Origin of the sequence: Paenibacillus albidus (assembly GCF_014644435.1) — a bacterium.
Classification (GTDB): domain Bacteria; phylum Bacillota; class Bacilli; order Paenibacillales; family Paenibacillaceae; genus Paenibacillus_AQ; species Paenibacillus_AQ albidus.
Genome location: NZ_BMKR01000023.1, coordinates 1 through 57,671, shown reverse-complemented (window position 1 = coordinate 57,671; position 57,671 = coordinate 1). Strand labels below are relative to the sequence as shown.

Here is a 57,671-nt window from a genome sequence, read left to right as displayed (position 1 = left end):
GGATGCAGGAACCCGCCAAGAATGTCGACGAGCGTTGATTTACCAGCCCCGCTCTCCCCGATAATGCCGATCTTGCGGGCACCCTGAAACGCAAGACTGACCCCAGACAGTGAGGAAATTCCCTCTTCTTCATACTTCACACCAATTTCATTGAGCAGAAGCTCACTGTCTGCGCGCCAGGTGAAGATAGACTCCCGGGTGACTGCCTCCGGTCCGGTTGTTCCCGCAGCAGCGGCACCGGCTCCAGTTCCCGTAGTTTCTATAATTTCCGCTGTCGCCGTCTCCCGGTCAATAATACTCTTCATGGCTTCGCCCGCTTCCTTGCCATCCAGTGTGGCGTGAAAGTCCGCGCCCACCAGCCGCACCGGCAGGAAATATTCAGGTGCCAGAATCAGAATCGTCAGTCCCGTGACCAGAGTCATCTGCTCATTGACCAGACGCAGCCCTAGACTGACTGCTACTGAGGCCACCGATAGCATGGTGAAGAAGTCCAGCGCGAACGAAGACAGGAACGCCACCCGCAGCGTACGCATAGTCGCCGAGCGATAACGATCACTCACCGTAGCGATGCTCTCGCTGTGGCTGCGGCTGCGCCCGAGGAACTTTAGCGTCTCCAGTCCGCGCAGCGAGTCCACGAAGTGATTGGATAAGGTACGGTAGGACTTCAACTGGCGGTCCATCTGTTTGCGCGCTGTCACTCCGATCAGAATCATAAACACAATGATGATCGGCATCGTCAAGGTCAGGATGACCCCGCTTGAGGTATCCAGGGTGTAGATGTAAATCAGCAGCAGGACCGGCGTCACCGACATCCCGACCATCCGTGGAATAATCAGCTCCAGGTACGTGCGGAATTTCGTGACGCCTTCCAGTACCAGCGTAACCAGATTGCCGGTTCCCCGGTCCCCCACCATTCTTGGCCCCAGCTGGAACAGCTTATCCATCATCTGTCTGCGCATGCTGCTTCCGGTGGCCTCCGCAAAGCGGTAGGAGACCTTGCTCATCAGCAAAGCGCACGCATGGCGCACTAGAAACGCAAGAAGGAACAACAGGGAAGTGCCCCATTGTTCCTTCAGCGGTTCTCCCGCGAACAGCGCAGAGACGACTTCCGCCAGCCCTTTGGCCAGCAGAAGAATGGACAGGCTTTGCACCAGGGTCAAGAAGCCAACGATCAGGAAGACCGGCTTAACTCCTTTGTACCCAAGCAAATTTTTATCCATTAGTATTCAAGATGCTCCTTCTCGTGAATCCGTTTGTGAAAGATAAAATAACTCCAAATTTGATAACCCAGTACGAACGGCAGCATTGTAAGTGCCACAATCGTCATGACCTTAAGGGAATATTGCCCCGAAGCCGCATTGGTAATAGTCAGGTTGAACGCTTGATCCAGCGAGCTGATCATCACCCGCGGGAACAATCCCACGAAGATCGAAGCAACGGCCAAAGCCATAACCGCACCGGTCATGCCGAAAGCCCAATTGTCCTTCTTGTGCAGCATGAAGTAGCCTGCGAGGACAAAAGCAACTATCCCTAATATTACTATAATCATCAGCAGTGTACCACGTTGTTCAAAAATATCGGTCATAAAATATGTCATGACCACAAATCCAAGCAGCAGCGCACCCAAGGGCAGCAGCAATTTCTGTGCCAGCTGACGTGCACGGAGCTGCAGATCTCCCATCGTACGCAGTGTTGTGAACATCAGTCCGTGTACCAGACACAGGAGTACGACAGTAAACCCGGCAACGACTGTATAGACATTGACGATATCCGTGAATCCGGCATACATCTGCATATCCGCATCTATCGGCAAACCTTTGATGAAGCTGGCGAATACGACGGCGAGCAGGAACGGCGGCAGGAAGCTGCCGATGAAGATGCAGGCATCCCAGGTACGGACCCAGGCTACAGAATCGCGTTTGCCGCGGAATTCAAAAGCGACACCCCTCGCAATCAGCGCCAGCAAAGCGAACACAAACGGAATATAGAATCCGCTGAACAAGGTGGCATACCAATCCGGGAAAGCCGCGAACATAGCACCCGCACCTGTGATCAGCCACACCTCATTAGCGTCCCAGAACGGACCGATCGAGTTGATTAGCACCCGGCGCTCCGTATCATTTTTGGCAAGAAGCTGAGTCTCCATCCCTACGCCGAAGTCGAAGCCTTCCAGGAAGAAAAACCCGATAAAAAGCACCGCAATCAGCACAAACCACAATTCATTAAGAGAAAGCATGGGAACCCTCCTTGTTATACGGATCATGCGACTCGCCGTGATCGTTATCCATGGCATACGGGCCTTTGCGGATGACTTTGATGAACAATCCGACCAGCACCGCACCCAGAATGGCATAAATAACTGTAAACGAAATGACCGAGAACAGAACCTGGCCGCTTGTTACGTTAGGCGATACACTGTCTTTGGTCTGCATCAGTCCGAAGACGGTCCAAGGCTGACGGCCAATCTCCGTCATGATCCAGCCCGCCGTATTGGCGATTGGAGGCAGCAGAAGTCCCCAGAGCATGAAGCGCATGAACCAGGTGTTCGGACGGTCCATCTTTTTGCGCCACATCAAATACATCGCATACATCCCCAGGAAAATCATCGCTGTACCTGCCGCAACCATGATCCGGAAGCTCCAGAAGGTTGTGCGTACAGGCGGGATATAATCCCCTGGTCCATATTGCTGTTCATATTCAGCCTGCAGTTCATTCATCCCTTTAACTTCACCGGAGAATTTACTGTAAGAGAGGAAACTCAGCAGGTAAGGAATCTTGAATTCACCGGAATTATCTTTATTCTCCGGGTCAATATTGGCCCATACTGTCCAAGGTGCCGGATCACCGCTTTTACCCCATAGTCCTTCGGAAGCCGCCATCTTCATCGGCTGGGTCTCCACCAGATATTGAGCCTGCGCATGGCCGGCCACCGCTACCCCAATCGAAGAGATAATGCCGACGATGGCCGCGATCTCAAACGATTTTTTGAAAAAGGAGACTTCCTGCTTCTTAAGCAGTTTATAAGCACTGATCCCCGTGACAAGAAATGCGCCTGTGGCATAAGCCGCCAGCACCGTATGCGGGAATTCCACCAGTAATTGTCCATTCGTAATCAGCGCGAAGAAATCATTCATCTCCGCCCGACCATTGTTGATCGCAAACCCAACCGGATGCTGCATAAAGGAGTTGGCGGCCAGAATCCAGAACGCGGACAGCATGGTACCGAAGGCTACCAGCCAGATGGACAGCAGATGCACCTTCTTGGAGACTTTATCCCAGCCGAAGATCCAGAGTCCAATAAACGTAGACTCCAGGAAAAAGGCAAGCAGCGCTTCAATCGCCAGTGGAGCTCCAAACACGTCACCGACAAAGCGGGAATAATCCGACCAGTTCATCCCGAACTGGAATTCCTGCAGAATCCCGGTAACCACCCCGACGGCAAAGTTAATGAGGAACAGCTTCCCCCAGAATTGCGCCATTCTTTTATACTCTTCATTGCCTTTTCTAACGTACATCGTCTCCATGATCGCAATCAATAGCGCTAGTCCAATAGATACTGGCACAAAGAAATAATGAAAGATCGTCGTCGACGCAAATTGTATACGTGACAGCATAACTGTATCCATATTTCTCCCCTTCCTTCTCCCCTTTTCGATATGTCTATTTTGTCAAAATCTCAGCGGCTAAAGTGTGATTTTTATCACATTAATCCCCCGTTTCAGGCCTCAAATTCAATAAATTTGTGACAAATGTCACAATGTGCTTCAAAAAGGCAAAAAAAATAAGACGGGTTCACCGTCTCGGAGTTGTTCGTCAATCTATAGAAAAGCTCGACCCATAAAGGCGTTGGTTAGGTAATGGAAATACCCTTCTTTAGCGATTTCAGATCGCCATTCGAATTAAGCAGCTGTGGGAGCATCTTCATGCCCCGTACCATAGGGGAGTGACAGAGACGACAAGAAGGCGCACTTTCAAATGCGAAATTGTCCCTCATCCATCCGTTGCATCCATCATTGGTACATGCCCAAATTGCGGTATTTTCTTCCGGTATTTCCTCCAAAGGCTTCTTCCGGTAGTTCATTGCCGTTCCTCCCTTCCTTTATGTCAAAAGTTGAAGAACCAAAAAAGAAAAACGCCTTTCGACGTGTCTCCAAGCAGTTGAACCGCATTTAGCGGATATAATTCTTATTATACCAGATTTGGCCTTAGAATGGCTGTGCAAGTCTGATATTATAAGAAAAACTCCTAACGGAGTCTCAAGAATATTACCAGTTGTTGAAAAAAAGACCGTCCCAACTTTCGCAAGCGGGGACGGTATCTTCTATATTACAGTTTTACAACGTTTTCGGCTTGTGGTCCACGGTTGCCTTGAACAACGTTGAATTCAACGCGTTGGCCTTCGTCCAAAGTTTTGAAGCCGTCGCCAGTAATTGCGCTGAAGTGAACGAATACGTCGCTTCCGCCTTCAACTTCGATAAATCCGAAACCTTTTTCTGCGTTGAACCATTTAACTGTACCTGTTTGCATGTGTGTTACCTCCACAAATTTAAATTAATATGTTCTTTTTATCTTCAAACAAAGAAAAAATTCACACATTGAGAAAGGTTGTAACTACCAATATGACAGCCCTTTTCAATGTAAGAATTAGGTATCAATTGTATGAATAAATTCATATTAACACACCTGATACGCAAAGGCAAGCTTGCCCATCCGAATTTCTCCGTATTTTCCCTATAAAGGCTAACTTCCCAATGTAAGGGCTGCCAGTCGGTCTGGATATATAAGAAAGTATATACATTCGATATACTATCCGATTATATCCCCCCGAAAAAATGGATAATGTCCATTAAATGGACGTTGCTTGCCTTATTTCCTTGTCGTGACTGCACTGATATTATATGCCGCTGCGAACAGATTTATTCCTCTGGTTTTTCGAGAAGTTTAACCGTTACCTGCTTCATTACCCCATCCCGGTAATATGTAATCTCCAGATTGTCGCCAATCTTCGTCTGGTTATATAAATATTTGCGCAGAGTGAGGGTCGAAGTAATGGATTCCGTGCCAAATTTGACAATCACATCATTGAGCTTTAGTCCCGCTTCCTTCGCCGGACCCACCGCATCTAGTACAACAACGCCGTTTTGGACACTGTCTGGAAGCTTCAGCTCTTTGCGCTGCTCCTCGTCAAGCGGTACATATGGATTATTCAGATCGATGGAATATACGCCGAGGTAGGAACGGGAGATCTTCCCTTTCTCTGCCAGCTCATCCGCCGTCTCCATGACATGGTTAGCGGGAATAGCGAAACCCAGGCCTTCGACTCCGGTATCCGAGATCTTCATCGTATTAATGCCGATCACCTTGCCATTCAAATCCACCAGTGCACCGCCGCTGTTGCCTTCATTAATGGCTGCATCGGTCTGAATTACTTCCTGCTCCCAGTCATACACCCCATCTTGATTAAGCGACACCGGGATCATCCGTTCCGTGTAACTGACGATCCCTGAGGTCAAGGTATCGCCTAGCCCCAGTGGATTGCCGATAGCAATGACGGTTTCCCCCAAACGCAGCTTGGAGGAATCTCCAATCTGGGCAATAGTATGGATGCCCTTGGCATCTATCGACAGTACAGCAATATCAGTGACTTTGTCCGTGCCGACCAGGGTTGCCTTATGGGTCTCTCCATCTACCGTAACGACTTCCAGCTTGCCGGCCCCATCGATGACATGGTTATTGGTAATAATAAGGGCCATATTGTCTGACTTCTTATAGATAACTCCGGAGCCGAGTGCCGATTCATCCAGAATACTAAGCTCCTCATTGTCTTCTTTATGATTGATAATACTCACTACCGCTGGCCGGACCGTAGCCGCCGCCTGAATAATCCGGTCGTACGGATCGCCGCTGCTTGGCGTTACCTTCTCGATCACAGTGGGTGCGAGCGCCTTCTCACCGGATAATTGGCCTGTAACCAGGCTGAACAGCAGCACCGCCACTACCGCGCTGACCAAAGAGCTTATTGCCGAAACCTGCCAGGTAGCCAATCCCTGCCGTGACTTGCGTACAGACCATCCGCGTCTTGCCCCTTTGGCAGCTTCACGTTCCTCACGCCGCGATACTTTGGTTGAATAGAAATCATCATCAAACAATCCCACCAGAAATCCTCTCCCCTCTATAGCAAGCCCATCCCTGGCCTTAACGCCATATCCAAACACCCGTGCCCTCTAGACCTATATTTGTTAGACTCCTTTTCGCTTTAAAAGGTTTCACTATATTTCACCCCAAAAGAACGGCTTGTAAGCGTAATGAGGCTTATATTCTTTTGAAAGGGAATATTTTGCGGCTTAGAAGACTACAATAGTAGAGAAGCTGCGCTTGATCCCGCTCTATACGATTGTATCACAGGCTGGCGCCGTGTCGTGGCTTTTCTAATCGATAAGTCCTGCATATTTTTTACAGATTATTTTCCCAATTCTGCTTGGAAGGAGGCATAACCATGGATTCTTTTTCGTCCAGTATGGATCTGGTGCAATTTATCGGCAAGCTCGGCGATCTGAAGGATGAACACTATTATATGACGCTTGCCCATGCGGCTATGGTAGAGCTGCTGATTGAGAAGGGATTGTTGTCCCGCCAGGAATTGGAGCGCAAGATAGCAGAGATGGATCACCTTATGACTGACTCACCTTATCCCATGGCGTAGGTTGATCGTAATACGTATCGCACAATCTAAACTCGCTGTCCTTGTAGAAGCAGCCCCGGTCTTCCATTGCCCCGCGTACGGACATTTTGGCCAGATCCATCATGTTATGATCCCGGCTCAAATGCGCCAGATAAGCGCGCTTCATCCGCCCGGTCAGGATCTCGCTCAGTGCCGCTCCTGCGGCTTCATTGGAGAGGTGGCCCATGTCGCCCAGAATACGCCGTTTGGTGTTCCACGGATAACGCCCCATTCTAAGCATCTCTATATCATGATTGGCCTCCAGCACAAGCACATCGGCATCAGCGATGGCCGCCCTCACCTTATCGCTGACATACCCCAGATCTGTGGCTACACAGAGCTTTTCTTTGCCATCATAAAAGTTATACCCCACCGGCTCGGCCGCATCATGTGAAATGGCAAACGACTCTACACGCATGCTTCCAAAATCTCTATGTTGGCCGGACTCCAGAATGATCCGGTTATGTTCAGCAATATTGCCAATCCCCTTCTCAATCGCACCCCAGGTATTGGTGTTGGCATAGATCGGCAGATCATATTTACGCGCCATTGCGCCAAGCCCCTTGATATGATCGGAATGCTCATGCGTAACCAAAATGCCGTCTATATCCTTTCCCGTCAGCTCGCGCATGGCGAGCAGCTCATCGATCCGTTTCGCACTCAGACCTGCATCGATCATAAGTGTAGTTTCTCCATTGCGTACCACCGTTACGTTCCCGGTAGAACCGCTGGATAATACTGTGAATGATATACCCATATTTCCTGCTCCTTCTACTCTGTTGTCTTGGGACTGATGATATCCGCACTGATGGCATCTACATAATAAGCCTTGCCGTTCTCCAGCATGAACCGCCACATGGGTGACGCCACCTGACTCTCGGAATTGAACAATTCTCCGTAATATCCCAGTTCAATCTCTTTGACCACCGAATCCGGCGGAAAATATTTCTCGATCAGGCTGCTCAGCGCCTGAGAAGCGGGAAGCACCTTCTGCACATCCTCATTGTTGCTTGCAGCGATCTCGATCTTTGGCCACCTGTAAGCCACAATTTTCTGATCGCTGTTAATCAGCTCCAGCCTGACCCGGAACAGCGACCACTGGTTCTCGACCAGCGGATGAAGCACGAATTTGCCCACCTCGCTCTCTTGAGCATCAAAACGGTAATTGGCGATATCCGGAATTTGGCTCTCCAGCTGCTTGCTCAGCTCCGAGAATGAGGAATAAATCAGCTTGCTGTCTACAGGCTGCTTAAGCTGGACCGGTGAATCATTCTGTTCCTCCCCGGAATAGCGATAGGTGATGTCAGGCAGCTCCGGGGTTCCCGCCGGAATCGCAGACAGCAGCCGTATTCCCTTTTGCTCCATCACCCTCTGGGTTTCTTCGGACAGGGAAGTGAAGTCCACACTGGCGCTGACCTGATCGCGCAGATCAACCCAGAGCTGATAGCACAGCAGCAGATTCAGCAGCAAAAAAGCGTAGATCAGCACATTTTTGGCCCTTCCCCAATCCATACCCCATTCCTCCCAAAGTTATATCAGTACGCATTGATCAGCTAGTCATCCGGACCCATAAGCCTAATTCAATGTAAGCTCATTGCCGTCGCTGAGAGTAACTCTCCAGACGGGGCGCAGCCGCAGCTTCTCCCCTTGTACCACCGGCACGTAAGCCGGTGTCAAATCCTTCACCGGCGATGCCTTGCCAATCTCGGCCAGCTGGGCTTTCAGCTCTTCACCGCCTGGCAATTCCACAACCTTTTTGACGGCCTGTCCCTCATCAACATACATCAAAGAGCGTTCATACGAAGAAACTGTCCCCTGCTGCAGCTCCAGGTGAATCACCCCGTACTGCAGCTGCCCGTCACTTATAATCGGGTAGGAGCCATACGGATAGGAACCGTAATATTGCTGAAAGGAAACCTTCCGCTCCTGCCGGCCTTCCTCCGTCGCCGCCAGCCGGTACGCCCCGTTCCAGCCGCCATGCTGGTTCACGAACTCCACCGCTTCCAGCGCATCCTTGGCCGGTGTGCTCTCTCCTGCCGGCAGAGCTGCAGGATCACTGTAGCTCATCCAGTTCTGTTCTTGATCTACCTGAAGGCTCCGCTTGCTGTCCGTATAAATCTCCGAGCCATTCTTCTCCTGTATATACCGGGTGCTGCCCGCATCGAAGAAAAGATTGCTCTGCATTTGTTCCGTAGTGTACATGTCAGAAGGGATTTCCGCCTCAATCAGTGAAACCCTGGTCTCCGGTACATAATAATCACCATTATCGGTGGTGTACACCGTCCAATTTTTGCCGAAATCCACATGCTGCTGAATATCCTGAACCGTAAGGTCAGCTTTGGCAGCTTCGTAGACAATATCCCCACGGGTGCTGAAGAAGACTGCATGCGCCTTGGAGTCATTTTTGATGCTGTAGATCCAGATCCGGTCGATGCTCTCCCCGGCGAACAGAGAATCCGGCGAGAGCTGCATTACCCGCTGCAGCAGCGTAACAGGAATACCCGCCCCGAAGGAGAGCTCAATTCCGGGGTTCTCCTGGCGGATCTTAGCCCAGTCGAAATCCTGCACGGAGCGCCGCTGAAAGCTCTCAAAGCCGCGGCCCTTGAGCCGGTTCAGGATCAGATTGTAAAAGGTTGAGCTGGGATAAAAGAGAGTATGCTTGTCCGCTCCCATATGAATAACCATCTTATCGGGATAGAGCAGGTTCTCGACCTTCTCCTCCGGTCCCATATTGTCGGTCTTCACATATAAATTCTCCGACAGCACCGCCGAGTCCGCTCCCGGCAAGCGGTAGATCAGGTAATAGCTCTCTATCAGGCTGCTGAGCACAAGCAATGCAAGAATCCATGACTTCACTCTCTCCTTCACGCTTCCATCCCCCTTTGTCTCTCCAGAGGCAGCGTGAAGGTCACCTGTGACCCTGCATCCAGCTCGGATTGCAGCGAAATAGAGCCTCCATGCGCTTTCACAATTTCCCGGGCAATGGACAAACCGAGTCCGGTCCCTCCCATGCTCCGTGACCGGGCTTTATCGACCCGGTAGAAGCGCTCGAAGATCCGCTCAATATCCTTTTTAGGGATGCCGATACCCGAATCACGGACCGAAATAGACAACATGCCGTCTTCATTCTTCAAGGCTTCGAGCTCGATCCTGCCACCTTCCGGTGTGTATTTCAGCGCATTGGAGAGCAGATTGCCCAGTACCTGATCGATCTGGTCACGGTCCAGCCAGGCCGTGGTGATATCTTTACGCACCCTTGTCGTAATATCAATCCGCTTCTGGCGCAACTGGAAGGAGAAACGGTCAGCCACATCCTCCAGCATCTCGGTTATATCCGTCGGCTGAATACGCAGCCGCGCCTCCTTGGAATCCAGCCGGGACAGGTGCAGGAGATCCGTAACCAGCCGGATCATACGCTCGGTCTCATTGCGGATCACGCCAACGAAACGAACGGCCAGCTGCGGGTCTTCCAGGGCCCCGTCGTCAAGTGCTTCCGCATAGCTCTTGATGGTCGTAAGCGGTGTGCGCAGCTCATGCGAGACATTGGCCACGAACTCCCGCCGTGATTCCTCCAGATTCTCCTGCTCGGTCACATCCTGGAGCACCGCAATCGTACCGGCAATGCCGCCTTCCCGGCGGTGAATCGGTGTAAAGGTGACCCTAACGATATTAGGATCCACCCCGCCCATATGCGTAAAATGCAGCATTGCCGACTGGGCATTGCCTTCGGCCAGTGATCCTGTCTGCTCTTCGTCAAGACCCAGCAATCCATCCAGTGTCGCACCTTCCGGCAGCGGGCCTTCGGCGCCCAGCATCAATGCCGCACGGCGGTTCATCAGAATCACAATCCCGCTCTCGTCGGCAGCCACCACACCATCACTCATATTGGTCAGAATGGAAGCGAGCTTCTCCTTCTCTTCTTCGTTCTGCGAGAGCGCCTCATGCAGTCTTCCCGTCATATAATTAAATGCCTGGCTGAGCTGGCCGATCTCATCGTTGCCGAATACAGGCATCTTGCGGTTAAAACGGCCTTCGGCCACGGCAGTCGCATGTTTCGTCATTTCCTTGATCGGCTGGGTGAAGGTGTGGGCTATAATGACACCCAGTACAGCAGTTAGTGCCAAGGCAAGCAGCAAGCCTGAAATAAATACGCTGTTAATCCGGCTCATTGTTGCATAGAGGTCCTTCATATCGGCGGCAATATAGATCGCGCCCACTACCTTTTCGCCGGAAAGCACGGGCTTCGCTACGACCTTTTTGCGCACATTATCATCCGCAATGATATATTCTTCATTGTCGCTGATTCCCTGCAAGGCCCGGCTGACTACAGTCTGCGTATTGCGCTGGCCCACATAATCACTCTGCGAGGGGACCGAGGTGGTGATGATCTTGCCGCTCGCATCCAGCACCTGAATTTCGGCGCCGCTGATGTACAGATTATTGACCATGCCGCGCAGGCTTTCCACCGCTGCCTCTTCGTCGGTAGTCCCGGCTTCGCTGCCGAATTTGTCCGCGGTCAGAATCGAAAGCATTTCCGCACGGGCCTTCAGGTCCTTGGTGAAATTATTAGTCAGCGAGTTCTTCATCGAGCTGACAAAGTACACCCCAATCAGCTGCATGGCAATTAGAATAAGCAGCACATAAATGATAATAAACTTGGCCTGAATCGTCCGGAAAAAGGACAGTCCCTTCATCACAACCTTCCGTTTTTGGGGCTATGCATCAAATAACCAAGCCCGCGCCGGGTAAAAATATATTCCGGCTTGCTGGGATTCTCCTCAATCTTCTCTCTTAGACGCCGGATCGTTACATCTACGGTCCGCACATCGCCGAAATACTCAAAGCCCCAGACGGCCTGCAGCAGATGCTCCCGGGTCATAACCTTGCCGGCATGCCGGATCATATAATACAGCAGTTCATACTCCCGATGCGTCAGATCCAGTGGCTCGCCGCCCTTGTACACCATATACATATCGGTATCTATAAACAGGTCAAAGTGGTGAATGCCCTGCTTGTTTCCGGAGGGCTCACTTTGTGTCTCCGAGTGAGCAGGCTTATGCTGCCGCCGCATTTGGGCCTTGACTCTGGCCAGAAGCTCACGTGTGCTGAACGGCTTGGTCACGTAATCATCGGCCCCCAGCTCCAGTCCCAGCACCTTATCAATCTCTCCGTCTTTGGCGGTAAGCATAATAATCGGAATATCCAGATGCGCAGAGCGAACCTCGCGGCAGACATCCATTCCGTCCTTGCCCGGCAGCATGAGATCCAGCAGCATGAGATCCGGACGTTTAGACAAGGCCAGCTCCACTGCGCTAATACCGTCAAAGGCGCAGATCACCTCATAGCCCTCTTTTTCCAAATTAAACTTCAGGATGTCAGCAATAGGCTGTTCATCGTCTACTACCAGAATCGTTCCCATCTGCATGTCCTCAGCTTCACCTCTCTATCCATTGTTAACATTGATTCTTTTATTTTAACATACCTGTCAGGGCGTCACATCCTATGAATAAAGGGCAGCCCCCCTGAACGGCAGAAACCGCCCGAGCAATTCGGGCGGCCTCTGGTCGATTATGAATTATTGCAGAAACTTCATGGGATTAAGGGCAGTTCCATTCTTGCGGATTTCAAAATGAAGATGAGTGCCGGTGGAACGGCCGGTATTACCCATTACACCAATCTTGCCGCCTTGCTCCAGACGTTGGCCTACAGAAACAGAAATGCTGTTCAAATGCCCGTAATAGGTCTCATAGCCATTGCGGTGATCCATAATGACCACATTGCCATAACCGCTCATGACACCTGCAAAGGTAATTGTTCCGGCATCCGAAGCCATAATCGTACGGTTGCCGGATACCAGGTCCACACCTTTGTGGCTGCGGCCCCACCGTTCGCCGAAGCTGCTGGTGGTCGTAGCCCCGGTAACCGGCCAAGCAAACCTGCCGGTTCCTTCGCCGACCACCTTGGTGCCACGGTAGACCACCTCAGGCAGGGACGCCTGAATCACAGTCTGGCCTAGCCACTCCTCTTTTACCACCACACCGTTCTCTTTGGTGAGCTGATACTGCATCTGCTTGAGTCCGGTTTGTCCGGGACGCACGACTTTGCTCTTGCCGGCTTCCAGCAGATTGCTGGTACGCACCTCAACCTCAGGCTCCGTAACCACTTCTTCCGATACCTGCTCCACCGTCACCACCGTGAGATCCGGCTGCGGAACCGTAAGCTGCAGCTCGTCCCCGATCTGCAGAGTCAGCTCCTTAACTCCAGGGTTGTGTGCAAAAATCTCCGCCTGTGTAATTTCAAACCGTTTGGCAATACCGGAGATCGTGTCGCCTTCCTGCACTGCATATACCAGCGGTGCCTCCTTGCCTTCCGTCAATACCTTAACCGCTTCTTCAAGGTTCAGCACCTTGTTCGGATCAGCCTGTACAGGAACTACCGTAACTTCTTCCCTGATCTTGGCCGATGCAACAGGTTCTGCAGCGGTCTGGCTAACCGCGGCGGTTCTGGAAGCGGCCGTTTGCTTCAGTATTGCACCTTTGGATGCAGCTGTCTCGGGCAGATAGTGCTCCTTGACTCCCTGAAGCACCGCACTCGCTGTTTCCTGGTCCTTCACAATGCCGACCGCTTTGCCGTCCACCATCAGCTTCACGCCTACGGCATACGCTTTCAGCATCCCGTCGAGCTTCTCTAGGGTCGCTTCGCTGTCAATCTCCGGCTTATAGGCTTTGGCAGCCTCGGTCGTAATGCCTTCCGTCTGAAGAACCATCACCTTGTCGGGGTATTTGGTCTGATACTCCCGGCGCTTATCCTCGAACACCTGCTCCAGCAGCGACGCCTGGCTGAGTGTTCCAATCTCCTGGCCCTTCACCAGCACCCGGTAGTAGGTTATCGTATTGGCAGCAACGTATTGCTTCTGGGCTCCGACCCATACGGTCGCGAGCAGCACCAATCCGGCCGAAGCCAAAATCCAGGAACGGCGAATCTTCCTTGAACCCTGGGCCACTTGCTTGAAACTATTGGGGGGGATGACGGTTTGGTTATCCAGTTGATCATTTGCACCCGAATCTGCGGAAGCACCCTCGCGGTTCCGCAGTTTCCCCATCCGGCCTATGAACTTAAATCCCTTCATGAAACTCTCCCTTTCAGTCCACCCATTCACACATGTAAAGATGGTAAGCTTATAGTATTTCCCCTCGTATATACATTGCCGCTTATATATTTCTGTCTGAATTAGTACGAATGATCTTGAGGTTCTTGAAGTCCAAAAAGGTTACAAAACTTTAACCGAATATGGTCCTTGTTTACTGTACCATAGGCGGAATAACAATTTCAACTTTACAGACAGGATAAAACCCGCGTAAATCGCGGGTTTTTTGTATAAATATGACTATTAAACAGCAGCTTGGTGTCCAAAAAGTGACGGTTTCTAATTTTAAGGCGTTGCCGCTTCCGTCGGTGTAAGCATTTTCAACAGGGTGTCGTATTCATCCGGATCTACGTACTTGGCAATAACCTGTTTCAGCTCCTGGACCTCGGTTTCGGTCAACCCGTCTTCCATCGCAGCAGAGATTTTCTGCATCTCCTCCTGCGGCAGCTTGGCCATCAGTATATTGAAAATATTGACCTTCTCTGCGGAGGGCAAACTGTCCTTAAGTTCTGTCATCTCCTCAGAGGTCATGACCAATTGCTGATCGAGTGCACTATCGCTTTGGCCATCTCCACTTGCTGCTGAATCCGTAGAGGCTTGTCCCATAACTGGCAAGGAATCCTCCGGCACTGTCTCCCCGGCAGGCGTCTCCCCGTTATGGGCAGGCGGCTTCTCGTTGACGTCATCTGCTTTCTCTTCCTGCACACTGGAGGTCGCCTGATCGGAATCACCGGCATCCTTTTTGGGCTCTGGCTTGCTGTCCATCCCTATAATCGTCCGCATCAAACCGCCTATTCCTGGAGCAGGTGTGTCCACTTTAATATCCAAGCCGGCCAGCAGGGATTGAACATAAGCATTCACCACCACGCCCGTCGTCAGGATAGAAAGTGTGCTTGCCAGCACCACAATCAGGCACACACCCAGTGCGCGTTTAACCAACCTCATCTTCACTTCTCCTCTCGCGTCTCTCCTGTTTCATCTCTGGAGAATCCAGTCCATGTTCCATCTATTCTTCCAGTATTGACCAGAACAGGCCTTGGGAAACCTTTGGCGGTTTGAGCATACGAAAAAGAGGCCTCTCTCGAGGCCTCCGCAAGTTGTACTGCTTAGATAGATTAGATATAAATGGGCATAACTTGATTGGTCTGTTCCCGGTTGCGTCCTACAGAGAAGATGGCAATAGGAATACCTGTCAGTTCCGATACCCGTTCTACGTATCTGCGTGTATTCGCCGGCAGATCTTCGAGCGTCTTCGCAGAGGTAACGTCCTCACTCCAGCCCGGAAGCTCTTCATACACTGCTTCGCATTCTGCCAGCATTTTGAGGCTGGCCGGGTAATGTGTGATGACCTCGCCACGGAATTTATAGCCGGTGCAGATCTTTACCGTCTCCAGTCCGCTGAGCACATCAAGTGAATTCAGGGACAGACCGGTAATGCCGCTGACACGGCGGGCATGACGTACCACTACACTGTCGAACCAGCCGACACGGCGCGCACGGCCGGTAACCGTACCGTATTCATGACCCGTCTCCCGGATATAATCACCGGTTGCATCATTCAGCTCTGTCGGGAATGGACCATCGCCAACACGTGTTGTATAGGACTTGGCCACACCGATAACCTGTTTGATCTTGGAAGGTCCTACCCCGGAACCGATGCAGACACCGCCAGCGGATGGATTGGATGAAGTTACATAAGGGTAAGTCCCTTGGTCAATATCCAGCATGACCCCTTGCGCGCCTTCGAACAAGACTCTCGAATCGGCATCAATCGCCTCATTCAGCACAACTGAGGTATCTGTAACATATTTGCGCAGCACTTCCGCATACTCCAGGTACTGAGTCAGGATCTCTTCCACATCCAGCGGTTCAGCGCCATATACCTGCGTAATGACCTGGTTCTTCTCTTCCATCAAGTGGCGGAGTCTTAATTCAAATTCCTCTGCATCCATCAGATCGGCAATGCGGATACCGTTGCGTGCAGCCTTGTCCATGTAGCATGGGCCAATTCCTTTACGCGTGGTACCGATCTTGTTCGGGCCCTTGCGGTCTTCCTCCAGGGCATCCAGGAGCATATGATAAGGCATAATGACATGAGCCCGATCGCTGACGACCAGGTTGTCTGTATCGAATCCATTCTCATGAATATAATTAATTTCTTCAATCAGCGCAGCCGGGTTAATCACCATGCCGTTCCCGATGACACAAGTTTTCTCTTTATAAAATACACCCGATGGAATCAAGCTGAGCTTATACTTCTTTCCGTCAATCAGAATCGTGTGACCGGCATTGTTGCCTCCTTGATACCGAGCGACCACATCTGCGCTCTCTGCCAGAAAGTCAGTGATCTTCCCTTTGCCTTCGTCTCCCCATTGTGTTCCCACGACGACTACCGTTGACATGTTCATTCCTCCGTAGGTGCTCGCGAGCACCATTATTTATAATAATATGGGCTCTGCACGTCTAGCTTATGTACGTAGCCCTCCGGACGCCCAAGCGGTTTACCCCGCCAAAGCACAATACCAAGTTTAACAGCCGGAATTTTCAAAGTCAAATAAAAACGAACGATCACACCCCGTAGAGTGCAATCGTTCGGATATGATCATAATTATACTTAACCTGCAAAAGGTTCAGCGTGTGCACGCTCGTAGTTGACGAACTTGTTGAAATTTTTTAGAAATACTAGCTCCACGGTTCCCACAGGACCGTTACGTTGTTTGGCAATAATGATTTCGATAATATTTTTCTTTTCCGTATCCTGATTGTAATAATCATCGCGGTATAAAAAGGCTACAATGTCGGCATCCTGCTCGATTGAACCGGATTCCCGCAGGTCACTCATCATCGGGCGTTTATCCTGACGCTGCTCCACACCCCGGCTAAGCTGGGAGAGGGCAATTACAGGCACATCCAGCTCACGGGCAATCTGCTTGAGCGTACGGGAAATCTCCGATACCTCCTGCTGGCGGTTTTCTCCGCCTTTGCCTCGGCCCTGAATGAGCTGCAAGTAGTCAATGACGATCATGCCCAAGCCTTTCTCCTTCTTCAGTCTCCGGCACTTTGCACGGATATCTGTAACCGTAACCCCTGGCGTATCATCGATATAGATCTGCGCTTCCGACAAGGATTGAATTCCCATGGTCAGCTTGGACCAGTCATCATCACTTTTGAATTCTCCGGTACGCATTGTATTGGCATCGAGGTTGGCCTCGGCGCAAATCATCCGCTGAACCAGCTGCGGAGCCGACATTTCCAGACTGAATATGGCTACCGTCTCTTTGGCCCGTACAGCCACATTCTGGGCAATATTCAGGGCAAACGCCGTCTTCCCTACGGAAGGCCGGGCCGCCACAATGATCAGGTCATTGCGCTGGAAGCCATTGGTCATATGATCCAGGTCAGCAAAGCCGGACGGGATACCGGAGGTATTCCCTTTGTTCATATGAAGCAGCTCCACCCGGTCAAATACCTGCATCAGCACATCCTGGATCGCGATGAACCCGCTGCCGCTTCGCCGGTTGGAGATTTCCAGAATCCGCCGCTCCGCATCGCTCAGCATGTCGGCTACATCTTCGCCGCCCGTATATCCTTCGCTGACAATTTGCGTTGCTGTACGGATCAGCCTCCGCAGCATAGCCTTCTCTTCAATAATCTGCGCATAGTAATCCACATTGGCAGCCGTCGGTACTGCGTGAGCCAGCTTGGCCAGGTAGCTTACACCGCCGATGTCTTCGAGCTGTCCTTTGTCCTGCAGTCTGGACGTCAGCGTAATCAGATCTATCGGCTGGCTCTCTTCTCCGAGCTGCACCATCGCATCAAATATCATTTGATGCGGTTTATCGTAGAAGTCTTCGGTATTCACCCGCTCCATGGCGGTAATCAGTGCCTCATCCTGCAGCAGAATAGCCCCTATTACAGCCTGCTCCGCTTCCAGATTCTGCGGGGGAACCCGATCGAAAAAGAGATCTCCACCCATACTACTCCTCCGTTACCTGAACCTTGAGTGTAGCTTTGACCTCCGTGTGAAGTTTAACAGTTACCTGAATAACTCCCAGATGACGAATCGGCTCACCCAGTTCAATTTTGCGTTTGTCGATCGTGATGCCTTCGGTGGAAGCCAGGGTCTCTGCAATCTGCTTGCTGGTGATGGCACCGAACAACCGGCCACCCTCGCCTGCTTTGGCTTTCAGCGTCAGCGTCAGCTCATCCAGCTTCTTGCCCAGTTGCTGTGCTTCCTCCTTCTCGTTGTCCTTGCGCCGCTGCTCGGCAGCCGCCTGATTCTCAAGCGTTTTTACATTGCCCTGTGTTGCCGGACGAACCAGTCCCCGCGGCAGCAGGAAGTTGGATGCATAACCTTCCGATACCTCTTTAACCTGACCCTTCTTGCCTTGACCCTTCACATCTTGCAGAAAAATCACTTTCATTCGAATAGCCCCTCTTTCGCTTCAATTTCAGCCAGCACTTTCAGCAGTCTGGCCTCTGCTTCCTTGCATGTTCCTTCCAGCTGTACGGCAGCGTTGGACAAATGCCCGCCTCCGCCCAACTTCTCCATAACCACCTGCACATTCATTCGCCCTAATGAGCGGGCACTGATGCCGATCAGTCCATCAGGGCGCTCGCTGATGACAAACGAAGCCACTACATTCGTCATGCCCAGCAGCGTATCCGCAGTCTGAGCAATCAGCAGCTGTGGAATCTTCATCCCCGGTGCCGTAACCACCAAGGCAATATGGTCATAGACCATCCGCGCATGCTTGATAATCTCGGCTTTGGAGATATACTCCTGCAGATCTTCCTTCAGCATGCGTTGAATTAGAATCGTGTCCGCTCCAATCCGCCGCAGAAAACCTGCTGCTTCAAAGGTTCGCGACCCCGTATGCAGTGCGAAATGTTTCGTATCCACGGTAATCCCGGCCAGCAGCATCGTTGCCTCCAGCGGGCTCAGCTTCACTTTGTCGTGGATATATTGCAGCAGCTCCGTTACCAATTCACAGGTAGAGGAAGCATACGGTTCCAGATATACCAGCACAGCCTCGTTGATAAATTCCTCACCTCTGCGGTGATGGTCCACAACTACAATCCGGCTGGCATGCTGGACCAGTCTGGGCTCCATCGTCATCGATGCTTTATGCGTATCGACTACAATCAGCAGCGTGTGCTCCGTAATAACCTGCATCGCCTGCTCCGTGGAGATAAACGATCGGTTCAGCTCCTCGTCCTTGCGGATCTGCTCCAGCATGCGGGTAATGGACGGGTTAGGACCCTCCATGACAATATTAGCTTCCACATTGTACATTTGTGCCGCTTTGAGTAGACCGATGGCTGCGCCTACAGCATCGATGTCAGGAATCCGGTGTCCCATAATGAGCACACGGTCACTCTCCTGCATTAGGTCACGCAGGGCATGGGCAATCACGCGCGCCCTTACCCTTGTCCGCTTCTCTGCGGCGTTGCTCTTGCCTCCATAGAAGGACAGCCTTTGGCCTGCTTTGACTGCCGCCTGATCGCCTCCGCGTCCAAGCGCCATATCGAGACTGGACTGGGCCAGCGCCCCCAGCTCACTGGCAGAATCGGCTCCAAAAGCAAGTCCGATACTCAGGGTCATCGGCACCTTAAGATCCGCAGTCATCTCCCGCACCTCATCAAGAATGACGAACCTGCTCTCCTCCAGCGCCTGCAGGCTGCGGTGATTCAGCAGCATCAGGTAACGCTCGGAGGACAAGCGGCGCAGATAGACTTCATACTGCTTGCTCCATTCGGTGATTTCACTGGTCACTTTGGCAATCAGTGAGGTGCGCTGCTGGTCGTCCATTCCTTGGGCAGACTCGTCCAGGTTGTCCATCATCACAATGCCGATAGCCAGCTTTTCTTCTTCATAACGTTCGCGAAGCACCACAAGCTCCGTAATATCATACAGGTACAGAAGACGCTCACTTGGAATAATGACTACTTGATAGTAACGCTCATCAACATGGATTTCCAGCCTCGAATCCTTCAGGAGATTCTCTTTGGCCGCCTCCCGCTTTCCTTGTGCGCTGCCTGCAAGAGCAGGGACAACATCCGGCAAAAGCTCCCCTATGGGCTCCCCTACGAGAGACTTGCGTGCAAAAATCTCGCCAGCATACCGGTTGTTCCATTCGATGGACCGATCCTCGCTGTACAGCACAATCCCTAGCGGAAGCATGCTGACCGCTTCTCCTTCTACCCGTTTAATTCTAAAGGACAACCCGTTGATGTACTCCACCAGATTGCGCCGAAACGATATTTCCGCTTTCAGCATGGAGAAGCACAGGGTGCCGGCAAGGAACAAACTGGCGACACCCAGGACCCAGTTATAGATGCTGACTACGATAATAAGAACCAGCAGCAGCATGAACGCCCATACGGTATGATAGCCGTGCCAGCGTCTTTGCAGAAATTTAGGCATGAACCCTCACCCTATCGTTTCGATTTCGTCACAAGCTCACGTAGTGGGAATACCAGATCGATGATGCCGATAATCCGCAGCGGCGGCAACAGAATAATGGGAACAGCCAGCAGGATTGGAACAATTTTATTCCATTTCTGCTCATGCGCTACAAAAAAGAAAAATCCGATGGCCTGAATCATAAATCCGATTCGCAATAAAGGAAGCAGATTGGCAGAGATCATCAGCATAAAATTGCTGTTTGCACCGGAGAACAAAAGTTGGATCACTACGCCGAGCAAATAGTACCAGATAAATGATCTTGGAAGTCTCCATTCACGCGCAGGAGCCAGTCTCGGCACCGCATATTCCATACTGTTCAGGATTGGACGAACAATAGAGTGTGTAATAACAGCTATCAGAAACGAGGTGACAATCATGGTCATCGGAATCATTTGAACTGTCATATAGCTGATTTGCCGCACTTCTTCGGAAGTAATACTCATATCGCTAAGCAGCGGGTTCGTGCTTCCGAAATCCGACAACGGCGATGTAACCAGTTGCAGCACATCATTAACATAACTCGAGAGATCAAAATTAAATAACGCCTTGCCTAGCAGCAAGAGCAGCAGAAACTCTCCAATGATGGTAATCGTACCGGCAAGGATTGTGGACAGGGCGGAAGCGCGTTTCTTATACCAGCGGCCCATGATTAGAGCCGGCAATATAAAATAGGCAACGATAATTAAATACATGGGTGTAATCAAGCTCACGATGAGAAGAACCGGCAACAGATGCAGAATGAACTGCTTGGTGCTCAGTGTAGTGAACAGAACCACGGCTGGAATAATCATAAACAGAGTGGTGATGATGAGCAATGGAGTTGATAAAGAAAGCAGCAAGAGCAGGTAAGCAACACTCCAGGCTACCGATGTCCAGCGAAATTTCAACAGTATTCACCTCTTACGCATATGTTCTTCTAATGCAGATATATCCTGGTACCACTCTTCCAGCTGATGTCCTTCCTGCCTGTGCTTTTTAAGCTTCTCCAGCAGTACATCATCGAGCTCACGATAGGGAATACCCAATCTGCGGCCGAGAATGTAAGAGCTCATAATCAGACTGGCCAAGCTGTCGCCCACACGGGCTGTACTGCCTTCCCATAAGGCTTTGAATAACCGTGAGACTTGATCGATCACTTCCGTCTTGAGCCATTCGATGACTTTGGCACGTTTGGCCACATCCAGATCCTTCGGCACATTGGGCACGTCTCTCTACCTCCGGCAAAATGCTTTATTCCCGATTATAGCATAAAAGTATCCCGGCTTCACGGCAGCTCCCCAGGCGCAGGCCCCCCTTTAAAAAAGCCTGCATTCCGCTATCGCCGGAAATACAGGCCTTGGTTCGTGTAATGCCGCTGTCACTTGCGTTTTACAGCGATTCCTGGGATTCCCTGGAAACAAACTTCTCGCAATATTCTATGACTTGACTCCGCCGAACTATGCCAATGAACCGATTCATGTCATCAACCACAGGCACAAAATTCTGCACCTTGGCCAGATTGATCAAATCTTCCATATCGGCTTCAATCGAGACTGGCCGGTTGTTCATCCGCAGCGGCACATCCTTAAGCAGATATTTGGAAGCATTCTCAAAAGTAACCTTGCCGTCAGAATCCTTCATATACCAGAGCAGGTCACCTTCCGTTACGGTACCGGCATACTCTCCATTCCGGTTCAGAATCGGCACGGCGGTATAGCGATGATACTCCATCCGCTCCAGCGTCTGACGCAGCGTTGAATCCAGCGTCACACAGGCTACCTCCTGTTTCGGGAGCAAAAAAAATGCAATGTTCATGTCTTGATCCTCCTCAAAGAGTTCCGAAGGAATAACGTTCTTTACCCTCCACTTTCACTAAGACCCTGTAGTTATACGCGGCGGCCAATGAATAGTTCCACTCCATTATACCACGAAGACAGCAAGCAGCAGCCACTAACATTCTCCATGGCTGCTGCATTTTGATATATCCTATTTGTTTGTTTATCCGTTCAGAACTATTGTGCTGTACCAGTCGCCTTTGGCTCCAGCGCATTGCTGGCTTTTCCCGGCTCTATTAATTGTCCCACGGGTGTTCCGGCATTCATCCAGTTGTCGATCAGCATCTTGGCCTGGTCGAGATCCTCTTCGTTAGCGATGTCATAATAGACGCCATTGATCTTCTTGCCTTCCCCCAGTACCGTGTAGCTGGAGATATCCATCTCATTGCCGCCCATAAATTTCTTGGCGAGACTAATGATCATGGACGGCTCAATATCCGTCTTGAAATTGTCGCCCATGATTTCCAGCAGCTCCGGAATATTGCTGATTTGGCTGATGGACAGCATCTTATTGGCTACTACATCGATAAATACCTGTTGCCGCTTGGTGCGGTTAAAGTCACTGTCCTCGCGGTAACGCGTGTAATTCAGGGCCTCTTCACCACTGTAATTGTCTTTGCCGCCTTTGATCGTGAACTTCTCATGGTCCTTGCCTTTGTTTACGATATCCTTCTTGATCGGGAGCGGAACGCCTCCAATGGCGTCAACGGCATCTTTCAGCCCCTGAAAATTAATTGTGGCATAATATTGAATATCATGCTCCAGCAGTGCTTCCAGCGTATCCTTGGCCATCTGCTGGCCGCCAAATGCAAAGGCATGCGTGATTTTGTCTTTCTTGTCTCCGCTGTGGCCGATAATTTCAGTGTAAGTGTCGCGCGGGATGGAGATCAGCAGAAGCTTATAATCCTCCGGACGCACCACTGCATAGATCATGGTATCCGAACGGGCAGTTTCATTTTTCCGTTGGTCCGTACCCAGGAGCATCAGGGAAAAGGGCTCGCTTTTGTATACGATAGGTTCCGGCTTCACCTTATTATCGTCTTTAACCAGCGGCACATACGACTTATCCTTCAGCTTGGCTTCGACCTGGTCCGACAAAAACAGATCAAAGGCCAGCACAGCCAAAGGTTTGCGGAACAAAAATCCTCCGGCGGCTACAATCAAAATAAGAATTAAGGCAATATATCTTTTCTTCATTTTATCTTTCACTTTTTTCTTCTTTTTCATGTTTTCAATCCTTTTTTATGGTGGAATATACAAATCATTTCTGGCAATATATTTGCAATGCTTACCTGTCTTCTGACCAGGAAGTCATGTTTGTACTGCTTGAGCGGTATTGTGGCTACAACCGATTCCGTACTTCCTTATTGTTCCCCCTTTCCGAAATTCGGGTCAATCTAATTGTAGAATAAACCTGGGAATCCCCTTTGACACAGCCTTATAAATGGGAAAGAGTTGGGCTCCCGGGACTGCACCTAAAGAAACAATATTTCTATTGTAATCACTAAACGCATAAAAAGAAACAACAAATAACGACACCTTTCATGAAAAAGCATCACTCCGGCTGTCTGAGCCGAAATGATGCTAAGGCCATCAACCTGTTACAAAGCCAAGGGCATGCATGATCCATTTCATTCTTTCCCCAGCGGGCAGGGTCTTGTAAAACCCGTAATCAAACAAGCTCGCGGCCCCTTCAAACCGGCTATGCCGGGTCTCTGCACCCATTACGACTGCGATCATCCGGCGGCCGCCGCGCTCTGCAGTACCCGCAATGCAGTATCCGGTACGGGTATCATATCCTGTTTTCAGCCCATCGGTGCCTTCATACGCATAAGCTCCGCCCATAGCAGGGAGCATAAGGTTTGTATTGCTTACATACAGTCCTTTGCCTTTAAGCTGCATTTGCGTCCGGCTCGAGTGACCTAGTACTTCAGGATGATGGTCAATTAGAGCGGCTGCCAACCGCGCTGTATCTTTGGCAGTCATTACCGTCTCCCTGCTCCTCTGTCCCGGCGGGCGGTTCGGATTCACGTCACTAACCGGCAATCCAGTAGCATTGGCAAATATAGTAGCGGGAGACATTCCCAAGCTACGGGCTTTATCATTCATAAGGATGACAAAGGAAGGCTCTGAGCCCGCCAGGTGCTCGGCCAAGGCCAAAGCGGCGTCATTGGCGGAGTAGATGGAAATCCCCTCAAACAGCTCTCTTACGGTATACGATTCCCCCTGTTTCAAAGACAGGGTAACCCCGCCGGCCGTACTGGCGTAGGCACTGATATGCACCCTGTCGTCCCACCTGGTTTTTCCGGCTGAAATGTGATCCAGCACGATCATTTCGGTCATCAGCTTGGATACGCTGGCGGCCGGCATCGGCTCATCACCGTTTTTGTTTAACCATATGCTTCCGCTATCCATGTCCAGAAGCACTGCTGCGTTTGCCTTAATATAGGGTTTAAATCCGAGTACTACCGGTTTAAATGCGATTAAACAGGCAACGATTACCAGGGCTGTTGCGGCCCCCACTGCGATCCTTCTATTCATCGTTGTCATCCTCCATATATATATGACGAACGAAACTGCATTTTGATTTCATTTTTTTTTAGAATTTTCTCATTTTTATTAAAGTTGGCGAATATATACTACCTTTCACCCCATTAACTGACCGAAGAAACGATAAAATCCTACAAAAAAAGCCGGCGCATATTCCGCCGGCTTTGAACCTGTCTATTTCTTGTTGTCGTCTTCCTGAATCCACCATTTATAGGGATCAATAATATTGCTCACTGAATTGACATGCACGCCCTGTAACCGCTTATTCACAGCAGTTATGCTCTCCCTTTCGGAAAAAAAGATCATGGGCACCTCTTCGTTTAGCATCTTCTGCCATTCATAATACACTTGTCTGCGGTATTCCTTGTCATAGGATTTCAGCCCGATGCCTTCCCGGATCAGCTCTTCGTTCCTCTTGGAGGTCCAGCGCGGGTAATTCCACAAATCATTCTCCCGCCATAATCCGGACGGATCGGGATCACTTCCCAGTCCCCAGACACCATTGAACAATTCAACTGACGGATCATCTCTTTCAACCGCATCATAAAAGGCATTCAATTCCTTTAAGGCTCCGCCATTCAGCCGCACATTAAGCCCCACATCCCGCCAGTTTTGGAGGATAGCAGCTGTGCGTGCTTCGTTCATCTTACTCCCGGTCATGGCGTCATACGAGATCACGAAGGGTTTACCTTCGGGATCTTCACGGATCCCATCGGCATTCCGGTCTGTATAACCGGCTTCATCCAGCAGAGCTTTTGCCTTCACGGGATCATAGGGGTACGTATTAATCTCTGCATCCGGAATTTTGGCCCAGCTTGTTCCCGGAAGAGGGGTCTCAATGAGCTGGCCAAGTCCATAAGAGAAGGTATCAATGATTCCTTCACGGTCCAAAGCGTAGTACATCGCCTGCCGCAGCCTTTTATCCTTAAATTTAGGATTGTCCATTACAATCTTCTCATTCTCCGGGTCCCAATGTCCGAATTTGAAGCCTATATATTCATAAGACAGCTCAGGCGCTTGCAGAATATTCACATTCTCCAGTTGTTCCAAGCTTTCATAAGCATCCCGGGAGGCTAGGCCAATGTCTATCTCACCCTGCTCAAACAGGCTGTTTACAAGCTTTTCGTCAAACACCTTATACTGAATGCCGTCAAGCAGTGCCTTGCCCCGATAATATTTATCAAAACGTTTCATCTCCACAACCTTGCCGGGCTGGACAGAGGTAACTTCAAAGGGACCTATGCCAATCGGGTGTTTTCTGACCTGATCACTGTTTGGCATATCTTTAACGGCTACACCTGCGAAATATTTTTTATTCATCGGATAAGGCCACAGGTTGTCAATCGTGTTCACGCGGGCGCTTGTTACCGTAATCCTAAGCGTATAAGGATCCAACACCTGAATACCTGAAATTTCTTGCGCATCTCCGTTGTGATAGGCCTCGGCGCCCTCAATCATCTCCACACTGTAATAACGCGGGCCGGTATAATCCGGACTTGCGATGGTCTCCAGCGCAAATTTCCAATCCTCCACAGTCAGCTCGTCCCCGTTATGCCACAGCACACCCGGTTTAATTTTGAATGTAAACGTCCTGTGATCCTCTGACTCCTGCCACGTGGCAATATTCGGGACTGTCGTCAGATCATCTTTTAACGTGAACATAGCCTCCGTGGTAAACTCTAATACCTGGTAATCGTCTTCTCCCTCATAAAAGGCCGGATCAAAGAGCCCCTTGAAAGGTGCAGAGTATCCGTAAGTCGCAATCCCTCCTGCCTTGGGCTGGATGGATTCGTTATGAATGACATGATCGGAATGAATACCGGATTTAGCTCCGCTGCATGCGGACAGCATAGTAGCCATCACCAGCAGCGCCAGCATAAACCGGCTTGTTTTCTGGTTCTTCATGAATCCTTTCCCTTCTGCTGCCTCTATAATAAACCAATGGTCAATTTCATTTTAGACAGTAGTTTTTATAACTACACTATAGTGAATATATACAAAATCGCTCATAAAGTGAAGCCTGATCCCTAATTTATCCTCTTCATTCCTGTTTTTAGCACAGACAAAAGGCCTGCCCGTATGGACAGACCTTTGCCTATTTGTCTATTTATTGATCATCCTCCGACTTATGAATAATGGTAACCCCCTCCACATGTTTGCGGCGCATCAGCTTACGTTTCTTGCGGTTTCCTTTACTCTCAAAAATAATATCGAAATCGTATTCCTCCGGATACAGCTCCTCTTTGGACAGATAAGGTTTCAACCTTTTGTGGTTAAATTTTAATTTCTGCTTTTGAATCATCACTCCGACTCTTCCCATAACATCCATTTTCTCATAGACGATTCCCGTTCTGTCCAAAGCTGTGACATACACTGCATCGCCTATCTCAAATACATGCGGTTTTACCACCGGCTTGTCGGATGCAACAGACCCTTCTTCTTCAACTGTCTGTTGCTCCGGATTCCGTGATCCTCCTGCTTCCTGCCCGTTATTATCATCTTGGCTGTTTCCTTGATCCAAGAAGCTGCTCACCCAATCCCCGCCGGCCTGCCGCCTTCCCTGCTGTGCTTCGAGAATTTCTCTGGACCGCTCGATGACGCCACTCTGGATCCCCAGCTTTGTAGCAATTTGCAGCGCATAGCTTTCACCGGCTTCTCCAATCGTCAGTTGATAGAGCGGCCTGAGTGTTTCTTTATCGAATTCCATTCGCGCGTTTTGAAAGCCCGAAGTGGCAGCAGCGAACCTTTTCAATTCATTAAAGTGGGTAGTGACAATAATATTGGCTCCTCTACGGCTTAATTCCTCCAGTATGGCTATAGAAAGGGCGATACCTTCTCCAGGGTCCGTTCCGGCAGCCAGCTCGTCGATAAGCAGTAGAACACCTCTTGCTGCACTGAACAGCATGCCCTCAATACTTTTCATCTGCGCGGAGAAGGTGCTTAGCGATTGTGTCAGACTTTGTCCGTCCCCGATCACACTCAGCACATCGGAGAACACTGCAAATTCGCTATCCCCTTCAACGGGGATAAGCAGCCCCGACTGTACCATGATACTCAGCAGCCCCAATGTCTTCAGCACTACCGTTTTACCTCCGGTATTCGGTCCCGTAATTATAAGCGACCGGTACCCCTGCCCAAATTCCAGGGTAACCGGAATCATCCCTTGCAGCATCGGGTGCCGTCCGCCATTCATTCTCAGGAAGCCGCGTTCATTGAGCGCCACCGCTATAGCGCCCATAGACCGTCCGTACTTGGCTTTGGCGAATATAAAGTCATACACCCCCGATACCTCAATGTTGAGCCTTAGCGACGCCTGCTCCTGCTCTATAAGGCTCGTCAGCCGGCTCAGAATGAGGTTTTCCTCCCGTGCCTCATCCGCTGTCAGCAAATCCAATTCACCCTGCAGAGCGGCAATCTCGTAGGGCTCCATGAATACCGTCTGCCCGCTTGTCGATTGGTCCAGTACCGAACCTTTGATCAGCTTGTGATACTCCCTTTTCACCGGTATGACATACCGCCCTCCCCGCAAGCTGTATATTTTCTCCTGCAAAATAGATTGGTGCCGGGACAGAATTCCGTCTAATTTCTTATGAAGCCGCTCTTTAGCCGTAGTCAGCCGCTTGCGCACCCGTTCCAGCCCTTTGCTCGCCCCGTCTTCAATCGCTCCAAAGCGAATGCACCGCTCGATTTCGTCCCGTACATGATTTAATTCCATCAGGGATGAAGCATAAGAAGCAACCCGTGGCGCATGCTGCTGTTTGGATACCATATACTTGCGAAGCTGGGCACAGCTCTTCAGAAATGTCGCTACCGCAGTAAAATCCTCCTCCCTGTATAGGTAACCTGTTCCGATGAGCGACATCAGCCATTCCATCCCTTCCAGAGAGGGGATCGGTACGCTTGATCCCTTTTCCAGCAGTTCCTTCGCTTCAGCCGTTTCCTCGAGAGCTCTGCGAATGGCCGGCAGGACCGTCATCGGCTCCAGTTCCTGGACATATTTCTTTCCCGCATAAGAGACCGCGAACCGTTCTAAATCTTCCTTAATGCTTCCGTATTCCAATGTTTCCAGACTTTGTGCGTTCATCATTCGTAGCCTCCTTGTATATTCTGCCTGTTCATGGGTGTAATTGGCCCTAACACAAAAAGGGCAAAGAATGCCACTACGGCAGTCCTTGCCCTCATATTTGTACGGTGCTGTTCCTATATTTGTCATGCCTACTCCCTCTACAAGGACCAGGACGCAAAAAAACCGTGCTGCAAGAGCACGGTTCATGACAAAGGTTCAACAGCCGTAAAGAGGCCATATGACGCTTCGCGTGTTCTTAACTAAATCATTCATCTTTAAGAACACTGCATAGCCTATTCGCCTAGACTCGAATAGAGCACGTCCTCTCGGGAGAACGGGCCTGCTGGCATGTCTTCAAAGATGATATGAAATTGCTAGTTAAGAACGCTCACCAACATCAAAATTTCCCCTTTAGTTATAGGATACCTGTAATTTACTATATTGAGCAGATGAAGTCAACCGAACAGATACTGAAGTATGACGTCATAACAAAAAAGACAGCCGGATTAACGGCTGTCTCTGGGAAACATACTATTCCGTTGTGTAAGGCAGCAACGCGATTTGACGCGAGCGTTTTACAGCAATGGTAAGAGCACGTTGGTATTTTGCACTTGTGCCTGTTACACGACGCGGCAAAATCTTTCCGCGCTCGCTGATGAATTTCTTGAGAAGCTCAGTATCTTTATAGTCAATGTGAGTAATCTTGTTCACAGTGAAGAAGCATACTTTTTTACGCTTGTTGCGTCCACCACGACGTGCCGGTCTTTTGTCGTTGTCTCCGCCTTCTCTTGGTTTAAAAGCCATGTTCAGTTCAGTCCTTCCTTATTAAAATGGCAAATCATCGTCCGAAATATCGATCGGTTTTCCATCGCCCGAAAAAGGATCTTGAGTATTGTTGTTACGCGAGAAATTATTGTTATTTCCGCGTCCACTATTGCCACCGCCACCGCTATTGCCGCCACCAAAGGCTGGCTCTTCAGGCATAGCTGCACCACTTGCTGCACTGCCACCTTCACGGTTCTGCGAAGATTCCAGGAAACGGACATTATCAGCAATAACTTCAGTCACGTATACACGTTTGCCTTCGTTATTCTCATAATTCCGTACTTGAATGCGTCCTTCCACGGCTGTCAGACGACCTTTGCGCAAATAATTGGCACAGGTTTCTGCCAGCTGTCTCCAGGTAACAACCGGGATGAAGTCTGCCTCGCGTTCACCGTTCTGGCCCGTAAAGTTACGGTCTACGGCTAGCGTAAACTGTGTTACGGCAACGCCAGCGGGAGTATAACGAAGTTCCGGGTCACGGGTCAACCGACCGATCAGAATGATACGGTTCAACAATTCATTCCCCTCCTTATAGAGCGATTTGTTACAAAGCTTGTCAAGATCTTAGGCAACGTCGTTCGTAATGAGATAACGAATAACTTCGTCAGAAATCTTCATGATACGTTCTAATTCAGTAACTACTGCAGGCTCTGCAGTAAAGTTAACCAAAACAAAAACGCCATCACGGAATTTCTTGATCTCATACGCAAGACGGCGTTTACCTTGCACATCGTGCTTTGTAATTTCCCCGCCGTTGGAGATGATGCCTTGGAATTTTTCGACTGCTGCTTGAACGGCTTCTTGTTCAATGTCAGGACGAATAATGTACATCACTTCATATTTACGCATAATTTCACCTCCTTATGGTCTGTGGCCCCTGATCGCGCCAGGAGCAAGGAACGAGATACACACTCAAACTCGCACCACTTAAATATATCAAAATGAGCTGCAGAGTGCAAGCTTTATTCAGGATATGCAGATGCTGGGGGCTTTTGGGCGCATACATGAAGAGCCCGCTCAGTGCGCAGAATATAACCGAATTCATTACACATTCAAGAAGGAGGATCATCATGGGCGAGCAAACGGAATATGAAAAAGGCAATAAAGCCCCGAATCCAGGTATCTACACCGAAGTTGGCGAAGCCCGCAGCTTCCATACGCAAATTACAAACCCAAGACAGATTGAAATGAAAAAAGGCGATACCTTTCCGGAGACAACGAACAAAAACCGCAAATGGAAAAAAATCGAAAAAGCCCGGGTTCATTAATTTTTGAACCAGACGTATAAACACCCCATCACTGCGCCATACTATTATCAGGCAGTACAAAAGAGAGGTGTGGTTCCGTTGGACGTCGTAGACGAACACAATCACAGGGATTCTGATTTTTTAGCAACTATTGTTCTTAGGGAAGAGTAGTCGGCTGTTGTCTTAAAAAAGCAGCAGCCGCAGCATTACCTTAGTCACTGTAGGGGCTTTAGAAAGAGAAATTCCAAACATCATTGATGTACTGCCTCCTAAGGAAGGACCCGCATGGGTCCTTCTTTTTGCTTCGGCTATAGACAACAAAAAATCCTCCGTTGCAAGAACGAAGGATTGTTATTTAAGATGCATTGTAAGGTGGCGGAGAGGGTGGGATTCGAACCCACGCACGCTGTGACACGCCTAACTGATTTCGAGTCAGCCCCCTTGGGCCTCTTGGGTACCTCTCCGCAGCAAGACTTATTGTATCATGCGCCCCTTTTATTTGCAAGCTTAATTATTGTCGGTCCCGCTCTCCGCTGAACGCAGCACCTTTTTCATATTCTTCTCGAATTTCGCCCGGGGAACCAGCACACTGTGCTGGCAGCCTGTACATTTGATCCGGATATCCATTCCCATACGAATGATCTCCATTTCATTGCTGCCACAGGGATGCGGCTTCTTCATCTGCACAATATCCCCCAGACCGAAAACTTTACGTTCCACTGTTCTTCCCCCTTTCTTCTTCTTGTGCGGCAGCCACTTGGCGGCTTGGCGCTGAGGAAGCATCCCTCGTCCCATCGGCCTCCAGCCTGTCTTCTGCGGCCCTCATCGTTGCCGCCGCCCTGGCTTCTGCCTCCGCCGCTTCACGGGCCTCCTGCTCAGCACGGGCGGCTTCCTGGGCACTCTGTTTCTCCAGTGCCTGCTTGATGTCATTCTGGATCTGTCGCTCTGCTGCCTCTCTGGCATTAGGCTGACAACTGGCTGCTACACGGACTACGTATTCCGCGGTGCTCATCGACTGTACCCCAAGCACATTTGGATAAGCCAGCACACTCTCGCTCCGCTCTTCAATCCCTTTTAACGCCTCAGCAATCAACCCCAGTGTGCTTTCCAGGCTTCGCTCCATTTTAACCGGCACATCCACCACAGCAAGCGCATTAGCTATGGAATAATTGGTCACATTTAGTATGGAGCCATTAGGTATGATAAAGACCTCTCCGGTATGGCTGAGCAGCCGGGTTGTTCTTAGGCCTATCAATTCAACCGTCCCTTTGAACGTTCCCGTCTGGATCACATCGCCAACTGCAAACTGGTCCTCCAGTATAATGAAGAATCCGGTAATTACATCTTTGACCAGACTTTGCGCACCGAACCCGATCGCCAGCCCAAGCACGCCTGCCCCTGCCAGCAATGGAGCCAGATCAAAATGAAACTCTGACAGCACCAGCAGTATCATGACGAAGTTGCAAATGACGGTGACTACATTCTTGAGCAGCTCGCCTACTGTGGTGAACCTGCGGGTATTGGAGAGCATCCTCCCCCCCGTCTTCCGCTGTAGGGAGCGGTCAATTACATTGTATACGACTTTAATAATAATCCGTGTAAGGATAAATATAATAAGGAGTCTCAGGCCGGCAAAAAGCACATTCATCCACATATCTATATCGGTGAACCACTGCCAAATCTTATCCCTGAATCCAAGCGCTTGCTTCAGCACCTTTTGAGGGTCCGTAGCTACATCCAAATACCAATCCTTCATTTCATTCTCCTCCCCCTGCAACCAGCACATAGCCATTCTTATCCTTGCCATAAATGCCGCGAATCTCTACGTTCTGTTCGGCTATAAGTGTGCGCACCCCATTTAATGCACTCGCAAAGAATTGAATCGAGATTGCACAACCTGCCGTGATCTCCTTTGGCGTTGGAAAGATATCAATTTCGATCTCCGCGTATTCCAGCAGCATTTCGGCACGCAGTGCCTGCTGGGTGGAGTCAAATGCAATCAGCATTTCTTCCTCCATGCCTCACGCCTCCTTCTTCTAGGCATCTTGTCCTATCTCTCGCAGCCATAGTATAAAATCCCTCTCCCATCCATATACTAGATAGCAAATAGAATCTGCATTAGAAAGGAAGATGATATGAGCTCTTCATCCAAAGTATCCCCGCTGCAAGAACCGTCCTGTTTAAAAATATCACATACGGATCCCGATATCTATTCTGCCATCACTCATAGACTGCTTTTCCACTTCTCCCGCACCCGTCCAGGCACAAAAATCGTGGTCGTATGCATAGGCACTGACCGTTCTACAGGCGATTCTCTGGGGCCGCTGGTCGGCACCTCTTTATCCCGTTTCCACAGTCCGCTCTTTGACCTGTATGGGACTCTGGAGGATCCGATCCATGCCGTAAATCTCGAAGAAACTTTGACTCTTATTAACGAAAGATACAGTAATCCATTTGTCATCGGAATAGATGCCTGTCTGGGGCATTCCACCAGTGTGGGTTCGATTCAGGTTGTGGATGGTCCGCTCAGACCAGGCGCGGGGGTAAACAAACAATTGCCGCCGGTTGGCGATATCCATTTGACTGGAATCGTTAATGTCGGCGGCTTCATGGAATACTTTGTACTGCAGAATACAAGATTAAGTTTAGTGATGCGCTTGTCGGATATTATTGCCACCAGCCTCTACTCGGCGATTAAACAATGGAATCTCCATGCTAAGTCTGCTGCAACGCGAGAGTAATAACCTCTCTCTCTTCCGGGGACAACGGATACTGCGAATCGCCACTTTTCATCGGTTTGGAGTAAATAAAGGAACCCTCGCGGTTGTGCAGGCTGGTAATCACAATCCCGCTGCTGTTGTCGTCAAGGATGGCCAATGAGAAACTAAGGTCATTCCCTCTTTCGCCAAAAGCATTATAACGTTTCAAGGCTACATTAGACTTCATGCCGCGGACTTTTTGCTCAATAGCCTGAATAGCCGCCCGCTGTCCGCTTTGCTCTTCCTCCAGCATATCGCTTTGGTTCTTCAGATCAAGCAGAAGGCTTTCCAGGTCCTCCACACCGCTCCCGGACATCATGACCTCATACCTGCGCCGCATTGATCGAAGCTTGTTTCCTTGAACAATAACAGCTACACCCAGGAGCAGCATAACTGCAGCGAAACCAAGTACAACCCATTGCAATTGCTCACTTACTAATCGATTGATTTCTGACATGAATGGACCATCCTTTTAATTTATCTGCTGCGGGTATTGCCGTACATTTCCTTGATAGCTGCCAGCAATTTACCCACTTCTTGTCGTGTCGTATCCACACCTACACTTGCCCGAACAGCACCTGTCTCCAAAGTATTTACAGCCTTGTGTGCCAGTGGCGTACAATGCATGCCGGAGCGAACCGCAATATTATATTCACGATCCAGACGATGGGCAACCCCGGCAGACTCCTGACCCTCAATAACAAAGGATACGATTCCCGTTCGCGGGTTTCCCGGGGCAGGACCAAGAAGGCGCAGGCCCGGTATAGCGGACAAGCCTTCCATCATCGTCTGGGTTAAATCCCATTCGCGCTCATGGATCATCTTCACCCCAATGGACCTGACCTTCTGAACCCCTGCCATTAAGCCGGCTATCCCTACAGTGTTTTGCGTTCCGGCTTCGTATCGGTCCGGGCGGACAGAAGGCTGCTCACTATTTTCCGATTGACTGCCCGTCCCCCCCAGAATCAACGGCTCCAGCTCCAGCTCGGGAGAAATATATAGTCCCCCTGTACCCTGCGGACCCAGAAGCCCCTTATGGCCCGGAAAAGCCAATAAATCAATCCCCATCGCACTCACATCAATATCCAGAGAACCGGCGCTTTGGGCGGCATCCACCAAATAGACAGCCTTATGCGACTTGACGATTCCGCCAATCTCCCCAACCGGAAGAATGCTTCCCAGCAGATTGGAGCTATGGTTGCAGATAACCAATTTGGTATTAGGACGAAAAGCACCTTCTAATTCCCGCAGATTGATCTGACCTTCCTCATCCACCTGCAGATAATCCACACCAATCCCGATAGTCCTGCGCAAGTATTCAAGAGGTCTGCGCACCGAGTTATGTTCAGTCATTGTCGATATCACATGATCCCCTGCCTGCAGGACCCCACGGATCGCCATATTCAAACCCATCGTTGTATTATGCGTAAAGACAATATCCTGCGCATTGGCAACACCAAACAAATCAGCCAATAGACTGCGGGTTTTCACCAATATGCGGCCTGACCCCATCGCCATGGAATGAGTCCCTCTTCCGGCATTAGCCCCTGAGTGTTGTAAAACACTCAGCATCGCATCCGCCACCTCCGGAGGCTTAGGCCATGAGGTTGCAGCATGATCCAGATAAACAACTTCCTCTTTGTTTCTGTTCACGCGACGATCTCCACCTTTTCTTATTGTTCCACAATAGCAGGATGTCACACATTTAAAATAAGCCCTCATTAAAACGAGTACTCACAAAAAAGCATACCCCTCCTTATCCCTCAGAGGATAGTTCAGGATATGCTATCAGTCGTTTATATCCTTCAGTTCCCCAGTAACTCCAGCAATCGTTCAAGGTCTTGGGTACTGTAGTAATTCAATTCAATTTTGCCCTTTTCTTTACCTTGTTTAATTCTTACGGTTGTTTTGAAACGTTCCCGCAGTGTTTCTTCAACATTATCAATATAGGGGTCCCGTTTCACTACTTTCGCCTTAATTCCGTTTACAGGCTTACGGTCCAGGTTTTTGACCGTCTCTTCTAACTCTCTAACACTCCACTGTTGCTCCACACATTGCTCTGCAAGCTGTTTCACCAGTTCCGGATCTTTCAGGGCCACGATAGCGCGTGCATGCCCCATCGAAATTGTTCCACGTGAAACATATTCCTTCACTTCTTCCGGCAAAGAGAGCAACCGTAAAAAGTTAGCGATATGAGATCTGGATTTCCCTACCTTCAGAGATAACTCCTCTTGAGTAAGCGAGAACTGATCCATCAATCCTTGGTAAGCCACCGCGATTTCCATTGCATTCAGATTCTCACGCTGCAAGTTCTCAATCAAGGCAATCTCCATTACCTGTTGATCACTGAGGCTACGGACTACCGCCGGAATGGTTGCTTTGCCGCAAAATTGGGATGCACGGAACCGCCGTTCCCCAGCAATAATCTCATACCCTTTAAGTACACTGCGCACAATAATAGGTTGAATGACTCCATGCTGACGAATTGACTCGGCCAGTTCCTGGATAGCCTCTTCGTTGAAATCTTTACGGGGTTGATAGGGATTAGCACGGAGCTGACCTAAGGGGATTTCCACCACCTTATCGTCTTCATTGATCGACAAGGATGGAATCAGCGCATCCAACCCTTTACCCAACCGCTTACTCATAAGAAATCACTTCCTTTGCCAACTCTAGATATACTTCTGCCCCTTTGGAACGGGAATCATAAGTAATAATGGATTGCCCATGTGATGGCGCCTCACTCAAACGCACATTGCGTGGAATGATTGTTCTGTATACTTTTTCCTGGAAATATTTCTTAACCTCTTCGATGACCTGAATACCCAGATTAGTCCGGGCATCCAGCATCGTCAAAAGCACCCCTTCAATCTGCAAATGAGGGTTGAGGTTTTTTTGGACGAGTCGTACCGTGTTAAGCAGCTGGCTCAATCCCTCCAGCGCGTAGTACTCACACTGGATCGGAATAATAACTGAATCGGCAGCGGTCAAGGAATTTATTGTCAATATTCCCAAGGATGGCGGACAATCAATGATGATATAATCATAATTACCTTTGACGGCATTCAGGGCCTTTTTCAGCTTCAGCTCTCTGGAAATCGTGGAAACCAGCTCAATCTCCGCACCTGCTAATTGAATGGTTGCAGGAATAATGTGCAGGCCTTCGATACGTGTCTCCAGGATCGTTTCCTGGGGCTCAACTTCATTAATAAGAATATCATATATGCAATTTGCTACATCTGCTTTGTTGATGCCAACGCCGCTTGTAGTGTTGCCTTGTGGATCGATATCGACAAGCAGCACTCTTTTCCCTAAAGTAGCCATGCTGGCACCCAGGTTCACAGAGGTTGTTGTCTTACCGACACCGCCTTTTTGATTTGCTATGGCAATAATCTTGGACACTTATTTCACCTCGAATAGTTAGGAAGAATCATCTGTAGGTCGCAAGTAGAAAAGGCAGCGCCGCCCAATGGGACGGCAACACTTCTGCGGGAAATAGATAAGCAATAATTGCAGATTTTCTACTTATTTATCTGGTTGGTATGAACCGGGTTAAGCCGCACAAAAGGCGGCCAATCACCTCAGGGCCGCCTGCAGCTTTGAAAGAACTTATCTTTTGGGAATCTGGATAACAATTTCGTAATGGTCACCACGGTCATTCTCCGATGTTGTGATCTCCATTCCTGAGCCTGAAACCATATCAATAGATTGGCGAATTGTATTCAGAGCCAGACGAACATCCTTGGTATAGGAAACCCGCTTTGACTTTTTGGTTTTGTTGACCTCTTTATAAAAAGCAATTCGTGCTTCCGTCTGCTTCACATTCAAGCCTTTGGTAATAATCTCAGCCAGAACCTTCAACTGCATCTCTACACTATCCAAAGACAACAGAGAACGTGCATGGCGTTCAGTAATTTGCCGTTCCATAAGAGCGGTCTTGACCTCTTCCGGTAAATGCAGCAAACGAATTTTATTGGCGATAGTGGATTGGCTTTTACCGAGTCGCTGTGCCAAGCTTTCTTGAGTCAATTGATGAAGATCGATCAATTTCTGATAAGCGATAGCTTCTTCAATAGAAGTGAGCCCTTCACGTTGCAGATTCTCAATTAATGCAATCGAGGCTGCTTGTGAATCATTCAGTTCTCGAATAATGGCCGGAATTGTTGCCATACCCAACTTTTTCACCGCGCGCCATCGACGCTCACCCGCAATAATCTCATATATGGAGTCGCGCATGCGTACAACAATGGGTTGGATAACTCCATGAGTTTTGATAGTCTGGCAAAGCTCATCTATCTTATCGTCATCAAATATCGTCCGTGGTTGATAGGGACTGCTGATGACCTCATGAACCGGGATCTGTTTGATTTCTTCTCCGCTGCTCCGCTCGGTAAATCCAAAAAGCTTGGTGAATTGTTCTTTCATTCCGTTCATAACCACCTAATTTCGTAATAGTACGATCCTTCTTAAGCTTAAGCTAAGCTATCGTACAACAATGAACAAAGTTTTTCTAGAATGATGGCATTCAAGAAGCAGAACTTTACTATATTATTCTATCACTTTTCTGCTCATAATCCTATTCTCCATAGGAACCTATTTTTCCTGCAATTTTTAAATTTCATTTGCTCTATTTGTGTGGACTTACTTAGTTTTATGTATATACAAAAAAACAGGCGACTTTCTCTTCTGAAGAAGTCACCTGTTTGGAAATCTAAGGCAGTTAGTATTGTTTCACGTGAAACATTAGACTAGCGGTGTTTTGGCAGGAATTCCCGCTTTGCGCGGATATTTGGCAGGTGTAGCCCCCGTCTTACGTATCAGCACAATGTGCCGGGATGACTCCTCGACTGGTAGGCTGAACGATTCGACCCTCTCCAATTCAGCACGTAATTCTTTGAAGCTTTTCTTTGCCTCACTTAATTCCTCTGAAGGGTCGTTCCCTTTCATAGCTGCAAATATCCCGTCTTTACGCGTAAAAGGCAGACAAAATTCATTTAGCAGCGACAGTCTGGCTACGGCCCGGGCCGTAACCAAATCGTAGGCATCGCGATGCTTGAACTGGCGGGCAATATCCTCTGCTCTCCCATGAATCAGCTCTACATTTGTTAAATTCAATGTGGTACATACATGCTGAAGAAAAGAGATTCTTTTGCTTAGCGAGTCAACTATGGTGAGCTTCAAATGTGGAAAACAAATTTTAAGCGGGATTCCCGGGAATCCTGCTCCTGATCCTATATCCGCCAAACTCTTCACTTCATTGATATCTGTGAAAAAAGCAAGAGAAATAGAATCATAAAAATGCTTGGTATATACTTGGTCACGCTCCGTAATTCCCGTAAGATTCATCTTTTCGTTCCAGGAGACCAGGTCCCGGAAATACAGCTCAAATTGCTCCAGTTGTTCCGGATCAAGCTTGATTCCCTTATCTTGCAAGCGTGCGATGAAAAGCGTCAAAGTATTGTCCATAATTATCCTCTCGCTGCCGTCACCCGGTTATAATGCTCCAGATAGACCAGCAGAATGGAAATATCCGCAGGTGTTACCCCGGCGATTCTTGATGCTTGCCCAATGGACAACGGTACAATCTGACTGAGCTTTTGCCGGGCTTCCATTGCCAATCCATGAATCTCGTGATAGTTGATATCATCGGGGATTTTCTTCTTCTCCATCTTTTGCAGCCGTTCTACATGCTGCAGTTGTTTCTCGATGTAACCGGCATACTTAATTTGTATACCTACCTGTTCTTTCATTTCATCATCAAGAACTTCAGGAGATGGCGATATTTCATCCACTAGACGGTAATCCACCTCAGGACGGCGCATTAGCGTCAGCAGATTGCTGCCATCTACAATAGGTGCAGATTCAAATTTAGCGAGTACTTCATTAACATCAACAGGCTTAACCTTGGTTTCTTTCAGACGTACAATCTCGCGATCGACGCGACCTTTTTTATCCAGGAAAGCTTCATAACGCAGCTCAGGGATCAATCCAATCTCATGTCCGATAGGCGTCAGACGCAGGTCAGCATTATCATGGCGGAGCAGCAGACGGTATTCCGCACGTGAAGTCAGCAGGCGGTAAGGCTCATTGGTTCCTTTGGTTACCAGATCATCAATCAGAACGCCAATGTATCCTTGCGAACGATCCAGGATGACAGGCTCTTTCCCCTGCACCTTGCGTGCCGCATTAATTCCAGCCATTACACCTTGACCCGCAGCTTCTTCATATCCCGAGGTTCCATTAATTTGTCCTGCGGTGAATAGCCCGGGCAGACGTTTCGTTTCAAGCGATGGCCATAGCTGTGTAGGTACCATCGCATCATATTCGATAGCATACCCGTTGCGCATCATCTCTACTTTCTCCATTCCAGGAATGGAGCGGAGAACTGCCAGCTGCACATCCTCGGGAAGACTGGTAGATAGGCCTTGAACATAGTATTCCGATGTGTTTTTACCTTCCGGCTCCAGGAAAATCTGATGTTGTGACTTATCGCTGAATCGAACTACCTTATCTTCAATGGAAGGACAGTAGCGCGGGCCGGTTCCTTCAATAATCCCTGTAAACATCGGAGCCCGATGCAGGTTATCGTTAATAATCTGATGAGTCTCCGGCGAAGTATAGGTCAGCCAGCAAGGCAGCTGTTCGTTTGTCGAAGCCTTGGTTTCAAAAGAAAAGAACTTGGGCTGCTCATCCCCCGGTTGAATTTCAGTCTTGGAGAAATCAATGGTATCCTTATGCACACGCGGAGGTGTACCTGTCTTGAAGCGCACAAGATCAAAGCCAAGCTCACGCAAATGCTCAGACAGCTTCACGGAAGGCTGTTGGTTGTTTGGGCCGCTTTCATAGGTCAGTTCACCCATAATCACCTTGCCGCGCAAGTAAGTGCCGGTAGTCAGAATAACAGTCTTGCTGTGGTATTCAGTTCCAGTCTTTGTAATTACACCCGTGCAGATGCCATCCTCGATGATTAACCGTTCTACCATCCCTTGCCGGAGTGTAAGATTCGGTGTTTTCTCCATCGTCTCTTTCATCGCATGCTGATAGAGGAACTTATCTGCCTGTGCACGCAGTGCGTGAACGGCAGGCCCTTTACCGGTATTCAGCATCCGCAGCTGAATAAAAGTCTTATCTATATTCCGGCCCATTTCCCCGCCAAGCGCATCGATTTCCCGTACCACATGCCCTTTTGCAGGTCCGCCGATGGAAGGATTACATGGCATGAACGCCACCATATCCAGGTTAATTGTGATCATCAAAGTGCTGCAGCCCATCCGGGCTGATGCCAACGCAGCTTCACAGCCGGCATGACCGGCACCAATGACGATAACGTCATAGTGGCCTCCATTATAACTCATGTCTCTAACCTCCTATAAATATATATCATCCTGCTTAGGTGAGCCTGATAGCCTTCTCAAGCTCACTTCCCGGCAGGTTATTTACCTAAACAAAATTGCGAGAAAATTTGATCCAACAGCGAATCTGCAGCCGTATCCCCAATAATCTCTCCAAGCTGCTCCCAAGCCAGACGTACATCAATTTGAATCATATCAATAGGAATGAATTGATCCGCTGCCTCATAAGCATCCTGCAGTGACCGGTAGGCTTTCTTGAGTAAGGCAATATGCCTTACATTACTAACATATGTCAAGTCACCCGACTCCAGTTTCCCACCGAAAAAGAGTGTCGAAATGGCCTCTTCCAAATGATCCAGACCTTCCTCTTCCCGAACAGACATCGGTACAATGCTGGATTCGTCAAAAAAAGACAACAGCTGCTCCCGGTCCAATTTGGACGGTAAGTCCATTTTATTCATGATACATAAACATTGTCTACCGTGGATTTGTTCCATCAATGCCAATTCGTCTTCATTTAATTCTTCATTTGCATTCAATACCAGTAAAATAAGATCTGCATCCATCACTGCTGCCTTGGATCTCTCCACCCCAATCCGCTCCACAACATCCATCGTTTCACGAATTCCGGCTGTGTCCAGCAGCTTCAGCGGTATATTGTTAATGGTCACGTACTCTTCTATAACATCCCGTGTTGTTCCGGGAATATCGGTTACAATAGCTTTATTATTGCGTGCAAGCGCATTGAGCAATGACGATTTGCCGACATTCGGGCGCCCGATAATCGCGGTCGTGATCCCTTCCCGGAGAATCTTTCCTTCATTCGCTGTCTTGAGCAGCTTGTTGATGCCTTCCATAACTTCAGTGCTTTTATCTTTTATAAATTCGGCAGTCAGTGCTTCCACATCATGCTCAGGATAGTCGATATTCACTTCAATGTGCGCCAAGGTCTCAATAAGCGTATGACGCAAAGCATGGATACGCTCCGACAAAGATCCGCTTACCTGCTTCAAAGCTACCGAAAAGGCCCGGTCCGACTTGGAGCGGATAAGATCAATAACGGCTTCAGCCTGGGATAGGTCAATACGTCCGCCCAAAAAGGCCCGTTTGGTGAATTCACCGGGTTCCGCCAATCGAATATCCTGCTGCAGTAATACGTCCATTACTCTTCTTACCGAAATGACTCCGCCATGCGTACTGATCTCCACTACATCTTCTGTGGTAAAAGAACGTGGCCCTCTCATCACGGTGACAAGCACCTCTTCCATAACCTCTCCGTCTCCCAGGCTGATGATATGCCCGTAGTGTACGGTATGGGTAGGTGCGTCTGTCAGCGATACCCGGCTGCGGAATAACGGTGCCACCTGAGTGATTGCCTCCGGTCCGCTTACTCGGATAATCGCGATTCCTCCCTCGCCTAATGCCGTTGATACGGCAGCAATTGTATCGCTAAGCATGTTGTCCCTTCACCTCATCCTATCTGCTCTATATGGAAGAAAAAAATCGTTTCTGCACAAAAATAGTTGGGTATAGTGTAAGTGAGCCAACTATTCAGGTATCCTGCTTTGTATTGTAAAAAAACAATGACCCCTTTCATTGGTCAAGGAGTCATTGCGGCATATAGTCAATGCTTCAAAGTTATAACAACACGGCGATTGGGTTCCTCGCCTTTACTGAGTGTGTCCACCTGCTTGTGATCCTGCAGCCGGGAATGAATGATCTTCCGTTCCTGCGGAGACATCGGCTCCAGAACGACCTCTTTGCGCGTGCGGATGACGCGTCCGGCTAATCGGTCGGCCAGTTCCTCGAGTGTCTTCTTCCGGCGTTCCCGGAAATTCTCCGCATCCAGCACAAGCCGGATAAAGCTGTCGGAATACCGGTTGGCTACGATATTGGCCAAATATTGCAAAGCATCGAGAGTTTGTCCTCTTCTGCCGATCAGCAGTCCCAGATCCGGACCCGATATTTGCAGAATAGTTGATTCCTTGGTGTGGACGATGTCTACTTCTACCTCGAGCCCCATGCTCTTGGCAACATCCACAATGAAATGAACGGCTTCTTGGTAAGCATCCTCCACCGGGGGTCCGGAATCTTGGCGTGGTACGCCGCCGATAGCCTCGTGTTTGCTCTCTCTTGTTGACTGCTCAGGCACTGACGGAGCACTCGCCGCTGAAGCCGGTGCGATTTCGGCAATCAAGGTTAATTCTACCTTGGCGCTTTTCGCACCGATCAATCCCAGGAATCCTCTTGATGGCTGTTCAAGTACGTCGACCGTTACCCGGTCTCTCTTTACTCCAAGTTGGGTAAGTCCCCATTCTACAGCATCTTCAATGGTTTTCCCTGTCGCGACGACTTTGCTCATTTTGACTTTTTGGCCCCCTTCGATGCCTTGCCGCCATTGCCTTTCGCTGCAGGAGTGACATCTTTGCTCTTCACAAGATTGACATCCTTGCTTGTACCGGCACCAGCGACAGCCAATTTGGTGGAATCGTTATTGCGGTATAAGAAGTAGTTCTGAACAATCGTGTAAATATTGCTGTATACCCAGTACAGAGGCAATGCAGCCGGGAAGTTGTAAGACATTACAAAGATCAGAACCGGATAGACCATCATCATGAATTGCATCGGCCCTTGCTGCTGGACCGGATTCATCTTGGTCATCATCTTGGTTTGAATGAACGTTGTCAATGCAGCTAGTACAGGCAGGATAAACAGTTTATCCGGTTCACCTAACTGAAGCCACAGGAAAGTATGTTCTCTCAACTGAGGATTATAATAAATAGAGTTGTAAAGGGCGATAAAAATTGGCATTTGCACAATCAGCGGCAGACAGCCCGCCATCGGGTTAACCTTGTTCTCCTGGAACAGGCGCATGGTTTCCTGCTGAACCTTTTCCGGTGTATCTTTATATTTTTTCTGGATCTTTTGGAGCTCCGGTTGAATGGCCTGCATCGCGCGCGAGCTCTTTACCTGCTTCATGGTGAGCGGCAGGATCAGCGTGCGGACAATGATAACCATCACAAGTACGGCTAGCCCATATTGTCCATTAAACCATTTGGCAAAGGTATCCAGAGCAGTAGCAAAATAAAAGACGACATTACTCTGCCAAAAGCCCCCATTCTTTAAATCCTCCGTGGTATGCGTTACTGTAGCCGACGGAGAGCATCCCGACAAAACAGCTAACGACAACACCATTACAGCGATGAGGAGAAACCATTTTCCTCGTCTAGTCTTCATTAGAGACACTTCAAAACCCCTTTCTTGAACATTCCATTCCACCGTAAATCATACCATAATTATGGAGACAAATAAACAAGCCTCTTCGGCCTCTCTTATTTGCGGGAAGCCTTGAGCAGCTTGGCTTTGCGCAGCACATGGAGCACACTTTTCTCCAGCTCCGCATATTCCATAGCAAGTGCTCCTTTTCTTACGATAAACACCATATCCAGTCCGCTTGCAATTTCGGATTCATGATGACGGACAATCTCCTTTACCACTCTCCTCATCCGGTTGCGGACCACGGCATTCCCAACCTTCTTGCTGACCGACACGCCAAGCCGGAACCGCTCTACCTCTTTTTTGCTGAACCAATACACCACAAACTGATGATTCGCAAAGGACTTCCCATGGCGATATACGCGGCTGAAGTCGGCACGGTTTCGTAAACGTAGACTTTTGCGCACTGACAATCTCCTCATTAAAAAATCCGGCTCCGTAAGGAGCTCCGAAAATTTTTTCTTCTAATAGTATAGTCATTGGATGCCCGCCATAAACAGCTGCCCCCGATACGAGTTCTTACATATATATAGGAGACATTTACAGGAGCATGCATAAAATAAGCCCCGCAAAGTGTAGCCAACGCATCTAAGCGTGATCCTAAACCTCTGCAGAGCCCCATGGAAATTATAAATACAGTTAAGAAGAATCGGCTTCTTCGTCTATTTTTGATTTTAAAAAAGACCACCGTAGTGGTCCTAAGTGGCCTTTACTTACGCACTCAATTTTTTTCTGCCTTTAAGGCGGCGGGCTGCCAGCACTTTACGGCCGTTTTTCGTGCTCATTCTTGTACGGAAACCATGCACTTTCTTACGCTTGCTCACATTCGGTCTGAACGTCGGTCTCATTGTTGCACCTCCCTTACAGGATCTCAATTACTGTCATATAAGCAGAAACGGACTAAGCCGTTCTTAAAGTAGGGACAGTATCTACAAGTATAATCATTTTAATTTGGAGACATATCCTCACAGAAAACACCTTTATATATTAAAACACATTATCTGATTAAAAGTCAACAGCAGTATCCAGATGTTCAATCTCCCCTATCCATGGATTTATCCACAACTCCGCTCTTCCAAAAAGTAATCCACAGGATTCTACAGTTATCCACCTGTTATTAAAAAAAGAAGTCGAGTTCTCGCAGCTGAGCACAACCTGTGTATAAAATTATCGAAAGCTTGTTGTAAAATGTCGAAGCATAAACAAATTATCAACAATATGTAGTGGTGTTCTTAAATATTATACACAAGTGCTTGAATTTGTGGATAAAATAGCGCGGCTCATTGAAAAACAGGGGTAGTTTTGCTATGATGGTATTACTTTTGAATGTGAATAGATTTGTTTGTTCTCTATATTATCAACAAGCTGTGGATAAAGTTGTGAACAATTCAAATTTATCCATATTTTTTTGTCTATGCCTCTTGTACATTGGGGATAAATATCAGCAGCAACTTATTTTCTTCGACATTTCCACTTCATGGCTGATGCCACATTTGGAAGATTTAAAGGAGTGACAGTCTGTGGACAGCCATACTTCCGAATTATGGCAGCAAATTTTATCGATTATTCAAACCAAACTAAGCAAGCCGAGCTTTGATACCTGGTTTAAGGCTACCAAGGCAACAACCTTCAACTCCCAGGTCCTTATCATCTCGGCACCTACAACGTTTGCAGTAGAATGGCTGGAAAGTCGTTACACCAAACTGGTGGGAGCTACGGTTTACGAGGTCACCGGACAACAGGTTGACGTCAAATTTGTGATTGAAGAGAACAAGCCCCCAGAGCTTGTAGTCCAGCAGTCTCCGCCTACTCCCGTGGTATCGCGTGAAGAAGCCCAGACGCATTTGCTCAATCCCAAGTACACCTTCGACACCTTCGTGATCGGTTCCGGCAACCGTTTTGCGCATGCAGCCTCGCTGGCTGTGGCCGAAGCACCTGCCAAAGCATACAATCCCTTGTTCCTGTATGGCGGAGTTGGGCTTGGCAAGACCCACTTGATGCACGCCATTGGCCACTATGTTCTTGAGCATAATCCCAATAACAAGGTTATCTACATCTCGTCCGAGAAATTCACCAATGAATTTATCAACTCGATCCGCGACAACCGCGGGGAAAGCTTTCGCAACAAGTATCGTAACGTTGACATTTTGCTGATTGACGACATTCAATTCCTGGCTGGCAAAGAGTCCACGCAGGAGGAATTTTTTCATACGTTCAATGCACTGCACGAAGAACGCAAGCAGATTATCATCTCCAGTGACCGTCCGCCGAAGGAAATTCCCACCCTTGAGGAACGGCTGCGTTCCCGGTTTGAATGGGGCTTGATTACGGATATCCAACCCCCTGACTTGGAGACACGGATTGCCATTCTGCGCAAGAAAGCCAAGGCAGAGAATCTGGATATTCCCAACGAAGCCATGATGTACATTGCCAATCAGATCGATACGAACATTCGTGAGCTGGAGGGAGCACTGATCCGGGTGGTAGCCTACTCCTCATTGACCAATCAGGATGTAACAACCCATCTGGCCGCTGAAGCTCTGAAGGATATTATCCCTTCCAGCCGGCCGAAGATGATCACGATCGGGGATATTCAGCAAAAGGTAGGCGAATACTATAATCTGCGCCTCGAAGACTTCAAAGCGCGCAAACGTACCAAAGCGGTAGCATTTCCGCGTCAGATCGCCATGTATCTATCCCGTGAATTAACAGACTATTCGCTCCCCAAGATCGGAGAGGCCTTCGGGGGACGTGACCATACAACCGTTATCCATGCCCATGAGAAAATAACACAGTCATTAAAGGTCGATCAGGAGTTGTATAAAGTGGTAAATAATCTAGCGGAGAAAATTAAAAATCCTTCTTAAGAGGAACAAAGAGCCTATACACAATCTATACACATGTGAATAGGCTTAATTTTATGCTGTTCAGCAGAGTTATCCACATATCAGACGCCCCTACTACTAATACTAATAAATATATATAATAATTCATCATCTAAGAGCACATCTGAATAACCTTACACGCATCGCAATTTCCCAATTTTCAGCTAGGAGTGAAATCATGAAAATTAGCATTCTTAAAAATGAACTGAACGAATCCATCGGACACGTATCCAAGGCTATATCCAGCAGAACGACGATCCCTATTCTGACAGGTATCAAATTCGAGGTCAGTCACCAAGGGGTAACTCTGACTGCAAGTGATACCGACATTTCTATTCAGTCGTTTATTCCTGCAGAGAATGACAGCCATACCATCGTGAAAGTGGAGCAGCCAGGGAGTGTTGTGCTTCCGGCCAAATTTTTCGTCGAGATCATCAAGAAGCTTCCCTCCAAAGAAATTCACATGGAAGTAAAAGAGGGCTTTCAAACCTACATCTCCTCCGGGGCCACCGAGATTCAGATCGTCGGTCTTGATCCCGAAGAATTCCCGGTTCTGCCAAGTATTGAAGAGAATGATACGATTTCACTTCCAGGTGATTTGCTGAAAAATATGATCAAACAAACCGCTTTCTCCATCTCCACCCAAGAAACAACCCCGATTCTTACAGGTGTTCTGTGGAACTTGAATGACAATGAGTTCAAATTTACAGCAACGGACCGCCACCGGCTGGCTACGAGAGCTGCCCAGCTGGAAGGCACAGAAAGCGTTCAATTCGCCAATGTTGTAATCGCAGGCAAGACGCTTAATGAACTCAGTAAAATTATCCCGGATCAAAATATGCTGGTGGATATTGTCGTTGCCGATAATCAGGTGCTTTTCAAAATTGACAAAGTGCTGTTTTATTCGCGGATTCTGGATGGAATTTATCCGGATACTTCTAGGATTATTCCGACAGCCTACAAAACAGAACTAACTTTGGACACTAAAAAGCTGAGCGAATCGATCGACCGTGCTTATTTGCTGTCCCGGGAAGAGAAAACAAATATCGTCCGCATGCAAACGCTGGAGAATGGCGGTATTGAAATCTCATCCAGCTCCTCGGAGCTGGGCAAGGTTCGCGAGGAGCTGGAAGTGATTGATTTCAATGGGGAACCGCTAAAGATTTCGTTCAACTCCAAATATATGCTGGATGTACTGAAGGTTGTAGAAAGTGAGCAGCTTGTCATTGCTTTTACAGGAATGATGAGTCCGATCATTCTGAGACCGCTTGATGACAGTCATAGCATGTATGTTATTTTGCCTTACCGCACAACCAATTAATGCCGCTGTTCACGCCTGTGGATAAGTGGTGGGAAGGATAAAAACGATGAAAAAAATACTTATCCACAGTGGATATATTAAACTGGACCAGTTCTTAAAGCTGTCGGATTGTGTATCCACAGGAGGAATGGCCAAGGCACTGCTCCAAGAGGGACATGTTCTTGTCAATGGGGAAATGGAAGAACGCCGGGGCCGCAAGTTGTATCCGGGGGACCAAGTCGAAGTGAAAGACGAAGGTGTCTTTGAGGTAGAAGGCGGCGGAGTCAAAGAGTAGCAGAGGTCCGGAGCCGGACAACATGAATTGAAAAAGATCTCTCAGGGAAAAAGCGGTTCGCAGAATCGCTTTTTTTGTTAGAATATAATAAAATAAAAGTTTGACGATGACCTTTTTATCCTAGGAGGAACCCTTTCGTGTTTGTTAAAAATATCGGTCTGCAGCATTATCGCAATTATGGGCTGCTGCGTCTGGAGAGCCTGGGGGATGTCAATCTGATTCTGGGTCAGAACGCCCAAGGTAAAACAAACCTCATGGAGGCCTTGTTCGTTCTTGCGATGACCAAAAGTCACCGCACCTCCAAAGACCGCGAGCTCATTTCGTTCGACGCGCCGGCGGGCTCTGCCCAGATTCATGCCGAGGTACAGCGTAAATACGGTGACCTGAAGCTGGAGCTGAACCTGTCGGCCCAGGGCAAAAAGGCTAAGATTAACGGCCTGGAGCAGCGGCGGTTAAGCGAATTTGTCGGGTCACTCAATGTGGTGATGTTTGCTCCCGAGGATCTGGAGATTGTCAAAGGTACTCCGGGAATCAGGCGCCGGTTCCTCGACATGGAGATTGGCCAAGTGCAGCCCAGCTACCTGTTCCATCTGCAGCAATACCAAAAGGTACTGCTCCAAAGAGGCAATCTCCTCAAACAGCTGTGGGGTAAAGAGGCTGCCGGAAGAGAGCTGCTGGAGATATGGGATATCCAACTTGTAGAGCATGGTGTTAAAATCGTCAAAAAAAGGAAAGAATTCATAAAGAAGCTGCAAATTTGGGCTGAAAGCATCCATAAGGGGATTACGAACGGTGGAGAAGAGCTTAAATTGCTCTATGTTCCTTCTTTTGGTGATAGAGACGAGGAAGATGAAGCTGTCTTATTAGACAATTTTATGTTAAAGTTATCACAAACGAGAGAACAGGAAATCAGGCGTGGCATGACGCTGACGGGCCCCCATCGGGATGACCTGTCCTTTTTTATCAACGGAAGAGAAGCCCAGGTCTATGGTTCTCAGGGACAGCAGCGGACGACAGCCTTATCGCTCAAGCTGGCGGAAATCGAGCTAATCCATGAAGAAATTGGTGAGTATCCTGTGCTGCTTCTTGATGATGTCCTGTCCGAACTGGACCCTTACCGCCAGACTCAGCTTATCGAAACCTTTCAAAGCAAGGTACAGACGTTCATTACCGCTACCGGCATTGAAGGTCTGAATGCCGATAAATTAAAAGGCGCAAGCCTATATCATGTTCGTGATGGAAAAGTGGAGTTATAAGGAGCGGAGGAAGAAGCGTGTATATTCATTTGGGCGGGGAAAAGATCATAAGGTCTTCAGAGTTGATCGCTATATTTGATATTTCGATTGAGAAATCTTCCAAGGTATCGAAGCAGTTCGTGGTTCAGTCCCAGTTGAACAAGAAACTGGAGCGGATTGGTGAAGAGGAAGCGAAGTCCATTGTGGTAACAAAGAATATCGTGTATTACTCCCCTATCTCCTCCTCCACTCTCAAAAAAAGAGCCAAAATCTTGTTAGAGATATAAGATTACTTGTTACAAAGAGATAATCAGAAAGAAGTAGGTGAAGGCATGTCAATGAATCAACCGACATATGATGAGAGCCAGATTCAGGTTCTGGAAGGCCTAGAGGCGGTCCGCAAACGTCCGGGCATGTATATTGGCTCCACAAGTGCCAAAGGTCTGCATCATTTGGTGTGGGAGGTCGTAGACAACAGTATCGATGAGGCGCTCGCCGGTTATTGCGACAAGATTCAAGTGATTATTCATGAGGACAACAGTGTGACCGTTATTGATAATGGACGCGGTATCCCGGTAGGGGAGAACGTAAAGCTGAAGAAATCTACGCTTGAGGTTGTCATGACAGTACTGCATGCAGGCGGTAAGTTCGGCGGCGGCGGATATAAAGTATCAGGGGGTCTGCACGGGGTTGGTATATCTGTAGTAAACGCCCTGTCCGAGAAAGTGGTCGTTGTTGTCAAACGTGAGGGCCATATCCATCAGCAGGAATACAAACGCGGTGCGCCGCAGTATGACATCAAGATTGTTGGGGACACGGATGAGACCGGTACAACGACTACTTTTCATCCCGACCCTGAAATCTTCACAGAAACAACGGTTTTTGAATATTCGACGCTGCTTACCCGTATTCGGGAACTGGCTTTCCTGAATAAAGGCATTGAGCTTTCGCTGACTGATGAACGTACAGGTGTCTCCAACTCGTTCAAATATGATGGCGGTATTGTGGAATACGTTAAATATCTCAACGAGAAAAAAGAAGCGCTGCATGAAGATCCTATCTACGTGGAAGGTTCACGGGATATGATCCAGGTTGAGGTAGCACTCCAGTATAATGATTCATATACAGAGAATATTTATTCTTTTGCCAATAATATCAATACCCATGAGGGCGGTACCCACGAATCGGGTTTCAAAAGCGCTCTGACTCGCATCATCAACGATTATGCCCGTAAGTCCGGTGTTATTAAGGACAGCAATTCGAACCTGACAGGTGACGATGTCCGGGAAGGCTTGACAGCGATTATCTCCGTCAAAATCCCGGAGCCGCAGTTTGAAGGCCAAACCAAGACCAAACTGGGCAACAGTGAGGTGCGCGGGATTGTCGAATCGCTCTTTGGAGAGAAGCTGCAGGAATTCCTGGAAGAGAATCCTGCCGTGTCCCGCCGTGTGCTGGAGAAATCACTGCAAGCTTCACGGGCTCGTGAGGCAGCCCGCAAAGCACGTGAGCTGACCCGCCGCAAGAGCGCCTTGGAAGTAAGCGCCCTGCCGGGTAAATTGGCTGACTGCTCCTCCAAGGACGCTTCGATCAGTGAGCTGTACATTGTCGAAGGCGACTCTGCCGGTGGATCGGCCAAACAGGGCCGGGACCGTCATTTCCAGGCCATTCTGCCGCTCCGCGGTAAGATCCTGAATGTAGAGAAGGCGCGTCTGGACCGCATTTTGTCCAATGCTGAAATCCGGGCAATTATCACGGCTTTGGGAACAGGCATCAGCGATGATTTTGACCTGACCAAAGCCCGTTACCACAAAGTTGTGATTATGACCGATGCCGACGTTGACGGTGCGCACATTAGAACTTTGCTGCTCACCTTCTTCTACCGTTACATGCGGAAACTGGTGGATGCCGGCTATATCTATATCGCTCAGCCGCCGCTGTTCAAGATTGAACGCAACAAGGTGATCCGGTATGCCGGTTCGGAGAAGGAACGCGATGAGATTATCGCTACCTTCGGGGAGAATGTAAAGGTCAATGTCCAACGTTACAAAGGTCTGGGCGAGATGAATGCAGAACAGCTCTGGGATACAACCATGGATCCTGAGACCCGTACCATGCTGCAGGTGACAATTGAAGATGCAATGCTGGCCGACAGTATTTTTGATACGCTGATGGGCGATAATGTTGAACCCCGGCGCGAATTTATTCAGGAGCATGCTACATCTGTCAAAAACCTTGATATTTAAGATAGTGCATTACGGCGTTAAGCCAAAGCTGATATTCAAATATACCTCCGGTTTCTCTTCCTGACAGGATGGGAAGCCGGTGGTTTTTTATTTACACGCACGGCTTTTTTGCTTTTGTTTTTGTTTGCGGCGGTAAGGGAATGCAGAAATTTTGGTGGCTTTTAAACGCCCATAGGCTGTTGCGTACCGGTGAATTCTGCGGTAGATGGACTTATCGCGGAATATGTTGAACACGACAATGGCCGGCAATGTATTTACCTCAAGCAGCCATAAGTTATGATGATGATCTAGCGCAACATCAAGACCAATTTCTTTGATACGGGGATAGGCGGTTTCGAGCTGTCTGGCGATTTGAACGCCCAGGACTCTTAAGTGGTTGATGGCGGCAGCGGCTTCAGCAGGATTCATATGTTCTTTAAATAATGTTCTGACTGTATAAATGCTGCCCCCGCTATGATAATTGGTGATAATTTTCCGCGGAGCGGCTACCCGCCCCAGCATCCCGGTGGTCTCCCATGTACCGGCAGGAGTTTTCTGGGTCAATACCCGCAGGTCAAACGGCCGTTTTTTATGTTGCAGCAGATCAATTCCTTTCTGAATCAAATAGACCCGATTCTGAATGCGTTGCAGCAGTGCTTCATGAAGCAGCTCAGGGGTAGTGAAGACCTCTGCACCTTTGCCGTATCTCAAAATATAGATAACCTGCTCTTCTATCGCTTCTTCAACACCACCGCTAGTGTCGGTGGTATGTTCCTCGCTTCCGGGATGAAGGCTGGGGCGGAGGTTTACGGTTCTTTGTTCAGCTCTCATGACGCCGCTGCCATAAGTACCGCGGTCAGGCTTAATGTAGACCATTGAATATAACCCGAGCAGCTCCTTAAGTGTATCGAAACTGTATTTGCGGGTATCAGGAATGTAGAGGGAGAGTGACCTGCTCTGCAGGATAACCTCGGTTTTAGCCCATTTGCTGGAGACCCGTTGAATCCTCATCATCTTCCTCCTCATATCTTTTGTTCCATTTTCTTGGGTACTGAAATGTTAGGACAAGTTACTTAAAGAATGGTATAATATAAGGATATGGGACCTGCGTTTACCTTAACGAAAAGAGGGTGGAATTGCCCTTTTTCATGTCTTTTACAGTCTATGTACTGATGGCTTTTGCGGAAAGGGCATCTATCCTTATATGAGTAAAAGAAATCAGTATTCCAGAATAAAAGGCTATAAAGTGGACTTGTGAGGGTTACCTGGTGCCAAACACCGTCCTCTTCTAAAGTTCAACTTATGAAGGATGTTTAATTGTGCTACTTTTGTGAAAGTAATATAATAAAGGGTAGCGGTTTTTTAACTGAAGGAGGTCCAGCAACTCATGGCTGAACAAAATAACCCGCAAATCAAAGATCGGGACATTGGTGTGGAAATGCGTGAGTCCTTTATGGATTACGCGATGAGCATCATTGTTAGCCGGGCTTTGCCGGATGTGCGGGATGGATTGAAGCCGGTACACCGACGCATTTTGTTTGCAATGTCGGAACTTGGAATGTTCTCGGATAAACCCCACAAGAAATCAGCGAGAATCGTCGGCGAAGTAATCGGTAAGTATCACCCTCACGGTGACTCTGCCGTATATGAGACGATGGTACGGATGGCCCAGGACTTCTCCATGCGCTATATGCTGATTGATGGTCATGGTAACTTTGGATCGATTGACGGAGATATGGCGGCAGCGATGCGGTATACCGAAGCACGTCTGTCCAAGATCGCCGGAGAAATGCTTCGTGATCTGAATAAAGAGACCGTTGATTTTGCACCCAACTATGATGGTGAAGAGCATGAGCCTGTAGTATTGCCGGCGCGTTATCCCAACTTGCTGGTTAATGGTGTCTCAGGTATTGCTGTAGGTATGGCTACCAATATTCCTCCGCACAATCTGGGTGAAGTAATTGATGGTGTACAGGCAATGATCAAGAACCCTGATATCACACCTATGGAGTTAATGGAATATATCCAAGGGCCGGATTTTCCTACAGCAGGTTATATTTTGGGCCGTGAGGGAATTCGTCAGGCTTACCGGACAGGCCGCGGCTCGGTAACGATGCGTGCCAAAGCAATAATCGAAGAGAACAATGGCAAAGCACGTATTATTGTGCATGAGCTGCCATATCAGGTGAATAAAGCAAGATTAGTAGAAAAGATAGCGGAATTGGTCCGTGAGAAACGGATAGAAGGAATTACAGATCTTCGCGATGAATCGGACCGGAACGGCATGCGTGTCGTAGTTGAAATGAGAAGAGATGTTAATCCTAGCGTTGTACTGAACAATCTGTACAAACACACTTCCATGCAATCGACGTTCGGTATCAACATGCTGGCTATTGTAAACAATGAGCCGAAGATTCTGAATCTGCGCGATGTGCTTTATCATTATTTGCAGCACCAGATTGAAGTTATTCGCCGCCGGACTGAGTTTGATTTGAAGAAGGCACAGGCACGTGCGCATATTCTGGAAGGTCTTCGGATAGCATTGGATAATTTGGATGCAGTTATTGCTCTGATCCGTGCTTCACGTACTACGGATATTGCCCGTGAAGGTTTAATGACCACCTTTACCCTGAGCCTCGAACAGGCACAGGCCATTCTCGACATGCGGATGCAGCGTCTTACCGGTCTGGAACGGGAAAAGATTGAGAACGAATATAATGAACTGCTGGCTAAGATTGCCGAGTATCTGGAGATTCTGGCCAATGAGCATCTGGTCCTGGAGATTATCGGCAGTGAGCTGCAAGAAATTCGTGATAAATATGCGGATGACCGGCGGACAGAAATTACTGTCGGAGAAGAAAGCATATTGGATGAGGACCTTATTCCACGTGAAGAGGTCGTCATTACCGTCACCCATACAGGTTACATCAAACGTTTGCCGGTTAGCACCTACCGCAGCCAGAAGCGGGGGGGACGCGGCGTAATGGGTATGGATACGAAGGACCAGGATTTCGTGGAGCATCTCTTTGTAAGTAACTCCCACAACTACCTGATGTTCTTCACCGATAAAGGCAAGGTTTATCGGATCAAGGCCTATGAGATTCCTGAGCTTGGACGTACTGCCCGTGGAACACCAATCATTAACCTGATTCAGATTGAACAGGGTGAGAAGATCAGTGCGGTGATTCAGGTAGAAGAAGCTGACAGCGATAAGTACCTGTTCTTTGCTACCCGTGAAGGTATCGTGAAGAAGACGCCGCTTGAGGATTACAATAATATCCGCAAGGGCGGTCTGATTGCCATCAATCTTCGTGAAGAAGACTCGCTGATCGAGGTTAAGCTGACGGACGGTCAACAAAAGCTGATCATGGGTACTGCACGTGGTATGTCCATTACGTTCTCCGAAAATGATGTACGTTCAATGGGCCGCAGTGCGACCGGTGTCAAGGGTATTACACTGGATGAAGATGACCATGTTATCGGAATGGACTGTGTCGATCAGGAACTCGAAGTCCTAATTGTAACCACCAAAGGTTACGGTAAACGGACACCGGCCAGCGATTATCGTTCCCAGACCCGGGGCGGTAAAGGGATCAAGACGATCAACCTTACGGAGAAGAATGGTCCTGTTGTTGGTCTGAAGGTTGTTAAGAACGATGAGGACTTGATGATTATCACAACCAGCGGTACACTGATCCGTACCAGCATGGACGGAATTTCTACAATGGGCCGTTATGCGCAAGGTGTGAAATTGATTAATATCCGCGAGGATGATGCAGTCGCAACCCTTTGCAGAGCCGATAAGAATGAGGAAGACGATGAACTATCGGAGCATGAAGAAGGCGTCGAGGGACAAATTATAACCGATTCCGCAGAACCATCAGATGCGGTGGACCCGTCTGAGCCAGGTGACGGCAGTGAAGAGGACAATTTGGAATAGAATCACCATTACTGGAGCGAAAGTTTCTTATACATAGAAACTTTCGCTCTTTTTTGTAAATATAGCTATTTCCATACTGGTTGCCTGCATCTATCCATACTATAATTAGGGACATAATGTAATCACACTATTACTAGTAGAGAAGGGCTCGTAGGGCCTGGTGTTATAGAAATAAAGGGGCTGAGCATATGCCAAGCATAGCGGTTGGAGAACTGAAACCGGGATCCAAAATAATCAAAGACGTGATCACTCCGTTGGGTGGCACTTTATTCAGTAAAGGAAAAGTAATATTGCCGCGGGATCTGGAAATCCTGCAAGCTTTTTTAGTACAACAAGTAGAAATTGAGGGCAGTGAGGTTGAAGGGAAGACACCCGAGCCTCCCAAAGCAGTGGCCACAGCCGGGGCAATTGCTCACAAGCCAGGAACCATTATTAACGAATCTCTGCTGGCCAAAAGCAATTCTTCACTTCATGATGAGTATGAAAAAATGCTGATGCTTATAAAAAAAAGCTACCGCTCTGTGGCTGCCGCCCCGCTGCCTATCCTTGAACTGCGCAGCCAGTTGGAAATACTGATTAGCCACCTTAAAGATTATCATGTGCTTAAGTTTGCTCCACGTACAATCCATGATATCGACTACAATTATCACAATGCAGTATTGTCTGCTTTAACCTCCTATAAAATCGCCCAGTGGTGTGGTTATCCGCAAAAGGATTGGATGCAGGCTGCATTTGCCGGGCTGCTCCATGATATAGGAAACGTTAAGGTGGACATCTCTCTTCTGCAAAAACCGGAGTCTCTGAGTAGTGAGGAAATAGAGGAAGTACGCAGACATACCACTTATGGCTACCAGCTTTTGCGCAACGTTACTGCCATTAATGAGGGGGTAAGGCTTGCGGCTCTGCAGCACCATGAGAAGATCGACGGCACCGGATACCCGTTGCGGCTGGAAGGCAGTCAGATTCATGACTATGCCAAGATTGTGGCAGTAGCAGATATATTTCATGCCATGACATTAAAAAGGGCATATAGGGAAGCCCAGTCCCCTTATCTGGTGCTGGAGCAGATTCTGACAGAGAGCTTTGGGAAGCTGGACCCTGTTATTGTACAAGTCTTCATTCAAAAGACGACCGAACTCTATAATGGTACACGGATACGTTTAAGTGACGGACGGCATGGAGAAATTATCTTTACCGATCGCAGTAATCTTACCCGGCCCATGGTTCAAATTGAAGGAAGCATTGTTAACCTTGCTGTAGAGCGTGAGCTTTACATACAGGAGATCATTGCTTAGTAATAGGCGGGTGATCTTCGTAAAGGCAATGCTCCAGCCGGTATAGATGGAGGAACATTAATAGTGGTGGAGCATTGCTTTTTTATATACAATTATCTTTTAAAAAATGCTTGCAATAGTATGTCGATCCATGATATATTATATTTCTGGCCGCGAGACACCAAGTTGAAGCTCAGAAAGAAATTAAAAAAAGAGCTTGCATTAATCGGCCGAACATGATATATTATAAGAGTTGCTGGTGACGAGATAATCGCCGCTAACAACGAGCTTGAT

Annotated in this window: 54 protein-coding genes and 1 tRNA gene (1 of these 55 running past the window's edge); 11 read left to right on the top strand and 44 right to left on the bottom strand. The window is 48.6% G+C overall.

Annotated features, from left to right (window positions below; all coding sequences use genetic code 11):
• The 6 genes from cydD to IEY53_RS22515 all read right to left on the bottom strand — a co-directional run.
• Positions 1-1,220 carry the 5' portion of a thiol reductant ABC exporter subunit CydD gene (cydD, locus tag IEY53_RS22540; protein WP_189029021.1) on the bottom strand. It extends 568 nt beyond the left edge of the window, so 1,220 of the gene's 1,788 nt are visible here — the first part of the coding sequence; its start codon is at positions 1,218-1,220; the stop codon falls past the left edge of the window.
• Entirely contained in the window at positions 1,220-2,236 is a 1,017-nt protein-coding gene (gene cydB, locus IEY53_RS22535) for a cytochrome d ubiquinol oxidase subunit II (RefSeq protein WP_189029019.1), read from the bottom strand. The genes cydD and cydB overlap by 1 nt, the downstream gene beginning before the upstream one ends.
• On the bottom strand, positions 2,223-3,626 hold the full coding sequence (locus IEY53_RS22530; RefSeq protein ID WP_189029017.1) for a cytochrome ubiquinol oxidase subunit I: 1,404 nt from the start codon (positions 3,624-3,626) through the stop codon (positions 2,223-2,225). Before IEY53_RS22530 ends, cydB begins: the two co-directional genes overlap by 14 nt.
• 224 nt (positions 3,627-3,850) lie before the next feature.
• Positions 3,851-4,081, bottom strand: a complete 231-nt coding sequence (locus IEY53_RS22525; RefSeq protein ID WP_189029015.1) for a cold-shock protein — start codon at positions 4,079-4,081, stop codon at positions 3,851-3,853.
• Positions 4,082-4,326: 245 nt separating this feature from the next.
• Positions 4,327-4,527 carry a cold-shock protein gene (locus IEY53_RS22520; protein ID WP_019914582.1) on the bottom strand — a complete coding sequence of 67 codons (201 nt, stop codon included), beginning with the start codon at positions 4,525-4,527 and terminating at the stop codon, positions 4,327-4,329.
• Positions 4,528-4,916: 389 nt separating this feature from the next.
• Positions 4,917-6,155 (bottom strand): S1C family serine protease, encoded by a 1,239-nt coding sequence (locus IEY53_RS22515; protein WP_189029013.1) that lies wholly within the window; start codon positions 6,153-6,155, stop codon positions 4,917-4,919.
• A gap of 341 nt (positions 6,156-6,496) precedes the next feature.
• On the opposite strand from IEY53_RS22515, the gene IEY53_RS22510 reads away from it, so the two are divergent.
• Positions 6,497-6,703 (top strand): hypothetical protein, encoded by a 207-nt coding sequence (locus IEY53_RS22510; RefSeq protein WP_189029011.1) that lies wholly within the window; start codon positions 6,497-6,499, stop codon positions 6,701-6,703.
• Here IEY53_RS22510 and IEY53_RS22505 read toward each other — a convergent pair.
• The 21 genes from IEY53_RS22505 to rpsF all read right to left on the bottom strand — a co-directional run bounded on the left by IEY53_RS22505 (position 6,672) and on the right by rpsF (position 30,441).
• Entirely contained in the window at positions 6,672-7,478 is an 807-nt protein-coding gene (locus IEY53_RS22505; RefSeq protein ID WP_189029010.1) for an MBL fold metallo-hydrolase, read from the bottom strand. The genes IEY53_RS22510 and IEY53_RS22505 overlap by 32 nt on opposite strands.
• 14 nt (positions 7,479-7,492) lie before the next feature.
• On the bottom strand, positions 7,493-8,233 hold the full coding sequence (yycI, locus tag IEY53_RS22500) for a two-component system regulatory protein YycI (RefSeq protein WP_189029008.1): 741 nt from the start codon (positions 8,231-8,233) through the stop codon (positions 7,493-7,495).
• A gap of 63 nt (positions 8,234-8,296) precedes the next feature.
• Positions 8,297-9,589, bottom strand: a complete 1,293-nt coding sequence (locus IEY53_RS22495) for a YycH family regulatory protein (protein ID WP_189029006.1) — start codon at positions 9,587-9,589, stop codon at positions 8,297-8,299.
• On the bottom strand, positions 9,586-11,415 hold the full coding sequence (walK, locus tag IEY53_RS22490; RefSeq protein ID WP_189029004.1) for a cell wall metabolism sensor histidine kinase WalK: 1,830 nt from the start codon (positions 11,413-11,415) through the stop codon (positions 9,586-9,588). The genes IEY53_RS22495 and walK overlap by 4 nt, the downstream gene beginning before the upstream one ends.
• Entirely contained in the window at positions 11,415-12,146 is a 732-nt protein-coding gene (yycF, locus tag IEY53_RS22485; protein ID WP_308424244.1) for a response regulator YycF, read from the bottom strand. Before yycF ends, walK begins: the two co-directional genes overlap by 1 nt.
• 150 nt (positions 12,147-12,296) lie before the next feature.
• On the bottom strand, positions 12,297-13,850 hold the full coding sequence (locus IEY53_RS22480) for a M23 family metallopeptidase (RefSeq protein ID WP_189029000.1): 1,554 nt from the start codon (positions 13,848-13,850) through the stop codon (positions 12,297-12,299).
• 303 nt (positions 13,851-14,153) lie between these two features.
• Positions 14,154-14,813, bottom strand: a complete 660-nt coding sequence (locus IEY53_RS22475; RefSeq protein WP_189028998.1) for a hypothetical protein — start codon at positions 14,811-14,813, stop codon at positions 14,154-14,156.
• Between the two features lie 170 nt (positions 14,814-14,983).
• Positions 14,984-16,270 carry an adenylosuccinate synthase gene (locus tag IEY53_RS22470; protein WP_189028996.1) on the bottom strand — a complete coding sequence of 429 codons (1,287 nt, stop codon included), beginning with the start codon at positions 16,268-16,270 and terminating at the stop codon, positions 14,984-14,986.
• 212 nt (positions 16,271-16,482) lie between these two features.
• A complete protein-coding gene (dnaB, locus tag IEY53_RS22465) occupies positions 16,483-17,844 on the bottom strand; it encodes a replicative DNA helicase (protein WP_189028994.1) in 1,362 nt (453 codons plus the stop codon).
• A gap of 1 nt (position 17,845) precedes the next feature.
• Positions 17,846-18,292 (bottom strand): 50S ribosomal protein L9, encoded by a 447-nt coding sequence (rplI, locus tag IEY53_RS22460; protein WP_189028992.1) that lies wholly within the window; start codon positions 18,290-18,292, stop codon positions 17,846-17,848.
• The gene (locus IEY53_RS22455) at positions 18,289-20,295 is read right to left on the bottom strand and encodes a DHH family phosphoesterase (protein WP_189028990.1); all 2,007 of its coding nucleotides are present in this window, start codon (positions 20,293-20,295) and stop codon (positions 18,289-18,291) included. The genes rplI and IEY53_RS22455 overlap by 4 nt, the downstream gene beginning before the upstream one ends.
• 11 nt (positions 20,296-20,306) lie before the next feature.
• Entirely contained in the window at positions 20,307-21,224 is a 918-nt protein-coding gene (locus IEY53_RS22450) for a DUF2232 domain-containing protein (RefSeq protein WP_189028989.1), read from the bottom strand.
• Positions 21,225-21,230: 6 nt separating this feature from the next.
• Positions 21,231-21,533: a MazG-like family protein gene (locus IEY53_RS22445; protein ID WP_189029100.1), complete on the bottom strand. Its 303-nt coding sequence runs from the start codon at positions 21,531-21,533 to the stop codon at positions 21,231-21,233.
• Between the two features lie 172 nt (positions 21,534-21,705).
• Positions 21,706-22,131, bottom strand: coding sequence for a CBS domain-containing protein (locus IEY53_RS22440; protein WP_189028987.1), 426 nt, complete (start codon positions 22,129-22,131; stop codon positions 21,706-21,708).
• Positions 22,132-22,328: 197 nt separating this feature from the next.
• The gene (locus IEY53_RS22435) at positions 22,329-23,378 is read right to left on the bottom strand and encodes an LCP family protein (protein ID WP_189028985.1); all 1,050 of its coding nucleotides are present in this window, start codon (positions 23,376-23,378) and stop codon (positions 22,329-22,331) included.
• Positions 23,379-23,744: 366 nt separating this feature from the next.
• Positions 23,745-24,692 carry a D-alanyl-D-alanine carboxypeptidase family protein gene (locus IEY53_RS22430; protein WP_189028983.1) on the bottom strand — a complete coding sequence of 316 codons (948 nt, stop codon included), beginning with the start codon at positions 24,690-24,692 and terminating at the stop codon, positions 23,745-23,747.
• 183 nt (positions 24,693-24,875) lie between these two features.
• Positions 24,876-26,606 carry an oligopeptide ABC transporter substrate-binding protein gene (gene opp4A, locus IEY53_RS22425; protein ID WP_189028981.1) on the bottom strand — a complete coding sequence of 577 codons (1,731 nt, stop codon included), beginning with the start codon at positions 26,604-26,606 and terminating at the stop codon, positions 24,876-24,878.
• Between the two features lie 202 nt (positions 26,607-26,808).
• A complete protein-coding gene (locus IEY53_RS22420) occupies positions 26,809-28,785 on the bottom strand; it encodes an endonuclease MutS2 (protein ID WP_189029097.1) in 1,977 nt (658 codons plus the stop codon).
• Between the two features lie 513 nt (positions 28,786-29,298).
• Complete coding sequence (gene rpsR / locus IEY53_RS22415) at positions 29,299-29,571, bottom strand: 30S ribosomal protein S18 (RefSeq protein ID WP_189028979.1); 273 nt, start codon at positions 29,569-29,571, stop codon at positions 29,299-29,301.
• 21 nt (positions 29,572-29,592) lie between these two features.
• Positions 29,593-30,108, bottom strand: a complete 516-nt coding sequence (gene ssb, locus IEY53_RS22410; protein ID WP_189028977.1) for a single-stranded DNA-binding protein — start codon at positions 30,106-30,108, stop codon at positions 29,593-29,595.
• Positions 30,109-30,156: 48 nt separating this feature from the next.
• Positions 30,157-30,441: a 30S ribosomal protein S6 gene (gene rpsF / locus IEY53_RS22405; protein ID WP_189028975.1), complete on the bottom strand. Its 285-nt coding sequence runs from the start codon at positions 30,439-30,441 to the stop codon at positions 30,157-30,159.
• 221 nt (positions 30,442-30,662) lie between these two features.
• Between rpsF and IEY53_RS22400 the strand changes: the two genes are divergently transcribed.
• Positions 30,663-30,860, top strand: coding sequence for a YjzC family protein (locus IEY53_RS22400; RefSeq protein WP_189028973.1), 198 nt, complete (start codon positions 30,663-30,665; stop codon positions 30,858-30,860).
• Between the two features lie 352 nt (positions 30,861-31,212).
• Here IEY53_RS22400 and IEY53_RS22395 read toward each other — a convergent pair.
• The 4 genes from IEY53_RS22395 to IEY53_RS22380 form a co-directional block, all read right to left on the bottom strand.
• Positions 31,213-31,303, bottom strand: a tRNA-Ser gene (locus tag IEY53_RS22395).
• 43 nt (positions 31,304-31,346) lie between these two features.
• On the bottom strand, positions 31,347-31,559 hold the full coding sequence (locus IEY53_RS22390; RefSeq protein WP_189028971.1) for a DUF951 domain-containing protein: 213 nt from the start codon (positions 31,557-31,559) through the stop codon (positions 31,347-31,349).
• On the bottom strand, positions 31,549-32,595 hold the full coding sequence (locus tag IEY53_RS22385) for a mechanosensitive ion channel family protein (RefSeq protein ID WP_189028969.1): 1,047 nt from the start codon (positions 32,593-32,595) through the stop codon (positions 31,549-31,551). The genes IEY53_RS22390 and IEY53_RS22385 overlap by 11 nt, the downstream gene beginning before the upstream one ends.
• 1 nt (position 32,596) lies before the next feature.
• A complete protein-coding gene (locus IEY53_RS22380) occupies positions 32,597-32,857 on the bottom strand; it encodes a putative Se/S carrier protein (protein WP_189028967.1) in 261 nt (86 codons plus the stop codon).
• A 117-nt stretch (positions 32,858-32,974) separates the two neighbouring features.
• Between IEY53_RS22380 and yyaC the strand changes: the two genes are divergently transcribed.
• Positions 32,975-33,580, top strand: coding sequence for a spore protease YyaC (gene yyaC / locus IEY53_RS22375; RefSeq protein WP_189028965.1), 606 nt, complete (start codon positions 32,975-32,977; stop codon positions 33,578-33,580).
• Here the strand turns inward: yyaC and IEY53_RS22370 are convergent.
• The 12 genes from IEY53_RS22370 to rpmH form a co-directional block, all read right to left on the bottom strand.
• Entirely contained in the window at positions 33,555-34,055 is a 501-nt protein-coding gene (locus IEY53_RS22370; protein WP_189028963.1) for a DUF4446 family protein, read from the bottom strand. The genes yyaC and IEY53_RS22370 overlap by 26 nt on opposite strands.
• A 20-nt stretch (positions 34,056-34,075) precedes the next feature.
• The gene (locus IEY53_RS22365; protein ID WP_229696292.1) at positions 34,076-35,251 is read right to left on the bottom strand and encodes an aminotransferase class V-fold PLP-dependent enzyme; all 1,176 of its coding nucleotides are present in this window, start codon (positions 35,249-35,251) and stop codon (positions 34,076-34,078) included.
• A 152-nt stretch (positions 35,252-35,403) separates the two neighbouring features.
• Positions 35,404-36,246: a ParB/RepB/Spo0J family partition protein gene (locus IEY53_RS22360; RefSeq protein WP_189028960.1), complete on the bottom strand. Its 843-nt coding sequence runs from the start codon at positions 36,244-36,246 to the stop codon at positions 35,404-35,406.
• Positions 36,239-37,000, bottom strand: a complete 762-nt coding sequence (locus tag IEY53_RS22355; RefSeq protein WP_189028958.1) for a ParA family protein — start codon at positions 36,998-37,000, stop codon at positions 36,239-36,241. The genes IEY53_RS22360 and IEY53_RS22355 overlap by 8 nt, the downstream gene beginning before the upstream one ends.
• Before the next feature lie 207 nt (positions 37,001-37,207).
• Positions 37,208-38,023 carry a nucleoid occlusion protein gene (gene noc, locus IEY53_RS22350; protein ID WP_189028956.1) on the bottom strand — a complete coding sequence of 272 codons (816 nt, stop codon included), beginning with the start codon at positions 38,021-38,023 and terminating at the stop codon, positions 37,208-37,210.
• A 318-nt stretch (positions 38,024-38,341) separates the two neighbouring features.
• Positions 38,342-39,064, bottom strand: a complete 723-nt coding sequence (gene rsmG / locus IEY53_RS22345; RefSeq protein WP_189028954.1) for a 16S rRNA (guanine(527)-N(7))-methyltransferase RsmG — start codon at positions 39,062-39,064, stop codon at positions 38,342-38,344.
• Between the two features lie 2 nt (positions 39,065-39,066).
• Positions 39,067-40,953 (bottom strand): tRNA uridine-5-carboxymethylaminomethyl(34) synthesis enzyme MnmG, encoded by a 1,887-nt coding sequence (gene mnmG / locus IEY53_RS22340; RefSeq protein ID WP_189028952.1) that lies wholly within the window; start codon positions 40,951-40,953, stop codon positions 39,067-39,069.
• 77 nt (positions 40,954-41,030) lie between these two features.
• Positions 41,031-42,407 (bottom strand): tRNA uridine-5-carboxymethylaminomethyl(34) synthesis GTPase MnmE, encoded by a 1,377-nt coding sequence (mnmE, locus tag IEY53_RS22335; RefSeq protein WP_189028950.1) that lies wholly within the window; start codon positions 42,405-42,407, stop codon positions 41,031-41,033.
• A 167-nt stretch (positions 42,408-42,574) separates the two neighbouring features.
• Positions 42,575-43,312: an RNA-binding cell elongation regulator Jag/EloR gene (jag, locus tag IEY53_RS22330; protein WP_189028948.1), complete on the bottom strand. Its 738-nt coding sequence runs from the start codon at positions 43,310-43,312 to the stop codon at positions 42,575-42,577.
• Positions 43,309-44,196, bottom strand: coding sequence for a YidC/Oxa1 family membrane protein insertase (locus tag IEY53_RS22325; RefSeq protein WP_189028946.1), 888 nt, complete (start codon positions 44,194-44,196; stop codon positions 43,309-43,311). The genes jag and IEY53_RS22325 overlap by 4 nt, the downstream gene beginning before the upstream one ends.
• An 86-nt stretch (positions 44,197-44,282) precedes the next feature.
• A complete protein-coding gene (gene rnpA / locus IEY53_RS22320) occupies positions 44,283-44,633 on the bottom strand; it encodes a ribonuclease P protein component (protein WP_189028944.1) in 351 nt (116 codons plus the stop codon).
• A gap of 306 nt (positions 44,634-44,939) precedes the next feature.
• Positions 44,940-45,074: a 50S ribosomal protein L34 gene (gene rpmH, locus IEY53_RS22315; protein WP_087918963.1), complete on the bottom strand. Its 135-nt coding sequence runs from the start codon at positions 45,072-45,074 to the stop codon at positions 44,940-44,942.
• A 672-nt stretch (positions 45,075-45,746) separates the two neighbouring features.
• On the opposite strand from rpmH, the gene dnaA reads away from it, so the two are divergent.
• The 6 genes from dnaA to gyrB all read left to right on the top strand — a co-directional run bounded on the left by dnaA (position 45,747) and on the right by gyrB (position 52,184).
• Positions 45,747-47,093, top strand: coding sequence for a chromosomal replication initiator protein DnaA (gene dnaA / locus IEY53_RS22310; RefSeq protein WP_189028942.1), 1,347 nt, complete (start codon positions 45,747-45,749; stop codon positions 47,091-47,093).
• Between the two features lie 196 nt (positions 47,094-47,289).
• Entirely contained in the window at positions 47,290-48,432 is a 1,143-nt protein-coding gene (dnaN, locus tag IEY53_RS22305) for a DNA polymerase III subunit beta (protein WP_189028940.1), read from the top strand.
• A 46-nt stretch (positions 48,433-48,478) separates the two neighbouring features.
• Positions 48,479-48,706 (top strand): S4 domain-containing protein YaaA, encoded by a 228-nt coding sequence (gene yaaA, locus IEY53_RS22300; protein ID WP_189028938.1) that lies wholly within the window; start codon positions 48,479-48,481, stop codon positions 48,704-48,706.
• Positions 48,707-48,843: 137 nt separating this feature from the next.
• Complete coding sequence (gene recF / locus IEY53_RS22295; RefSeq protein WP_189028936.1) at positions 48,844-49,962, top strand: DNA replication/repair protein RecF; 1,119 nt, start codon at positions 48,844-48,846, stop codon at positions 49,960-49,962.
• A 17-nt stretch (positions 49,963-49,979) separates the two neighbouring features.
• A complete protein-coding gene (gene remB / locus IEY53_RS22290) occupies positions 49,980-50,228 on the top strand; it encodes an extracellular matrix regulator RemB (RefSeq protein ID WP_189028934.1) in 249 nt (82 codons plus the stop codon).
• Between the two features lie 45 nt (positions 50,229-50,273).
• Positions 50,274-52,184, top strand: a complete 1,911-nt coding sequence (gene gyrB, locus IEY53_RS22285; protein WP_189028932.1) for a DNA topoisomerase (ATP-hydrolyzing) subunit B — start codon at positions 50,274-50,276, stop codon at positions 52,182-52,184.
• 87 nt (positions 52,185-52,271) lie between these two features.
• Here the strand turns inward: gyrB and IEY53_RS22280 are convergent, their stop codons facing one another.
• Complete coding sequence (locus IEY53_RS22280; RefSeq protein WP_189028930.1) at positions 52,272-53,174, bottom strand: YheC/YheD family protein; 903 nt, start codon at positions 53,172-53,174, stop codon at positions 52,272-52,274.
• 376 nt (positions 53,175-53,550) lie between these two features.
• Here IEY53_RS22280 and gyrA point away from each other — a divergent pair, with 376 nt between their 5' ends.
• Both gyrA and IEY53_RS22270 read left to right on the top strand, forming a co-directional pair.
• Positions 53,551-56,103, top strand: coding sequence for a DNA gyrase subunit A (gyrA, locus tag IEY53_RS22275; protein WP_189028928.1), 2,553 nt, complete (start codon positions 53,551-53,553; stop codon positions 56,101-56,103).
• Between the two features lie 188 nt (positions 56,104-56,291).
• Complete coding sequence (locus IEY53_RS22270) at positions 56,292-57,398, top strand: HD-GYP domain-containing protein (RefSeq protein WP_189028926.1); 1,107 nt, start codon at positions 56,292-56,294, stop codon at positions 57,396-57,398.
• The last annotated feature ends 273 nt before the right edge of the window (positions 57,399-57,671 follow it).

Bases quoted from the DNA above. Each gene is read 5' to 3' on its own strand.
- cydB (WP_189029019.1), bottom strand. From the start codon at position 2,236: ATGCTTTCTCTTAATGAATTGTGGTTTGTGCTGATTGCGGTGCTTTTT.
- IEY53_RS22530 (WP_189029017.1), bottom strand. From the start codon at position 3,626: ATGGATACAGTTATGCTGTCACGTATACAATTTGCGTCGACGACGATC.
- IEY53_RS22525 (WP_189029015.1), bottom strand. From the start codon at position 4,081: ATGAACTACCGGAAGAAGCCTTTGGAGGAAATACCGGAAGAAAATACC.
- IEY53_RS22520 (WP_019914582.1), bottom strand. From the start codon at position 4,527: ATGCAAACAGGTACAGTTAAATGGTTCAACGCAGAAAAAGGTTTCGGA.
- IEY53_RS22510 (WP_189029011.1), top strand. From the start codon at position 6,497: ATGGATTCTTTTTCGTCCAGTATGGATCTGGTGCAATTTATCGGCAAG.
- IEY53_RS22505 (WP_189029010.1), bottom strand. From the start codon at position 7,478: ATGGGTATATCATTCACAGTATTATCCAGCGGTTCTACCGGGAACGTA.
- yycI (WP_189029008.1), bottom strand. From the start codon at position 8,233: ATGGATTGGGGAAGGGCCAAAAATGTGCTGATCTACGCTTTTTTGCTG.
- walK (WP_189029004.1), bottom strand. From the start codon at position 11,415: ATGAAGGGACTGTCCTTTTTCCGGACGATTCAGGCCAAGTTTATTATC.
- yycF (WP_308424244.1), bottom strand. From the start codon at position 12,146: ATGCAGATGGGAACGATTCTGGTAGTAGACGATGAACAGCCTATTGCT.
- IEY53_RS22480 (WP_189029000.1), bottom strand. From the start codon at position 13,850: ATGAAGGGATTTAAGTTCATAGGCCGGATGGGGAAACTGCGGAACCGC.
- IEY53_RS22475 (WP_189028998.1), bottom strand. From the start codon at position 14,813: ATGAGGTTGGTTAAACGCGCACTGGGTGTGTGCCTGATTGTGGTGCTG.
- IEY53_RS22470 (WP_189028996.1), bottom strand. From the start codon at position 16,270: ATGTCAACGGTAGTCGTCGTGGGAACACAATGGGGAGACGAAGGCAAA.
- dnaB (WP_189028994.1), bottom strand. From the start codon at position 17,844: ATGGGTGGAGATCTCTTTTTCGATCGGGTTCCCCCGCAGAATCTGGAA.
- rplI (WP_189028992.1), bottom strand. From the start codon at position 18,292: ATGAAAGTGATTTTTCTGCAAGATGTGAAGGGTCAAGGCAAGAAGGGT.
- IEY53_RS22455 (WP_189028990.1), bottom strand. From the start codon at position 20,295: ATGCCTAAATTTCTGCAAAGACGCTGGCACGGCTATCATACCGTATGG.
- IEY53_RS22440 (WP_189028987.1), bottom strand. From the start codon at position 22,131: ATGAACATTGCATTTTTTTTGCTCCCGAAACAGGAGGTAGCCTGTGTG.
- IEY53_RS22435 (WP_189028985.1), bottom strand. From the start codon at position 23,378: ATGAAAAAGAAGAAAAAAGTGAAAGATAAAATGAAGAAAAGATATATT.
- IEY53_RS22430 (WP_189028983.1), bottom strand. From the start codon at position 24,692: ATGAATAGAAGGATCGCAGTGGGGGCCGCAACAGCCCTGGTAATCGTT.
- opp4A (WP_189028981.1), bottom strand. From the start codon at position 26,606: ATGAAGAACCAGAAAACAAGCCGGTTTATGCTGGCGCTGCTGGTGATG.
- IEY53_RS22420 (WP_189029097.1), bottom strand. From the start codon at position 28,785: ATGAACGCACAAAGTCTGGAAACATTGGAATACGGAAGCATTAAGGAA.
- rpsR (WP_189028979.1), bottom strand. From the start codon at position 29,571: ATGGCTTTTAAACCAAGAGAAGGCGGAGACAACGACAAAAGACCGGCA.
- rpsF (WP_189028975.1), bottom strand. From the start codon at position 30,441: ATGCGTAAATATGAAGTGATGTACATTATTCGTCCTGACATTGAACAA.
- IEY53_RS22400 (WP_189028973.1), top strand. From the start codon at position 30,663: ATGGGCGAGCAAACGGAATATGAAAAAGGCAATAAAGCCCCGAATCCA.
- IEY53_RS22385 (WP_189028969.1), bottom strand. From the start codon at position 32,595: ATGAAGGATTGGTATTTGGATGTAGCTACGGACCCTCAAAAGGTGCTG.
- IEY53_RS22380 (WP_189028967.1), bottom strand. From the start codon at position 32,857: ATGGAGGAAGAAATGCTGATTGCATTTGACTCCACCCAGCAGGCACTG.
- yyaC (WP_189028965.1), top strand. From the start codon at position 32,975: ATGAGCTCTTCATCCAAAGTATCCCCGCTGCAAGAACCGTCCTGTTTA.
- IEY53_RS22370 (WP_189028963.1), bottom strand. From the start codon at position 34,055: ATGTCAGAAATCAATCGATTAGTAAGTGAGCAATTGCAATGGGTTGTA.
- IEY53_RS22360 (WP_189028960.1), bottom strand. From the start codon at position 36,246: ATGAGTAAGCGGTTGGGTAAAGGGTTGGATGCGCTGATTCCATCCTTG.
- noc (WP_189028956.1), bottom strand. From the start codon at position 38,023: ATGAAAGAACAATTCACCAAGCTTTTTGGATTTACCGAGCGGAGCAGC.
- rsmG (WP_189028954.1), bottom strand. From the start codon at position 39,064: ATGGACAATACTTTGACGCTTTTCATCGCACGCTTGCAAGATAAGGGA.
- mnmG (WP_189028952.1), bottom strand. From the start codon at position 40,953: ATGAGTTATAATGGAGGCCACTATGACGTTATCGTCATTGGTGCCGGT.
- mnmE (WP_189028950.1), bottom strand. From the start codon at position 42,407: ATGCTTAGCGATACAATTGCTGCCGTATCAACGGCATTAGGCGAGGGA.
- jag (WP_189028948.1), bottom strand. From the start codon at position 43,312: ATGAGCAAAGTCGTCGCGACAGGGAAAACCATTGAAGATGCTGTAGAA.
- rpmH (WP_087918963.1), bottom strand. From the start codon at position 45,074: ATGAGACCGACGTTCAGACCGAATGTGAGCAAGCGTAAGAAAGTGCAT.
- dnaN (WP_189028940.1), top strand. From the start codon at position 47,290: ATGAAAATTAGCATTCTTAAAAATGAACTGAACGAATCCATCGGACAC.
- yaaA (WP_189028938.1), top strand. From the start codon at position 48,479: ATGAAAAAAATACTTATCCACAGTGGATATATTAAACTGGACCAGTTC.
- gyrB (WP_189028932.1), top strand. From the start codon at position 50,274: ATGTCAATGAATCAACCGACATATGATGAGAGCCAGATTCAGGTTCTG.
- IEY53_RS22280 (WP_189028930.1), bottom strand. From the start codon at position 53,174: ATGAGGATTCAACGGGTCTCCAGCAAATGGGCTAAAACCGAGGTTATC.
- gyrA (WP_189028928.1), top strand. From the start codon at position 53,551: ATGGCTGAACAAAATAACCCGCAAATCAAAGATCGGGACATTGGTGTG.
- IEY53_RS22270 (WP_189028926.1), top strand. From the start codon at position 56,292: ATGCCAAGCATAGCGGTTGGAGAACTGAAACCGGGATCCAAAATAATC.